52 protein-coding genes and 2 pseudogenes (1 of these 54 only partly in view) are annotated in these 56311 nt (G+C 72.3%); 32 read left to right on the top strand and 22 right to left on the bottom strand.

Annotation, left to right across the window (positions count from 1 at the left end; all coding sequences use genetic code 11):
• Both ACIBJE_RS16380 and ACIBJE_RS16375 read left to right on the top strand, forming a co-directional pair.
• A protein-coding gene (locus ACIBJE_RS16380; RefSeq protein WP_396748883.1) for a MarR family winged helix-turn-helix transcriptional regulator crosses the window boundary here: on the top strand, positions 1-346 show its 3' portion. 170 nt of this gene lie to the left of the window's left edge; 346 of the gene's 516 nt are visible here — the last part of the coding sequence; the start codon falls outside the window, past its left edge; the stop codon is at positions 344-346.
• Positions 347-1969 (top strand): CocE/NonD family hydrolase, encoded by a 1623-nt coding sequence (locus tag ACIBJE_RS16375; protein WP_396748880.1) that lies wholly within the window; start codon positions 347-349, stop codon positions 1967-1969.
• 49 nt (positions 1970-2018) lie between these two features.
• Here ACIBJE_RS16375 and ACIBJE_RS16370 read toward each other — a convergent pair whose 3' ends face one another.
• Positions 2019-2222, bottom strand: coding sequence for a cold-shock protein (locus ACIBJE_RS16370; protein WP_088983014.1), 204 nt, complete (start codon positions 2220-2222; stop codon positions 2019-2021).
• A gap of 161 nt (positions 2223-2383) precedes the next feature.
• Between ACIBJE_RS16370 and ACIBJE_RS16365 the strand changes: the two genes are divergently transcribed.
• Together ACIBJE_RS16365 and ACIBJE_RS16360 are read left to right on the top strand one after the other, a co-directional pair.
• Positions 2384-3073 (top strand): class I SAM-dependent methyltransferase, encoded by a 690-nt coding sequence (locus ACIBJE_RS16365; protein WP_396748878.1) that lies wholly within the window; start codon positions 2384-2386, stop codon positions 3071-3073.
• Between the two features lie 93 nt (positions 3074-3166).
• Positions 3167-3787 (top strand): DedA family protein, encoded by a 621-nt coding sequence (locus ACIBJE_RS16360; protein ID WP_396748876.1) that lies wholly within the window; start codon positions 3167-3169, stop codon positions 3785-3787.
• Positions 3788-3809: 22 nt separating this feature from the next.
• Here the strand turns inward: ACIBJE_RS16360 and ACIBJE_RS16355 are convergent, their stop codons facing one another.
• The 3 genes from ACIBJE_RS16355 to ACIBJE_RS16345 all read right to left on the bottom strand — a co-directional run bounded on the left by ACIBJE_RS16355 (position 3810) and on the right by ACIBJE_RS16345 (position 5518).
• Positions 3810-4061, bottom strand: coding sequence for a hypothetical protein (locus tag ACIBJE_RS16355; RefSeq protein ID WP_396748874.1), 252 nt, complete (start codon positions 4059-4061; stop codon positions 3810-3812).
• A gap of 82 nt (positions 4062-4143) precedes the next feature.
• The gene (locus tag ACIBJE_RS16350; protein ID WP_396748872.1) at positions 4144-4797 is read right to left on the bottom strand and encodes an MBL fold metallo-hydrolase; all 654 of its coding nucleotides are present in this window, start codon (positions 4795-4797) and stop codon (positions 4144-4146) included.
• Positions 4798-4804: 7 nt separating this feature from the next.
• Complete coding sequence (locus ACIBJE_RS16345) at positions 4805-5518, bottom strand: maleylpyruvate isomerase family mycothiol-dependent enzyme (RefSeq protein WP_396748869.1); 714 nt, start codon at positions 5516-5518, stop codon at positions 4805-4807.
• 165 nt (positions 5519-5683) lie between these two features.
• On the opposite strand from ACIBJE_RS16345, the gene rsgA reads away from it, so the two are divergent.
• The 3 genes from rsgA (at position 5684) to ACIBJE_RS16330 (ending at position 10415) form a co-directional block, all read left to right on the top strand.
• Complete coding sequence (rsgA, locus tag ACIBJE_RS16340) at positions 5684-6730, top strand: ribosome small subunit-dependent GTPase A (protein ID WP_396748867.1); 1047 nt, start codon at positions 5684-5686, stop codon at positions 6728-6730.
• Positions 6731-6877: 147 nt separating this feature from the next.
• Positions 6878-9817 carry an excinuclease ABC subunit UvrA gene (gene uvrA / locus ACIBJE_RS16335; RefSeq protein ID WP_396748864.1) on the top strand — a complete coding sequence of 980 codons (2940 nt, stop codon included), beginning with the start codon at positions 6878-6880 and terminating at the stop codon, positions 9815-9817.
• A 115-nt stretch (positions 9818-9932) separates the two neighbouring features.
• Entirely contained in the window at positions 9933-10415 is a 483-nt protein-coding gene (locus ACIBJE_RS16330) for a Rieske (2Fe-2S) protein (RefSeq protein WP_396748862.1), read from the top strand.
• Between the two features lie 281 nt (positions 10416-10696).
• Here ACIBJE_RS16330 and ACIBJE_RS16325 read toward each other — a convergent pair whose 3' ends face one another.
• On the bottom strand, positions 10697-13939 hold the full coding sequence (locus ACIBJE_RS16325; RefSeq protein ID WP_396748859.1) for a penicillin acylase family protein: 3243 nt from the start codon (positions 13937-13939) through the stop codon (positions 10697-10699).
• 220 nt (positions 13940-14159) lie between these two features.
• Here ACIBJE_RS16325 and ACIBJE_RS16320 point away from each other — a divergent pair, with 220 nt between their 5' ends.
• From ACIBJE_RS16320 to ACIBJE_RS16305, 4 genes are all read left to right on the top strand, one after another.
• The gene (locus tag ACIBJE_RS16320) at positions 14160-15056 is read left to right on the top strand and encodes an endonuclease/exonuclease/phosphatase family protein (RefSeq protein ID WP_396748856.1); all 897 of its coding nucleotides are present in this window, start codon (positions 14160-14162) and stop codon (positions 15054-15056) included.
• Positions 15057-15151: 95 nt separating this feature from the next.
• A complete protein-coding gene (uvrC, locus tag ACIBJE_RS16315) occupies positions 15152-17089 on the top strand; it encodes an excinuclease ABC subunit UvrC (RefSeq protein WP_396748854.1) in 1938 nt (645 codons plus the stop codon).
• A gap of 195 nt (positions 17090-17284) precedes the next feature.
• The gene (locus ACIBJE_RS16310; RefSeq protein ID WP_396748852.1) at positions 17285-17758 is read left to right on the top strand and encodes a hypothetical protein; all 474 of its coding nucleotides are present in this window, start codon (positions 17285-17287) and stop codon (positions 17756-17758) included.
• A gap of 36 nt (positions 17759-17794) precedes the next feature.
• Entirely contained in the window at positions 17795-18037 is a 243-nt protein-coding gene (locus tag ACIBJE_RS16305) for a hypothetical protein (protein ID WP_396748850.1), read from the top strand.
• A 15-nt stretch (positions 18038-18052) separates the two neighbouring features.
• Here ACIBJE_RS16305 and recQ read toward each other — a convergent pair whose 3' ends face one another.
• The 3 genes from recQ to ACIBJE_RS16290 form a co-directional block, all read right to left on the bottom strand.
• Positions 18053-19897 (bottom strand): DNA helicase RecQ, encoded by a 1845-nt coding sequence (gene recQ, locus ACIBJE_RS16300; RefSeq protein ID WP_396748849.1) that lies wholly within the window; start codon positions 19895-19897, stop codon positions 18053-18055.
• A gap of 109 nt (positions 19898-20006) precedes the next feature.
• The gene (locus ACIBJE_RS16295) at positions 20007-20471 is read right to left on the bottom strand and encodes a carboxypeptidase-like regulatory domain-containing protein (protein ID WP_396748846.1); all 465 of its coding nucleotides are present in this window, start codon (positions 20469-20471) and stop codon (positions 20007-20009) included.
• 224 nt (positions 20472-20695) lie between these two features.
• The gene (locus tag ACIBJE_RS16290) at positions 20696-21631 is read right to left on the bottom strand and encodes a trypsin-like serine peptidase (RefSeq protein ID WP_396748844.1); all 936 of its coding nucleotides are present in this window, start codon (positions 21629-21631) and stop codon (positions 20696-20698) included.
• A gap of 589 nt (positions 21632-22220) precedes the next feature.
• On the opposite strand from ACIBJE_RS16290, the gene rapZ reads away from it, so the two are divergent.
• The 7 genes from rapZ to secG all read left to right on the top strand — a co-directional run bounded on the left by rapZ (position 22221) and on the right by secG (position 28917).
• Positions 22221-23123 (top strand): RNase adapter RapZ, encoded by a 903-nt coding sequence (gene rapZ / locus ACIBJE_RS16285; protein ID WP_396749250.1) that lies wholly within the window; start codon positions 22221-22223, stop codon positions 23121-23123.
• Positions 23120-24253, top strand: a complete 1134-nt coding sequence (locus ACIBJE_RS16280) for a 2-phospho-L-lactate transferase CofD family protein (protein ID WP_396748842.1) — start codon at positions 23120-23122, stop codon at positions 24251-24253. The genes rapZ and ACIBJE_RS16280 overlap by 4 nt, the downstream gene beginning before the upstream one ends.
• Positions 24254-24334: 81 nt before the next feature.
• Positions 24335-25315 carry a DNA-binding protein WhiA gene (gene whiA, locus ACIBJE_RS16275; RefSeq protein WP_396748839.1) on the top strand — a complete coding sequence of 327 codons (981 nt, stop codon included), beginning with the start codon at positions 24335-24337 and terminating at the stop codon, positions 25313-25315.
• Between the two features lie 262 nt (positions 25316-25577).
• A complete protein-coding gene (gene gap / locus ACIBJE_RS16270) occupies positions 25578-26582 on the top strand; it encodes a type I glyceraldehyde-3-phosphate dehydrogenase (protein WP_396748837.1) in 1005 nt (334 codons plus the stop codon).
• Positions 26579-27778, top strand: a complete 1200-nt coding sequence (locus ACIBJE_RS16265; RefSeq protein WP_396748834.1) for a phosphoglycerate kinase — start codon at positions 26579-26581, stop codon at positions 27776-27778. Before gap ends, ACIBJE_RS16265 begins: the two co-directional genes overlap by 4 nt.
• Positions 27778-28569: a triose-phosphate isomerase gene (gene tpiA / locus ACIBJE_RS16260; RefSeq protein ID WP_396748832.1), complete on the top strand. Its 792-nt coding sequence runs from the start codon at positions 27778-27780 to the stop codon at positions 28567-28569. Before ACIBJE_RS16265 ends, tpiA begins: the two co-directional genes overlap by 1 nt.
• Positions 28570-28662: 93 nt before the next feature.
• A complete protein-coding gene (secG, locus tag ACIBJE_RS16255; RefSeq protein WP_396748830.1) occupies positions 28663-28917 on the top strand; it encodes a preprotein translocase subunit SecG in 255 nt (84 codons plus the stop codon).
• Between the two features lie 252 nt (positions 28918-29169).
• Here the strand turns inward: secG and pgl are convergent, their stop codons facing one another.
• The 6 genes from pgl to tkt form a co-directional block, all read right to left on the bottom strand.
• Positions 29170-29940: a 6-phosphogluconolactonase gene (pgl, locus tag ACIBJE_RS16250; RefSeq protein WP_396748828.1), complete on the bottom strand. Its 771-nt coding sequence runs from the start codon at positions 29938-29940 to the stop codon at positions 29170-29172.
• A gap of 138 nt (positions 29941-30078) precedes the next feature.
• Positions 30079-31095, bottom strand: coding sequence for a glucose-6-phosphate dehydrogenase assembly protein OpcA (locus tag ACIBJE_RS16245; RefSeq protein WP_396748825.1), 1017 nt, complete (start codon positions 31093-31095; stop codon positions 30079-30081).
• The gene (gene zwf, locus ACIBJE_RS16240; RefSeq protein ID WP_396748823.1) at positions 31092-32642 is read right to left on the bottom strand and encodes a glucose-6-phosphate dehydrogenase; all 1551 of its coding nucleotides are present in this window, start codon (positions 32640-32642) and stop codon (positions 31092-31094) included. Before zwf ends, ACIBJE_RS16245 begins: the two co-directional genes overlap by 4 nt.
• Before the next feature lie 2 nt (positions 32643-32644).
• Positions 32645-34294, bottom strand: coding sequence for a glucose-6-phosphate isomerase (locus ACIBJE_RS16235; protein ID WP_396748821.1), 1650 nt, complete (start codon positions 34292-34294; stop codon positions 32645-32647).
• Positions 34291-35412 (bottom strand): transaldolase, encoded by a 1122-nt coding sequence (gene tal / locus ACIBJE_RS16230; protein WP_396748819.1) that lies wholly within the window; start codon positions 35410-35412, stop codon positions 34291-34293. The genes ACIBJE_RS16235 and tal overlap by 4 nt, the downstream gene beginning before the upstream one ends.
• 16 nt (positions 35413-35428) lie before the next feature.
• Entirely contained in the window at positions 35429-37567 is a 2139-nt protein-coding gene (gene tkt, locus ACIBJE_RS16225; RefSeq protein ID WP_396748816.1) for a transketolase, read from the bottom strand.
• Positions 37568-37855: 288 nt separating this feature from the next.
• Between tkt and ACIBJE_RS16220 the strand changes: the two genes are divergently transcribed.
• From ACIBJE_RS16220 to ACIBJE_RS16210, 3 genes are all read left to right on the top strand, one after another.
• Positions 37856-38812 (top strand): heme o synthase, encoded by a 957-nt coding sequence (locus tag ACIBJE_RS16220; protein ID WP_396748814.1) that lies wholly within the window; start codon positions 37856-37858, stop codon positions 38810-38812.
• Between the two features lie 186 nt (positions 38813-38998).
• Entirely contained in the window at positions 38999-39334 is a 336-nt protein-coding gene (locus ACIBJE_RS16215) for a hypothetical protein (protein WP_396748811.1), read from the top strand.
• Positions 39335-39348: 14 nt separating this feature from the next.
• Positions 39349-40263 (top strand): RimK family alpha-L-glutamate ligase, encoded by a 915-nt coding sequence (locus ACIBJE_RS16210; RefSeq protein WP_396748809.1) that lies wholly within the window; start codon positions 39349-39351, stop codon positions 40261-40263.
• A gap of 169 nt (positions 40264-40432) precedes the next feature.
• Here ACIBJE_RS16210 and ACIBJE_RS16205 read toward each other — a convergent pair whose 3' ends face one another.
• Positions 40433-41413, bottom strand: coding sequence for a heme A synthase (locus ACIBJE_RS16205; protein ID WP_396748806.1), 981 nt, complete (start codon positions 41411-41413; stop codon positions 40433-40435).
• A 99-nt stretch (positions 41414-41512) separates the two neighbouring features.
• On the opposite strand from ACIBJE_RS16205, the gene ACIBJE_RS16200 reads away from it, so the two are divergent.
• The 9 genes and pseudogenes from ACIBJE_RS16200 (at position 41513) to ACIBJE_RS16160 (ending at position 49082) form a co-directional block, all read left to right on the top strand.
• Positions 41513-42271 carry a helix-turn-helix transcriptional regulator gene (locus ACIBJE_RS16200; protein ID WP_396748804.1) on the top strand — a complete coding sequence of 253 codons (759 nt, stop codon included), beginning with the start codon at positions 41513-41515 and terminating at the stop codon, positions 42269-42271.
• Positions 42268-43698, top strand: a complete 1431-nt coding sequence (gene sufB, locus ACIBJE_RS16195; RefSeq protein WP_088983046.1) for a Fe-S cluster assembly protein SufB — start codon at positions 42268-42270, stop codon at positions 43696-43698. Before ACIBJE_RS16200 ends, sufB begins: the two co-directional genes overlap by 4 nt.
• Before the next feature lie 91 nt (positions 43699-43789).
• Complete coding sequence (gene sufD, locus ACIBJE_RS16190; protein ID WP_396748801.1) at positions 43790-44941, top strand: Fe-S cluster assembly protein SufD; 1152 nt, start codon at positions 43790-43792, stop codon at positions 44939-44941.
• Positions 44941-45267, top strand: coding sequence for a non-heme iron oxygenase ferredoxin subunit (locus ACIBJE_RS16185; protein ID WP_396748798.1), 327 nt, complete (start codon positions 44941-44943; stop codon positions 45265-45267). The genes sufD and ACIBJE_RS16185 overlap by 1 nt, the downstream gene beginning before the upstream one ends.
• Complete coding sequence (gene sufC, locus ACIBJE_RS16180) at positions 45268-46041, top strand: Fe-S cluster assembly ATPase SufC (RefSeq protein WP_396748795.1); 774 nt, start codon at positions 45268-45270, stop codon at positions 46039-46041.
• 20 nt (positions 46042-46061) lie between these two features.
• Complete coding sequence (locus tag ACIBJE_RS16175; RefSeq protein ID WP_396748793.1) at positions 46062-47366, top strand: cysteine desulfurase; 1305 nt, start codon at positions 46062-46064, stop codon at positions 47364-47366.
• Entirely contained in the window at positions 47366-47839 is a 474-nt protein-coding gene (gene sufU / locus ACIBJE_RS16170) for a Fe-S cluster assembly sulfur transfer protein SufU (RefSeq protein ID WP_396748790.1), read from the top strand. Before ACIBJE_RS16175 ends, sufU begins: the two co-directional genes overlap by 1 nt.
• Positions 47836-48312, top strand: a pseudogene (locus tag ACIBJE_RS16165) (metal-sulfur cluster assembly factor); the annotation flags it as partial. The gene sufU and the pseudogene ACIBJE_RS16165, both read left to right, overlap by 4 nt.
• A 140-nt stretch (positions 48313-48452) precedes the next feature.
• Entirely contained in the window at positions 48453-49082 is a 630-nt protein-coding gene (locus ACIBJE_RS16160) for a LysE family transporter (protein WP_396748787.1), read from the top strand.
• An 80-nt stretch (positions 49083-49162) separates the two neighbouring features.
• Here ACIBJE_RS16160 and ACIBJE_RS16155 read toward each other — a convergent pair whose 3' ends face one another.
• Positions 49163-49696: a hypothetical protein gene (locus tag ACIBJE_RS16155; protein ID WP_396748785.1), complete on the bottom strand. Its 534-nt coding sequence runs from the start codon at positions 49694-49696 to the stop codon at positions 49163-49165.
• 227 nt (positions 49697-49923) lie between these two features.
• On the opposite strand from ACIBJE_RS16155, the gene ACIBJE_RS16150 reads away from it, so the two are divergent.
• Positions 49924-50571, top strand: coding sequence for an acVLRF1 family peptidyl-tRNA hydrolase (locus ACIBJE_RS16150; protein ID WP_396748782.1), 648 nt, complete (start codon positions 49924-49926; stop codon positions 50569-50571).
• Between the two features lie 167 nt (positions 50572-50738).
• Here ACIBJE_RS16150 and ACIBJE_RS16145 read toward each other — a convergent pair whose 3' ends face one another.
• The 5 genes from ACIBJE_RS16145 to ACIBJE_RS16125 form a co-directional block, all read right to left on the bottom strand.
• On the bottom strand, positions 50739-51743 hold the full coding sequence (locus ACIBJE_RS16145; protein WP_396748780.1) for a HEAT repeat domain-containing protein: 1005 nt from the start codon (positions 51741-51743) through the stop codon (positions 50739-50741).
• Positions 51744-51749: 6 nt separating this feature from the next.
• Entirely contained in the window at positions 51750-52418 is a 669-nt protein-coding gene (locus ACIBJE_RS16140; protein WP_396748777.1) for a HEAT repeat domain-containing protein, read from the bottom strand.
• A 144-nt stretch (positions 52419-52562) separates the two neighbouring features.
• Entirely contained in the window at positions 52563-53093 is a 531-nt protein-coding gene (locus ACIBJE_RS16135) for a hypothetical protein (RefSeq protein ID WP_396748774.1), read from the bottom strand.
• A gap of 182 nt (positions 53094-53275) precedes the next feature.
• Positions 53276-54583 (bottom strand): TolB family protein, encoded by a 1308-nt coding sequence (locus tag ACIBJE_RS16130; RefSeq protein ID WP_396748772.1) that lies wholly within the window; start codon positions 54581-54583, stop codon positions 53276-53278.
• A 192-nt stretch (positions 54584-54775) separates the two neighbouring features.
• Positions 54776-55138 (bottom strand): group 1 truncated hemoglobin, encoded by a 363-nt coding sequence (locus ACIBJE_RS16125; RefSeq protein WP_396748770.1) that lies wholly within the window; start codon positions 55136-55138, stop codon positions 54776-54778.
• Between the two features lie 465 nt (positions 55139-55603).
• Between ACIBJE_RS16125 and ACIBJE_RS16120 the strand changes: the two are divergent.
• Positions 55604-55714, top strand: a pseudogene (locus tag ACIBJE_RS16120) (hypothetical protein); the annotation flags it as partial.
• Positions 55715-55842: 128 nt separating this feature from the next.
• On the opposite strand, the gene ACIBJE_RS16115 reads toward ACIBJE_RS16120, so the two are convergent.
• Positions 55843-56073, bottom strand: coding sequence for a hypothetical protein (locus tag ACIBJE_RS16115; protein WP_396748767.1), 231 nt, complete (start codon positions 56071-56073; stop codon positions 55843-55845).
• Positions 56074-56311: the final 238 nt, after the last annotated feature.

Below are 56311 nucleotides of genomic sequence, written 5' to 3'. Positions count from 1 at the left end.
CGGCGACCCGATGACCCCCGGTCGCCTCGGCGAGCATCTCGACCTCTCCTCCGGCTCGATCACCGCCCTGGTGGACCGGCTGGAACGGGCCGGCCACCTCCGCCGGGACCGGGATCCCTCCGATCGGCGCCGGATCCTGCTGCACTACGCCGAACGGGGCGCCGCCGTCGCGATGGAGTTCTTCCGGCCGCTCGGTGCCCGTACCGACGAGGTGATGACCGACTTCACCGACGACGAGCTGGAGACCGTGCACCGGTTCATGGTGGGGATGAGCGCCTCGCTCCGGCAGCACCGCGACGCCGTCCGCGCCGCCCGCTCCGAACCACCCCGCCGCCGGGCGGAGTAGGTGCTCACCCGGATCGCCACCGGCCTGCTGCGGCTGCCGCCGGCCCGCGCCCGGGTCACCGTGGCCCGGGACCTCCCGGTCCGGGTCCGCGACGGTGTGACACTGCGCACCGACCACTACGCGCCCGACCCGCCCGACGCCCCCACCGTGCTGATCCGCACCCCGTACGGGCGGGGCGGACCGATGCGGCTGCTCGGCCGGGTCGTCGCCGCCCACGGCTACCACGTGGTCATCCAGTCCTGCCGGGGCACGTACGGCTCCGGCGGCACCTTCGAACCCCTCGTGCACGAGCGCGCCGACGGCCTCGACACCCTCGACTGGCTACGCCGGCAACCCTGGTACACCGGCGCGTTCGGCATGTTCGGCGCCAGCTACCAGGGCTTCGTGCAGTGGGCGCTGGCCGCCGAGGCCGGCGACGAGCTGCGCGCCATGGTCGCCGTGGTCACCGCCTCCACCACCCGCGACTCCACGTACGCGGGGGAGTCGTTCTCCCTGGACACGGTGCTGACCTGGGCGGAGCTGCTCCAGGCGCAGACCGTGCCCTGGCTGGCCCGGCAGTGGGAACTCAAACGCGGCCAGCCCCGTCTCGCCGCCGCCCTGGCCCACCTGCCGCTGGCCGAGGCGGACCGGATCGCCACCGGCGCGACCGTCCCGTTCTTCCAGGAGTGGCTGCGCCACCACACCCCCGACGCGGCGTACTGGCGCGACCGGGTCTTCGACCGCCGGCTCGCCGAGGTGCGCGCCCCGGTGCTGATGGTCAGCGGCTGGCACGACATCTTCCTGCCTGCCCAGCTCGCCGACCACGCGGCCCTGCGCGCCGCCGGCACCCCCTGCCGGCTGACCGTCGGCCCGTGGACTCACGGCAGCCCCGGGCTGTTGCTCGCCGCACTGCGGGAGGGACTGGACTGGCTCGACACCCACCTCGCCGGCCGTCGCCCCGCGGCCGGCACCGCGCCGGTCCGGGTGCACGTCGGCGGGGACGGCGATGGCTGGCGGGACCTGCCGGACTGGCCGCCGCCGGGCGAACGGCGCAGCTGGCACCTGCACCCCGGCGCGGCGCTGCGGCCGGAGCCGCCGGCGGAGTCCGCTCCCGACCGGTTCCGGTACGACCCGGCCGACCCGACCCCGTCTCTGGGCGGGCCGCTGCTGGTGGCCCAGCGGGCCGGACCGGTGGACAACCGTCCGGTCGAGGCCCGTCCCGACGTGCTCACCTTCACCAGCGCCCCGCTGACCGCGCCGCTGGAGGTCGTCGGCCCGGTGCACGCCGAGGTGTACGTGCGCAGCGAACTGGCGTACCTGGACGTCTTCGTCCGCCTCTGCGACGTGGACCCGCGCGGGCGGTCCTGGAACGTCTGCGACGGACTGGTCCGGCTCTGGCCGGACCGCTTCCCGACCGACGACACCGGCGCGGTGCGCGTACCGGTGCCGCTCTGGCCCGTGGCGCACCGCTTCGCCCCGGGGCACCGGCTACGGGTGCAGGTCACCGGCGGGGCGCACCCCCGCTACGCCCGTAACCCCGGCACCGGCGAGCCGCTCGGCGCGGCCGTCGCCCTGCGGGCCGGATGGCGGGAGGTGCTGCACGACCCGGCGCACCCCTCGGCGGTGCATCTGCCGGTGCCGTGACGCACGCGGTGGCGGCGCCCCCCGACGGGTGCGCCGCCACCGGCACGGTCTACAGCGGACGGACGTTGTCCGCCTGCGGACCCTTCTGACCCTGGGTCACCTCGAACTCGACCTTCTGTCCCTCGTTCAACTCACGGTAGCCACTCGTGGCGATCGCGGAGTAGTGGACGAAGACGTCCGGCCCCCCGCCGTCCTGCTCGATGAAGCCGAAACCCTTTTCCGAGTTGAACCACTTGACCGTGCCGGTTGCCATGCATCTCTCCCTGTTGCCATGGGAGACCACCGGCGTCTGGCCGATGATCGCCCTGTACCACCCCCGACAGTAACCGGCCGCGTCACCGCGCGCTGGCCGAAGTGCCGTGTCGGGATGCGAAAACCCCGCGCCGTCGCCCCGATGACGGCATGCTTTCCGGGATGGACGGCCCGACGCGGGACGCGACCGCCGCGCTGCGGCGGGAGATCAGCGCGCCCGGCGGCGGCCCCGACCGCCTGCGACTGCTGCCGACCCCGCTGGTGCCCGAGGTGCGACTGCACGTCGCCGAGGACGCCATCCTCTGGTGGGCCCGGATGGAGGCCGACGCCGGGCACCGGCTGCCCGCCCCCTACTGGGCCTCGGCCTGGGCGGGAGGCCAGGCCCTGGCCCGCTACCTGCTGGACCATCCCCGGGTCGCGGCCGGACGCCGGGTGCTCGACCTGGCCACCGGCTCGGGGCTGGTGGCGATCGCCGCCGCCCTGACCGGAGCGGAGCGGGTGCGGGCCAGTGACATCGACCCGTACGCCGTGGCCGCCGTCGGCCTCAACGCCGACGCCAACCGGGTCGCCGTCGACGCCACCGCCGCCGACCTGCTCGACACCGACGGCGGTGACGTCGACCTGCTGCTGGCCGGAGACGTCTTCTACGACCGGCCGATGGCCGACCGGGTGCTGCCCTTCCTGGAACGGGTCGCCGCCCGGGGCGTGGACGTGCTGGTCGGCGACCCGGGGCGGGGCTACCTGCCGGAGGAGCGGCTGGAGGCGCTCGCCGTCTACCGGGTGCCCAGCACCGAACCCGCCGTCGAGTCGTCGGTGCGCCGGGTACGGATCATGCGTCCGCGCCTCAGGTGACCCCCGACACCCGGGACTCCGGGTCGATCTCAGGGAAAAGCCGGGGCCAAAGCCCCATGTGTACGGTGGCGGTCCCGGCATAGCCTCGTCGACATGACGGAATGGCTGACCCAGATCGGAGAGCTCCCCACCCTGCTGCTGATGGGGGTGCTCGGGACGGTCATGCTCTTCGATGCCATCCCGCTGCTCGGCGTGCTCGTCCCCGGGGACGTGGCGGTGCTGGCGGCGGTCGGGGTGGGTCAGCCCGCCGCGACGTTCGCCTCCTTCACCGCCGTCGTCGGGGGCTGCCTGGCCGGCTGGTCGGCGAGTTTCCTGGTCGGCCGCCACTACGGCGGGCGGCTGCGGGCCAGCCGGGTCGGGGACTGGATCGGGGAGGAGCGCTGGGCGGCCGCCGAGGGGATCCTGCACCGGGGCGGCGGGCGGATGGTACTGGTCGCGCCCTTCCTTCCGGTGTTCAACGCGCTGCTGCCGCTCGCGGCCGGCGGGCTGCGAATGCCGTACCGGCGCTTCGTGGCCTGCGCAGCCTCCGGGGCGGTGCTCTGGGCGGGCCTCTACGTCGTGCTGGGCTCGCTGGCCCGGTCGCTGGGCGGTCTGCTGCCGGGGGAGTCCGCCACCTGGGGCACCCTGGGCTTCGGCATGCTGTTCGGCATGGTGGTGCTGCTGGCGAGCCGGCGTCGGCTGCGCGACGCGGCCGTGGCCGCCGACGCGTCGTAGCGACGGGACAGGCACCGCCGTCTCATCGATCCGGCCACGTCCTCCCCGGCTGCTCGTCGCCCTCGCGGGTCGGGTCGTCGGTGGTGTCGAGCAGGTCGAGCAGGGTCGGCCCGTCGGGCTGTTCCGAGCGGGGGTCACGGATGTGCGGTGGGAGCAGGCCGAGCCGCCGGGCGCACTCCTCGCCGTAGCCGTCGTACAGGCGGCCCTTGGTCACCGGGTGGTGGCAGCGGCGGCACCGGACGGGTGGTGGGTCGGGCAGCAGCGGTTCGATCATGGGGCGGTGGTCTCCTGTGGGATGCGCGGGAGCCCGGAGCCGACGGCGGTCGACCCCGAGCATCCTCGCCACGAAGGGCGGTCTACCAGCCGCGGGCCCGCCACTGCGGCACCGCCGGGCGTTCCGCGCCGAGCGTGGAGTCCTTGCCGTGGCCGGGATAGAACCAGGTGTCGTCGGGCAGCCGGCCGAACAGCTTGTGCTCGACGTCGTCGATGAGCGAGGCGAACCGCTCCGGGTCCTTGTCCGTGTTGCCCACGCCACCGGGGAACAACGAGTCCCCGGTGAACAGGTGCGGGGTGCCGGCCGGGTCGCGGTAGAGCAGGGCGATCGAGCCGGGGGTGTGCCCGACGATGTGGATCACCTCCAGCGCGCAGTCGCCGACCGCGACGGTGTCGCCGTCGGTCAGCGTCTCCGACGGGATCGGCAGCCCCCCGGCGTCGTCCGCGTGCACGAGCGACCGGGCGCCGGTGGCCGCCACCACCTCCTCCAGGGCCACCCAGTGGTCCATGTGCTGGTGGGTGGTGACCACGGCGGTCAGACCGGCGTCGCCGACCAGGTCGAGCAGGCGGGGCGCCTCGTTGGCGGCGTCGACGAGCACCTGGTCGCCGGTGGCCCGGCACCGCAGCAGGTAGGCGTTGTTGTCCATCGGCCCCACGGACAGCTTGGTGATGGTGAGCCGGTCGAGTTCGCGCACGGCCGGCGGGCCGCCGGGGGTGACGTCTCCGCGGTAGGTCATCGGGGTTCTACATCCATTCGGGTGGGATCGGGAGAGCGCCGTCGGGGACGACGGTGAGCGTCCGGCCCTCGGAGCGGCCGGTGAGCCAGGCGGCCAGCTCGGGAGCGGTGCCGGTGATCGTCGGGGCGTGCTCGGCGGTGCCGACGACGAGCTCATGCCGGGCGCCGTCGAAGCGCAGCACCATGGCGGGGGTGTCGGCCCGGTCGGCCAGCCCGGCGGTCACCTCGTGCAGCAGCCGGTGGGCGAAGGGCTCCGACCAGTCGGCCGGGCGGTAGTCGGCGGCGAGGTCGACGTGGTGCACCTCGATCTCCCGCAACCGACCCCAGACGAGGGTGGCCGCCGGCAACGGGCCGCGTCGCCCCCGTACGGTGGCGGCCCACGCCTCGACCGGCATGGCGGCGACCGCCTCGGCGAACCGGTCGGCGCAGCGGCGCAGGTCGTCCAGGTGGGCCTCGGGCGGTCGGGACGCGCCGGTGGCGATGTCCGTCTCCCGGGCGGTCGCGCTGGCGTACATCGGGACGTGCTCGCCGCTGCGGGCGGCGGTGAGCAGGTTGACCAGCGCGTCGGCGTTACGGGCCAGGTGGGCCAGGACGTGGCCCCGCGTCCAGCCGGGCAGCAGCGACGCGGCGGCGAGTTCGGCGGCGTCGAAGCGCGCGGCGGTGCGGAGCAGGCGGTCCGTGGCGGCGTCCACCTCGCCGGAGAGCAGAAGCGGATCGGTCACCTGGTGACCCTATCCCTCACGGTGGCGGCGTGCCGGCGGAAATCGGTTTCGGCGTGTCGGTGGGCCACCTACCGTCGACGTCGACGTAGGTGACGGCTTCGGGACGGGGGTGTTTCCGCTGGCCGCGTGCCCGTCCACCACTCGTTCGCAACCGATGGGGATGCCATGACGATCGATCTCACCGCCCTCGGCTGGGACACCGCCCGCGCGGCGGCCGTCCGGCGCGGGCAGCGTCCCGGCCGGGTGGCCCGGGTCGACCGGGGGGTCTGCACGGTGCTGTGCGCCGAGGGGCCGGTCCGGGCGAGTCTGGGCGGTGCGGTCCTGGCCGCTGCGGCACGCGACCTGACCAGCCTGCCCTGTGCCGGCGACTGGGTGCTGCTGGGCACCTGGCCGGACGGCCCGGTCACCGTGGAGAGGGTGCTGCCCCGCCGGACGGCGCTCGTCCGGCGTACCGCCGGCCGGGACGCCAGCGGGCAGGTGCTGGCGGCGAACCTGGACGCCGTCGCCGTGGTCGAGCCGGTGCACCCCGCGCCGGACGCCGCCCGGCTGGAGCGGCTGCTCTCGCTGGTGCACGCCTCCGGTGCCCGGCCGCTGGTCGTGCTGAGCAAGGCCGACCTCGCGGCGGACGCGGCGGCGGTGGCCCGCCAGTTGGCCCGGGTCGCCCCGGACGTGCCGGTGCTGCCGGTCAGCGCGGAGGGCGGGGTGGGGCTGGACCCGCTGCGCGCCGAGGTCGCCCCGGGCCGGACGCTCGGACTGCTCGGAATCTCCGGAGCGGGCAAGTCGAGCCTGGTCAACGCGCTGGCCGGGGCGGTGGTGATGCCGACCCAGGCGATTCGGCGGGTCGACGGCAAGGGGCGGCACACCACCACCTGGCGGGCGTTGGTGCCGATTCCCGGTGGCGGTGCGGTCCTGGACACCCCGGGCGTGCGGGCGGTCGGGTTGTTGGACGGCGCCGACGGTCTGGACCGGGCGTTCGCCGACGTCACGGCACTGGCCTCGACGTGCCGGTTCGCCGACTGCGGGCACGCGGTCGAGCCGGGGTGCGCGGTCCGGGCGGCGCTGGAGAGCGGCGAGCTGACCGCGCGGCGCTGGGAGAGCTGGCGCAAGCTCCAACGGGAGTTGACCGTCGAGAGCCGGCGGCGGGAGGTCCGGCTGGCCGCCGAGCGGCGGGGCGGGTGGCGGCGCGGCCGGCGGCACAGCGCCCGGCCCTGAGCTGGGGGAATGCGTCGGCGCGGGAAAGTGTCGTACCCCGGGGCTAGAGTTGCCGGGGCGCCTTTCCTGCGTCGTAACGACCGCTCGGTTCACCATCAGAGCGGGACAGATCGCATCATCTTCCTCAAATCCTGGAGTACTCGGACAGTGGCCGACCGCCTGATAATCCGTGGCGCGCGCGAGCACAACCTGCGTGACGTCAGTCTCGACCTGCCCCGGGACGCGCTGATCGTCTTCACCGGACTCTCCGGTTCGGGCAAGTCGAGCCTGGCCTTCGACACGATCTTCGCCGAGGGGCAGCGGCGCTACGTCGAGTCGCTGTCCTCGTACGCCCGGCAGTTCCTCGGCCAGATGGACAAGCCCGACGTCGACTTCATCGAGGGGCTCAGCCCGGCCGTCTCGATCGACCAGAAGTCGACCTCGCGCAACCCGCGCTCCACCGTCGGCACCATCACCGAGGTCTACGACTACCTTCGGCTGCTCTTCGCCCGCGTCGGTGAACCGCACTGCCCGGTCTGCGGTGAGCGGATCTCCAAGCAGAGCCCGCAGCAGATCGTCGACCGGGTCCTCGCCATGACCGAGGGCACCCGGTTCATGGTGCTCGCGCCGGTGGTGCGCGGACGCAAGGGCGAGTACGTCGACCTCTTCGCCGAACTCCAGGCCAAGGGCTACGCCCGGGCCCGGGTCGACGGCGTGGTGCACCCGCTGACCGAGCCGCCGAAGCTGAAGAAGCAGGAGAAGCACACCATCGAGGTGGTGATCGACCGGCTCACCGTCAAGCCCAGCGCCAAGCAGCGGCTGACCGACTCGGTCGAGGCCGCGCTCGGGCTCTCCGGCGGGCTGGTCCTGCTCGACTTCGTCGACCTGGCCGAGGACGACCCGGAGCGGGAACGCCGCTACTCCGAGCACCTGGCCTGCCCGAACGACCACCCGCTCGCCATCGAGGACCTGGAACCCCGGGTGTTCTCCTTCAACGCCCCGTACGGCGCCTGCCCCGAGTGCACCGGTCTGGGCACCAAGAAGGAGGTCGACCCGGAGCTGATCATCCCCGACCCGGAGCGCACCCTGCGCGAGGGCGCGATCCAGCCCTGGGGCACCGGGCACAACCTGGAGTACTTCCTCCGCCTGCTGGAGGCGCTCGGCGAGAGCGAGCACTTCGACCTGGACACCCCGTGGCGGGCGCTGCCCGGGCGGGCGCAGAAGACCATCCTGCACGGCTCCGGCGACCAGGTGCACGTGCGGTACCGCAACAAGTACGGCCGCGAGCGTTCCTACTACACCGGCTTCGAGGGCGTGGTGCAGTGGATCGAGCGCCGGCACACCGACACCGAGTCGGAGTGGTCGCGGGAGAAGTACGAGGGCTACATGCGGGACGTGCCCTGTGCGGCCTGCGGCGGCGCCCGGCTCAAGCCCGAGGTGCTCGCGGTCACCCTGGCCGGCAAGAGCATCGCCGAGGTGTGCAACCTGTCGGTGGGGGAGTGCGCCGAGCTGCTCGCCGGCATCGAGCTGACCGACCGGCAGAAGATGATCGCCGAGCGGGTGCTCAAGGAGATCAACGCCCGGCTGCGGTTCCTGCTCGACGTCGGCCTGGACTACCTCTCCCTCGACCGCCCGGCGGGCACCCTCTCCGGCGGCGAGGCGCAGCGGATCCGGCTCGCCACCCAGATCGGGTCCGGCCTGGTCGGCGTGCTCTACGTGCTCGACGAGCCGTCGATCGGCCTGCACCAGCGGGACAACCACCGCCTGATCGAGACCCTGCTGCGGCTGCGCGGCCTGGGCAACACGCTGATCGTGGTCGAGCACGACGAGGACACCATCCGGGTCGCCGACTGGATCGTCGACATCGGGCCGGGCGCGGGCGAGCACGGCGGCCGGATCGTGCACTCCGGCTCGGTGCCCGCCCTGCTGGAGAACACCGAGTCGGTCACCGGGGCGTACCTCTCCGGGCGGAAGTCGATCCCGACGCCGCCCCAGCGCCGCCCGCAGACCCCGGACCGGGAGCTGGTCGTGCACGGCGCGCGGGAGCACAACCTGCGCAACCTGACCGTGGCGTTCCCGCTCGGGCAGCTCATCGCGGTCACCGGGGTCAGCGGCTCGGGCAAGTCGACCCTGGTCAACGACATCCTCTACGCGGTGCTGGCCAACCAGATCAACGGGGCCCGGCTGGTGCCCGGCCGGCACACCCGGATCACCGGCCTGGAGCACGTCGACAAGGTCGTCGGCGTCGACCAGTCACCGATCGGCCGGACCCCCCGGTCGAACCCGGCCACCTACACCGGGGTCTGGGACCACGTCCGCAAGCTCTTCGCCGAGACCACCGAGGCGAAGGTCCGGGGGTACGGGCCGGGCCGGTTCTCGTTCAACGTCAAGGGCGGCCGGTGCGAGGCCTGCTCCGGTGACGGCACTCTCAAGATCGAGATGAACTTCCTGCCCGACGTGTACGTCCCCTGCGAGGTCTGCAAGGGCGCCCGGTACAACCGGGAGACCCTGGAGGTGCACTACAAGGGCCGGACCGTCGCCGACGTGCTGGACATGCCGATCGAGGAGGCGGCCGAGTTCTTCTCCGCGATCCCGGCGATCCACCGCCACCTGAAGACCCTGGTCGACGTCGGTCTCGGCTACGTCCGGCTCGGCCAGCCCGCCCCGACCCTCTCCGGCGGCGAGGCGCAGCGGGTCAAGCTCGCCTCCGAGTTGCAGAAGCGCTCCACCGGCCGGACGGTCTACGTGCTCGACGAGCCCACCACCGGCCTGCACTTCGAGGACATCCGCAAGCTGCTGATGGTCCTGGAGGGGCTGGTCGACAAGGGCAACACGGTGATCACGATCGAGCACAACCTCGACGTGATCAAGAGCGCCGACTGGCTGATCGACATGGGCCCGGAGGGTGGCCACCGGGGCGGCACCGTGCTCGCCACCGGCACCCCGGAGGAGGTCGCCGAGGTCGCCGAGAGCCACACCGGCCAGTTCCTGCGACCGGTGCTCGGCCTCGACGGCGAGGCCCGGGGCGCGACGGCGGCCACCGGCCGGGCGGCGAAGGCCAACGCCGGCCGTCGTACCACCCGGCGGGCGCCGGCCCGGTCCCGCTGACGTGAGCGGGGTGTCGCCCCGGGTGGTGGTTGAACCGTCCAGCACAGTGGTTCGTGTCTCCCTGGTGTGACCGCGGATCATGGGATGCGGCACGGAGCCGATAGAGAGGTTGGGCATGAGTGACGACAACGGGCTGACCGGGCCGGCCACCCGCCGCACCCTGCTCGCCGGGGCCGGTGCGCTCGGCGCGGCGGTCGTCCTGACCGCCTGCGGCGGGGACGACGAGCCGACGGGTTCCGGCTCGGCCGCCCCGACCAGCGGCGGTCCGGGAGTGTCGCCCAGCGCCGACGCGGGCGGCGACCGGGGTGCGGCCGACGCCATCGTCGGCACCGCCGACGTCCCGGTGGGCGGCGGGGTCATCTTCGCCAGCAAGGGCGTGGTGGTCACCCAGCCCAGCGCCGGGGTGTTCAAGGGGTTCAGCCCGATCTGCACCCACCAGAAGTGCCCGGTGTCGAAGATCGACGGCGGAAACATCATCTGCACCTGCCACAACAGCAGGTTCTCGATCGAGGACGGCTCGGTGCAGGGCGGCCCGGCCAAGCAGCCGCTGCCGGCGAAGGAGATCGTCGTCGACGGCGACCAGATCCGCCTGGCCTGACGCGGCCCCGGGGGGGGGGGGGGGGGGGGGGGGGGGGGCGGGGGGCGCGGGGGGGGGGGGCGGGGGGGGGGCGGGGGGGGCGGGGGGGGGGGGGGGGGGGGCCCCCCCCGCCCCGCCGGGGGGGGGGGGGGGGGGGCGCCCGCACCGCCCGCGGGGGGTGGTTCTCGTGGGGGGGGGGGGGGGGCCGGGCGGGGGGGGGGGGGGCGGCCCCGGGGGGGGGGGGGCCGGGGCCCCGGGGCCCCCCCCCGCCGGATCTGTCGCTCGTCCCAGTCACGGCGGGGTCAGTGGGCGTACACCGCCATCTCCCAGAGGGAGAAGCCGTAGGTGGTGGCCCGGGTCAGGCCGCGCATGCGGACGTACCGGGCGTTCTCGGTGGGAAAGGTGAGTGCGTCGGTGCCGCCGTCGCTGGCCGTGGTCGACCAGACGGTGCGCCAGGTGCTCCCGTCGGAAGAGACCTCGATCCGGTACGACCGCGCGTACGCCTCCTCCCAGGCCAGCACCACCCGGCCGACCGGTCGGGCCGAGCCCAGGTCGACGGTGAGCCACTGGTCGTCGGCCCGGGAACTGGCCCACCGGGTGCCCGGATCCCCGTCCACCGCCCGCCCGGCGGGGTAGCCGAGCTGGCTGCTCGACGCGGTCACCGACCGCTGGGCGGCCAGGTTGGTCAGGTCGTCGCCACGCTTCGCCGGGAAGGAGACGACCTGCTGGTAGGTGGGTCGGTTCTGCCAGGCGATCGGGGCGTGGGTGATCCCACCCAGCGGTGACTGGACGATCGCGTCGGCGCACCACTGGTCGCCGGCCGCGCAGGTGCTGTCCCCCGGGTAGGTCTGGGTGGCCGGGGTCGCCGCCGCCGTGCCGAGCGTGTCGAGCAGGATCTGCCGACATCCGGCGAGGCTGCCGTTCCCGCAGTGGGTGCGGCCGAGGCCACCGGAGACCGGGGCGCCGAGCACCGCGCGCAGGTCCTTGTCGACCCAGCCCCACCAGCCGTACTGGAACGCCGAACCCTTGTGCAGCTGGGTGGTGCTCGCCGAGCCGGGCAGGGTCGACTTGTCGCCGGACTGGTGGCCGGAGGGGGACTCGTTGATCGCCAGGGTGTTCACCAGTGCCTGGTAGAGGTCGTCGCCGAGCGGGGCCTTGAACATCCCCCGGACCAGCAGCGGCCACCAGGCGTCGAAGGTGCGGATCGCCTCGGCGTGCCGGTAGACCTTCGAGCCCTTCGTGGTCTCCACCCGCAGTGCGCCGTCCTGCCGCCACGCCTTGAGCCGGCTGATCTCGGCGGCCAGGGTGGCGTCGGTGACCGGCTGGCTCTCCAGCACCCGGATCAGCTCGTCGAGCACCTCGACGCCCCGCAGGTCGGTCAGGCCGGCCTGTTCCACCAGCGAGGTGAGCGAGGCCCGGTCGAACTTCTGACCGGCTGCGAGGGCCGCCTTGATCGGCTTGTCGAGCAGGTCGCCCCGGTGCACCGCGCCGAAGCTGAAGTTGCCGTCGGCCGCGCCGAAGTCCTTGGCCTGCTTGTTGTTCCAGCTGATGTAGTAGTCCTGGTTCTTCGACTGCGGGTGGGTGGCGAGCGGCGCGTACCGGGCGGTGTTGGTGGCCGGGTCGTAGCCCTGCCACTCGTACGCCGGCTCGGCCCGCATCGGCAGGTTCGGGTTGGCCCCGGCGGCGCGCAACGGGTGCAGGCCGGAGGTCAGGTACGCCGACTCGGTGGAGTTGACGTAGAACCAGTTGAAGGCGTACTCGACGTTGTTCGCCGAGGCGATGAAGGCGTCGGCGGAGCCCATCAGGGCCGGGTCGTTGAACATCTGGAAGCCGATCGCCGAGACGGCCTCGTGCCGGTAGGTGGAGCGTAGCTGGGTGAAGGCGTGCGGCCGGCCGCCCACCGTGCCGCGCCAGGCCACCAGGCCCAGCTTCGTCCGCCAGGCGACCAGCCGGTACGACCCGGCAGGCGTGCCGTCGGCCAGGGTGGGCTTCCACGCGTTGACGTGGGACAGCTTCTCCATCGGCAGGCACTGGCCGCGGAACAGGTAGTGGTCGCTGGTCGGCGTCGGCGCGCTGCCGTCGGGAGTGCAGAGCGGCACCGCGTACGTGTCGGTGATGTCCTGGTTGGCGGAGGTCGCGCTCCACGCGTAGTCCTGACCCCGGCCGAGCAGCACGTAGAGGTTCAGGCCGGCGAAGGCGGCGCCCCGGGCGCTGATCCCCGGCCCCTGCAACTCCTGGACCATCAGCAGCTGCGGCGCGAAGTAGCCGGTCTGCGGGCCGAAGACGGCGATCGGGTGGCCGGTCTTGGAGTGCGCGGCGGAGATCACGGCGGCGTTGGACATGCCCCGGTTGGCCGGGCTGATGGTCAGCCCGGAGAGCGCGGCGGCCAGGTCCGCGCCCCGGGTGGGGGCGTTGCTGCCGGCGGAGCCGGTGGGGTCGGTGAAGACCGGCTCGGGGCGGGCCGAGCCGGCGTCGGGCAGCGCCACACTCGGGGCGTTCGGGTCGGCGGCACCGTACGGGAAGCTCTGCCCGTCGTGCAGGGTCAGGACGGCCTCCGGGTCGTTCTGCCCCCGGAAGGCGTTCCACACCCGGTCGCCCTCGGTCGGGCCGTACTTGGCCCGGGCGGCGATGCGGACCAGCGCGGACTGCATCTCGGTGCCGCCCCCGCCGCCGAACAGGCCGCCGACCACCCCGGCGATGGCGATCAGGTCGGTCATGGTGAACGGCTCCGGGCCGCCCTCGTTGGTGATCGCGTCGAGGTGTCCGGTCAGCACGTACTCGCCGGGGCAGTTGCGGTCGTCCATGCAGTCCTGGACGTAGGCGTTGATGCCGGCGATGTACTCCTGCACGTCGGCGTAGAGCTGCGCGCCGCGCGGACCCCTGGTGCGCAGCGCGTCGACCTGGGCCTGGAGGTCGGCCTCGGTGTACGGCGAGTTGCGCCAGACGCTCTGCTCCAGGGCCCGGTTGCCGGGCGCGCCTCCGGCGAACGGGGTGAGGGTGCCCCGCCCGACGTGCCGCAGCAGGTCGATGGTGAAGAGCCGGTCCTCGGCCCCGGCGTACCCGGCGCCGTACATGGTGCCGGCCCGGGTGGTGCCGGTGATGTGCGGGACACCGGTGGCCCGGTCCCGCACGATCCGCACGTCGGCGCGCGGCGAGTAGTTCCGTTCGACCTGGTTGGGCGGCACGCCGAAGGACGCGTCGTTGAAGAACGACCCGATCTGGTCCTCGCGCAGCCCGGCGTAGCCGTAGACCAGGTCGGCGTACCGGCCGAGCTGGTCGCCGGAGTGCCGGGGCAGGGTGCCGAGGGTCTGGTGGGCGAGGATCTCGACCAGGGTGGCGTTGCCGTTCTGGCCGGGCGGCACGATGTCGCCGCACTCGCCCAGGCAGTAGTCGTTGGCGGCGAACGTGGTGGTGCCGGTGGCCTTTCCGACGACGGCGGGTGCGGCGTCCGCCGGGGGAGGGGTGGGGGAGACGAGCAGGGCGGCGAGGCCGACGACGGCGGTCGCGCCGGCCAGCAGGCGACGGGTGGTGGCGGGACGGGACATGTGATCCTCCGCTAGCTGGGGATCATGACGCGGGACGGGAGTGCCGGGTGTTACGTGAAGAACATTCGGTTACCGGATGGTAGGCCGGACCGGCCGGCATGGGAAGACATCAATCGAGGTCCCTGTCCGAGGTGTTGAGTGTGCCGCAGTTGCTCGATAGCCTTCGATCCCTGTGCCGTGGCCGGGTCGGGCGCGGCCCACCGTCGAGAAAGGACACCGGATGATCGCCGTACGCCTGCTCGCGTCGGCGGCGCTGCTCGCCGCCCTGGTCTCCGCGCCGACATCCGCTGCGACGGCGTCCGAGCCGGCCGCCGCCACGGGCGCCTTCTCGGTGCTCACCTACAACGTCGCCGGCCTGCCCGAGCCGCTCTCCGGCAGCAACCCGGACGTCAACACCCGGCCGATCGGGGAACGCGTCAACGCGTACGACATCGTGCACGTCCAGGAGGACTTCAACTACCACTCCGACCTGTACGCCACCGACCGGCACCCGTACCGGACGCGGACCAGCGGCCCGGTGCCCTTCGGCAGCGGCCTGAACACCATGTCGAACCTGCCGTACGCGAACTTCCAGCGGGTGACCTGGAACCGGTGCGCCGGCACCGACTGTCTCACCCCGAAGGGCTTCACCGCCTCCCGGATCCAGCTGGCCGAGGGGGTGTACGTCGACTTCTACAACGTGCACGCCAACGCCGGCAGCGACGAGCGGGACCTCGCCGCCCGGCGGGACAACCTCGCCCAGCTCTCCGCGTACATCACGGCCAACTCCGCCGGCAACGCGGTGGTCGTGATGGGCGACCTGAACGTCCGCTACACCCGCACCGGCGACACCATCCGGGAACTGGTCGCCGCCAACGGCCTCACCGACGCGTGGGTGCAGCAGGAACGCGGCGGCGTGCCCCCGGCGCTCGGCAGCCCGGCGCTGACCTGCGACCCGGCCAACGTCACCAACGCCTGCGAGGTGGTCGACAAGATCCTCTACCGGAGCAACCAGACGGTCCGACTCCAGCTGAGCCGCTACCACAACGAGCACCAGCGGTTCCTGGACCCGGCCGGCGAACCGCTCTCCGACCACTACCCGCACGCCGCCTGGTTCTCCTGGAGCCTCTCCGCCTGACCGTCAGGGGGTGCCGGCGGGCGGCGCGGACGGCACCGGCCGGGGCGGCCCGCCGGACACCGGGAGTGTCGGCCCCAGCGACTACGCTCGAAGGCGTGGCCGACCCGTCGACGTACCGCCCCGCCCCCGGCACCATCCCCGAGTCCCCCGGGGTCTACCGGTTCCGGGACGGCACCGGTCGGGTCATCTACGTCGGCAAGGCCAAGAACCTGCGCAGCCGCCTCAACTCCTACTTCGCCGACCCGGTCGGGCTGCACCAGCGCACCCGGCAGATGGTCTTCACCGCCGAGTCGGTGGAGTGGACCTCGGTGGCCACCGAGGTCGAGGCGCTCCAGCTCGAATTCCTCTACATCAAGCAGTACGACCCGCGCTTCAACGTCCGCTACCGGGACGACAAGTCGTACCCGTACCTCGCCGTCACGCTCGACGAGGAGTACCCCCGACTCCAGGTGATGCGCGGCGCGAAGCGCAAGGGGGTGCGCTACTTCGGGCCGTACTCGCACGCCTGGGCGATCCGCGAGACGCTCGACCTGCTGCTGCGGGTCTTCCCCGCGCGGACCTGCTCCGCCGGGGTGTTCAAGCGGGCCGGCCAGGTCGGCCGGCCCTGCCTCCTGGGGTACATCGGCAAGTGCTCCGCGCCCTGCGTGGGCAGCGTCACCGCCGAGCAGCACCGGGACATCGTCGACGGCTTCTGTGACTTCATGGCCGGTCGCACCGACACCATGGTCCGCCGGCTCGAACGCGAGATGACCGAGGCGAGCGAGCAACTGGAGTTCGAGCGCGCCGCCCGGCTCCGCGACGACGTCGCCGCCCTGCGCCGGGCGATGGAGAAGCAGACCGTCGTGCTCGGCGACGGCACCGACGCCGACGTGGTCGCCTTCGCCGACGACCCCCTGGAGGCCGCCGTCCAGGTCTTCCACGTCCGCGACGGGCGGGTCCGGGGCCAGCGCGGCTGGGTGGTGGAGAAGACCGAGGAGCTCACCACCGGCGACCTCGTCCACCACTTCTGCACCCAGGTGTACGGCGGGGAGCAGGGCGAGACCGACGTGCCCCGCGAGCTGCTCGTCCCCGAACTGCCCGGCGACGCCGACGCGCTCGCCGACTGGCTCTCCACCCGGCGGGGCAGCCGGGTCACGCTGCGGGTGCCGCAGCGCGGCGACAAGCGGGCCCTGCTGGAGACGGTCGGTCGCAACGCCAAGGACGTCCTCGCCCGGCACAAGCTGCGCCGCGCCGGTGACCTGACCACCCGCAGCCAGGCTCTCGACGAGATCGCCGAGGCGCTGGGGATGGACACCTCCCCGCTGCGCATCGAGTGTTACGACGTCTCCCAGATGCAGGGCACCGACGTGGTGGCCAGCATGGTGGTCTTCGAGGACGGCCTGCCACGCAAGAGCGAGTACCGCCGGTTCATCGTGCGGGGCGCGACCGACGACCTGTCGGCCATGTCCGAGGTGCTGCGCCGCCGGTTCGCCCGCTACCTGGACACGCGCGCCGAGACCGGCGAGATCGGCGACGAGACGGCCACCGACCCCGACCGTCCGGGGATCGACCCCACCACCGGCCGGCCCCGGAAGTTCGCGTACCCGCCGCAGCTGGTGGTGGTCGACGGTGGCCCGCCGCAGGTGGCCGCCGCCGCGACGGCCCTGGCCGGCCTCGGCGTCGACGACGTGGCGCTCTGCGGGTTGGCCAAGCGGCTGGAGGAGGTCTGGCTCCCCGACGACGAGTTCCCGGTCATCCTGCCGCGCACCTCCGAGGCGCTCTACCTGCTGCAACGGGTTCGCGACGAGGCGCACCGGTTCGCCATCACCTTCCACCGGCAGCGCCGATCCAAGCGGATGACCGAGTCCGCGCTGGACACCGTGCCCGGTCTCGGTGAGGTCCGCCGCAAGGCGCTGCTGCGGCACTTCGGCTCGCTGAAGCGGGTCTCGGCGGCCACCGTCGACGAGATCACCGAGGTCCCCGGCATCGGCCCGCGCACCGCCGAGGCGATCCTGGCGGCGCTCGGCGCGGGCGAGCAAACGGCCCGCTCCTGACCCACACATGCGGAGCTGTCCCGGCCGGCGGGCACTACAACTAGGTTGCGGCTATTGGGTCAAGTGAGTAATCACACACTTCGATACAAGGGATCGACCTCTGCTGAGATAACTGAGAGTGTCGGGGAGCTAACTCATGACTACGGGGGCCATGGGTGTAGTGAGGATTCTGCCTGCCCCCGAACAGGAGGCGGCATGAAACGCACCTTCCTCTCGCCCGGCCGAATGCTGATGGCAGCCTTGGCGGCGTTCGCTCTTGTCCTCATGGGCCAGACCCAGGCTCAGGCTGACACGGGTTCCCGTGACCGGGGCGGGGTCCAGACGCGGGGAGACGTCAGCGTCCTGGGCGCCGATGACCTCTTCCTGGAGTACTACGAAGGAGGTTGGATCCTCGGAACGGGAGAGTTCAACGCCGATCCGGAAAACGGTGTCCCGGGCGACGCGATCAGGGCCTGCGACACGCACGCCGATGGTGCGGGCATCGATGTACAGATGGACATCAACCCCGGCAGCATCTGGATCACCGATCGGCTCGCCACGACCCGTGGCCACAACTCCCCGTACTGCAGCCCGTGGATGTCTGGAGACATCCCGGAAGGAACCGTGGTCGCGGTGAGGATCTGCAAGGCCAGCGTCGCCTGTAACGCTCCGCAGTACAGCTTCGCGTAAAGACCGCAGCCCAACGGGCGATGCGTGGGACGGGCGGTGACGGCTCGGGGGACTGGCTCCCGGGCCGTCATCGTGCTCGGGTCAGCCGGCAGGTTCGTCGTGGTGGAGGGTGGCCGGCAGTTCGCGGCGCAACTGCTGACGCACGTGCGGCACGCCCGCGACGGCGGCGGCAAAGAGTTCTCCAGCGAGCCGTACGACTTCGACAGGCCGGTGGCGGTCAGCCGGACAGGATCCGGTGGTGGGGCAGGTTGCCGGCCCGACGAGCTGCGTGTCAACTGATCGGGGTCTGGGCGACTACTCCCTGAGGACGGCGAGGATCTGCTCGCCGTACTTCGCGAGCTTGTTCTCGCCCACCCCGCTGATCCCGGACAGCTCGGTCAGCGAGGACGGCGAATCGCTGGCGATCTGCCGCAGCGTGGCGTCGTGGAAGATCACGTACGCGGGCACGCCCTGCTCCTTGGCGGTCGCCCCCCGCCAGGCCCGGAGCCGCTCGAAGACCGGCGCGGCCTCCGGCGACAGCTCGACCACGGTGGCTGCCCCGCCACGCCCTGCCTTCGCCACCCGTTCGGCCTTCGCCGGCCGTTCCGGCTCGCGGCGCATCATCACCGTGCGCCGCCGGCCGAGCACCTCGGCGCTCGCCTCGGTCAGCGCGAGGGTGCCGTAGTCGCCCTCCACCGCGAGCAGCCCCTCGGCGAGGAGTTGGCGCACCACGCCCCGCCACTCGGCCTCGCGCAGGTCGGTGCCGATGCCGAAGGTGGACAGGGCGTCGTGGCGGTACTGGGTGATCTTGTCGTTGCCGCGGCCGAGCAGGATGTCGATGCAGTGCCCCGCGCCGAAGCGCTGGTTGCGTTCCCGGTCCAGCCGGTAAACCGTGGAGAGCAGCTTCTGCGCGGCGACCGTGCCGTCCCAGGACTCCGGCGGGTGCAGGCAGGTGTCGCAGTTGCCGCAGGCCGCCGTGGCCGGCTGGCCGAAGTACTCCAGCAGTTGCCCGCGCCGGCAGCGGACCGTCTCGCAGAGGGCGAGCATCGCGTCCAGGTGGGCGGCGAGGTTACGCCGATGCGCGACGTCCCCCTCCGAGGTGTCGATCATCTTGCGCTGCTGGACCACGTCCTGGAGTCCGTACGCGAGCCAGGCGGTGGACGGCAGACCGTCCCGCCCGGCGCGGCCGGTCTCCTGGTAGTAGCCCTCCACCGACTTCGGCAGGTCCAGGTGGGCGACGAAGCGGACGTCCGGCTTGTCGATGCCCATGCCGAAGGCGATGGTCGCCACCATCACCAGGCCGTCCTCGCGCAGGAACCGCCGCTGGTGGGTGGCGCGGGTCGCCGCGTCCAGACCCGCGTGGTACGGCAGCGCGGCGATGCCGTTGGCCACCAGGAACTCGGCGGTCTTGTCGACCGAGGCCCGGGAGAGGCAGTAGACGATGCCGGCGTCGCCGGGGTGCTCGTCGCGGAGCAGGGCGAGCAGTTGCTTGCGGGGCTCCCGCTTCGGCACGATCCGGTACTGGATGTTCGGCCGGTCGAAGCTGGCGACGAAGTGCCGGGCGTCGGTCAGGTCGAGCCGGGTGGCGATCTCGGTCCGGGTCGCGGAGGTCGCGGTGGCGGTCAGCGCGATGCGCGGCACCCCCGGCCAGCGTTCGTGCAGCATCGACAGGGCCAGGTAGTCGGGGCGGAAGTCGTGGCCCCACTGCGCCACGCAGTGCGCCTCGTCGATGGCGAACAGGGCGATCCGGCCCCGGTCGAGCAGGTTCAGCGTGGCCCGGCTGCCCAACGCCTCCGGCGCCAGGTAGAGCAGGTCGATCTCGCCGGCCACGAACTCCGCCTCGACCAGCCGGCGGGTGTCCGGGTCGAGCGTGGAGTTGAGGAAGCCGGCCCGGACGCCGACCGCGCGCAGCGCGTCGACCTGGTCCTGCATCAGCGCGATCAGCGGCGAGACGACCACCGCCACCCCATCGCGCAGCAGTGCCGGGATCTGGTAGCAGAGCGACTTGCCGCCACCGGTGGGCATCAGCACCAGGGCGTCGCCGCCGCCGGTGACGTGCTCGACGACCTCCTGCTGGAAGCCCCGGAAGGAGTCGTAGCCGAAGACCCTCCGCAACACGTCCAACGGGGTTTCGGTACGCAGCGCGCCGGGGGAGTCCATCGGGGGATTGTACGAGCGCCGGGTGACGCCGGGCGTTCGCGCGTGGCGGCGTGTGTCGTACGCCCGGAGGCAGGCACGGGTCCGACCGGAGGGGGCGACGGCCGCCAGCTCAGCGGACCGTGATGTCGACGGTGTGGCGGGCGCTGGCGCGCACCTCGACGGCGGGGGCGGCGACCGGGGACGTGCCGTTGGCCGGCACGACGCTGACCTCGTACCGCCCCGGGGCGAGTTGCCACCGGAAGTAGCCGTCGTCGTCGCTGGTCACCACCAGTTCCGGCACCGGCACCGGGGGAGTGTCGAGCGAGCGTACCCGGACCGTCGCGTCGACGACCGGCGCGCCGGACGGGGTGCGGACACGCCCGGTGACCACTCCCCGGTTCCCTGGCGGAAGGTCGTCGTCCGCGTCGGAATCCGTGTCGTCGTCCGGCTTGTCCGGCCGGTCGCTCACCGGACGGTCCGGAGTGCCGGTGGCCGGGGGCGGGGCGTCCGCGGAATCGGTTCGTCCCTGGCATCCGGTGAGGAGCGCGCCGAGGACGACCACCGCCAGGCCGAGCGTGCCGAGACGTGTTCGCATGTTGACGACCGACCCCTTTCCGCGTTGTTTCCGACAGTCGGGCTTCCGTCCGTCGAATTGTTCCGGAAACCGAAGGGGGTGGATCCCGTAACTGCTGCCGCCCCGTCGGTCAACTTCTATCACGAATTCCGGGCGGGGATGGCCGGAACGCGGATCGAATGAGGCCTGACGCGACATGCGCCGAGCGGGCGGCACCCGTTCGGGTGCCGCCCGGGAACGGTGGATCAGGGCAGGGACGTCCAGTACTGCATGTTGGCGAAGGTCGACTCGGTGATGCGCTTGCCCGAGTTGGGGTTGCCGCCGTAGCCGTGGTACGCCATGACGCACTCGCCGCAGTCGGCGCGGTTGTAGTGGACCGGGCCGCCGCTGTTGCCGCCGACGGTGTCGTTGCGGTAGTAGACCTTCTCGGTGGTGGAGTTGACCACGGTGGCCTGGACGCCCTCGTCCAGGTCACCGCACCACTGCTCGAGCGGCTTGTCACCGGGGTAGCCGCAGGCCCGGGTGGGCAGGCCGTTCAGGCTGGCCGACTGCCAGAAGTACCCGAACCAGCCGACGGTGTCACCGAGCCGGCAGTTGAGCTTGACGGTGCCGTAGTCGAACTCGTGGTTGGCGTTGGTGGTCCAGCCGACGACCGAGTGCAGGCTCTTGGCGGTGCAGGAGCCGTACGGTGCGCCACCGGAGCCGTTGTAACCGGGGTAGACGACCACGTTGGTCGACCATGAACCGCCGGAGCCGCCGCTGTGCAGGCAGTGCCCGGCCGTGCCGACCACGTCCGGGCCGTAGAACCAGCCGGTGCAGCGACCACCCGAGAAGGTGATCAGCGCGACCGCCCGGTAGGGGAAGCCGGTGGTGGGGTTGACGCGGTACCGCTGGTCGGCACCGATGATCGAGTTGGTGCCGGGTGCGCCCTCGTCGATCGCGCGGTCGCGGGAGCGGGTCGGGGTGCCGGTGCCGGCGAAGCTCGGTGAACTGGTGGACGTGGCCGCGACGCCGGGGCCGGGAGCGGGGACGTTGACGCTGGCGGTGGGGCTGTCCGGGCTGACCCGGCTGGTGGCGGGCTCGGCCGAGGCCGGGACGCCTCCGGCGGCGAGCAGGGCTGCTGCCGTGGCGGTCGCCACGGCCAGCAGGCGGACCCGACGACGGACTGACAATCGCGTCATGGCTCTCCCTCACAGGGCGGGGATACGGGCAGGCATCACCCTAGCCAGGCAAATTGCCAATGCGCATGCCTCGATTTATTTATTTCGGTTATCCGTACATGGCTGGTTCCGGTCGCGGTGTCGTGGTATCGCTCGCGCACAGATTCGCGGAAATGGAGATGAGGTGACATGAGGGGGTTGCCCGAGTGAGTTCTTGGTCGGGAGGCAAGTCCGGAAAAGGGGGCTGGCGGGGTATAGGGGCGATTGTCATCCGCGCCATTCCCACGAATGGGGTCCCGAAATGGGCTCGGTCGGTTTCCATAAATGTTACATGGGGTTCACGGCGGGTGCCCGGTCCGTCATGGCAGAACCACCCGTACGTGCTGGCAGGGGTCGTCGGACCGGCCGGCCACCCGGTCGGCCGACCCGGCACGGCGACCGTGGCGCGCCGGACGGGCCGGTGAACGGGGTCGGGGGGCGACAGACCGGACGCGGGATAGAGTCGCTCCCTGACGTCGCGGTCGGTGGTGGCCGCAGGGCCACCGCCGGGGGGTAGCAGGTGAACGAGGCGCTGACGGGCCAGGCTCCGGTGGCGGAGGGTTCCACACCGGTGGAGCCGTACGCCGGGACACCGGGAGAGCCGTACACCGAGGGGGAGACGAGCCTGGTCGTGGTCACCGGGCTCTCCGGTGGTGGCCGGAGCACGGTGGCCCGGGCCCTGGAGAACGTCGGCTACTACGTGGTCGACAACCTGCCGCAGGCGCTCCTGCTCGACATGGCCGAGCTGGCGTCGAAGGCCGGCGGCGCGGCCCGGCGTACCGCGATGGTGTTGGACGTGCGCTCGCGCGCCTTCTCCACCGACCTGGCCGGCGCGATCCGGGAGCTGAAGGACCGGGGCTTCTCCCCGCGGGTGGTCTTCGTCGACGCCGACGACGAGGTGCTCATCCGGCGCTTCGAGAGCGTCCGCCGCTCGCACCCGTTGCAGGGCGACGGCCGGCTGGCCGACGGCATCGCGGTCGAGCGCAGCCTGCTGGAGGAGGCCCGGGACCAGGCCGACGTGATCATCGACACCAGCCACCTCAACGTCAACCAGCTCCGGCGGCGCATCGAGGAGCTCTTCGGCGAGGAGGACGCCCGGCGGCTGCGGGTGACCGTGCTCTCCTTCGGCTTCAAGTACGGCCTCCCGCCGGACGCCGACTTCGTGCTCGACGCCCGGTTCCTGCCGAACCCGTTCTGGGTGCCGGACCTGCGTGAGCAGACCGGCCGGGACGCGCCGGTCAGCGAGTACGTGCTCGGCCAGGAGGGTGCCGAGACGTTCGTGTCGTCCTACGCCGACCTGGTCAACGCCACCACCGCCGGCTTCGAGCGGGAGGGCAAGCGGTACCTGACCGTGGCGGTGGGCTGCACCGGGGGCAAGCACCGCAGCGTGGCGATCACCGAGGAACTGGCGGCGCGGCTGCGCCAGTCCGGTCTCGCCGCCAACGCCCAACACCGGGATCTGGGGCGCGAATGACGGCGACGAAGGTGGTGGCCTTCGGCGGTGGGCACGGCCTCTCCGCGTCGCTGCGCGCGTTGCGCCGGTGCGCTCCCGAACTCGACCTCGACATCACCGCCGTGGTGACCGTGGGTGACGACGGTGGTTCCAGCGGCCGGCTGCGCGCCGCCCGGGGGGGACTGCCTCCCGGCGACCTCCGCCAGGCGCTGGTCGCCCTGGCCGGGGACCATCCGGCCACCCGGCGCAGCGCGCGGCTGTTCCAGCACCGGTTCGCCCGTACCGGCGCCGACGCCGCGACCCCGACCGGCGTCGCGGTCGGTGTCGGCGTCCCCGCGACCGGCGGTACGTCCGCGACCGGCGACCCGGCGGTACGGCCCCCGGCCGGCGGGGCGTCGACCCCGGCCGCCCCGGGGCCCGCGTCGATCGGGAACGGGGACCGGCCCGACGGTGGGTGCGCGGACGGCCTGGACGGGCATGCGGTCGGCAACCTGGTGCTGTTCGGCCTGATGGAACTGCTCGGCGATCCGGTGGTCGCGTTGGAGCACGCCGGCACCATGCTCGGGACGGTCGGCCGGGTGCTGCCGATGTCCTGCGAGCCGGTCGGCATCGAGGCGCAGGTGCGCGGCGCGGACCCGACCCGACCGGACGAGGTCCGCACCGTGCGCGGACAGCACCAGGTGGCGGTCACCACCGGCCGGGTGGAGGCGCTGCGGCTCACCCCGGCCGCGCCGGTCGCCTGTCCGGAGGCGGTGGCGGCGATCGGGGACGCCGACTGGCTGATCTTCGGGCCGGGTAGCTGGTACACCAGCGTCCTGCCGCACCTGCTGGTGCCCGGCCTGGCCGCCGCGGTCGTCGCCAGCCCGGCCCGGCGGCTGGTCACCCTGAACCTCTCCGCCGAGAAGGAGACTCTCGGGCTCTCCGCCGCCGGTCACCTCGCCGCGCTGCGCCGCTACCTTCCGGAACTCACGGCCGACTGCGTGCTCGCCGACGACCGGGTGGTGAAGGATCCGGAGTCGCTGGCCCGTGCGGCAGAATCGCTGGGTGCCCGGCTCGTGCTCGCCCCGGTCGCCGTCGCAGACGGCACTGCCCGGCACGATCCGGCCGCCCTGGGCGCCGCCCTGGTGCCTGTCCTGGGCGCCGCTCGTTAAGCACCTACGTTAATCACCGGTCGTTAAGCACCTACGTAAGCACCGGCGGCACGCCGGAACCGGTCCGTGAGGGGACGCACAATGGCGATGACGGCTGCGGTCAAGGACGAGCTGAGTCGGGTCGACGTGCCCAAGCCCTGCTGCCGACGGGCGGAGATGACCGCCCTGCTGCGGTTCGCCGGTGGGCTGCACATCGTCTCCGGTCGGGTGGTGGTCGAGGCGGAGCTGGACACCGGGGCGGCTGCCCGACGCCTGCGCCGCGAGATCGCCGAGGTCTACGGCTACCCGAGTGAGATCCACGTACTCGCCTCCGGCGGCCTGCGCAAGGGCAGCCACTTCATCGTCCGGGTGGTCAAGGACGGCGAGTCGCTGGCCCGGCAGACCGGGCTGCTGGACGTCCGGGGCCGTCCGGTGCGCGGCCTGCCCCCGCACGTGGTCGCCGCCAACGTCTGCTGCGCCGTGTCGGCCTGGCGGGGCGCGTTCATGGCGCACGGCTCGCTGACCGAGCCGGGCCGGTCCAGCGCCCTGGAGATCACCTGCCCCGGCCCGGAGTCGGCCCTCGCCCTGGTCGGCGCGGCCCGCCGGATCGGGATCACCGCCAAGAACCGCGAGGTGCGCGGCGTGGACCGGGTGGTGGTCAAGGACGGCGACGCGATCGCCGCGCTGCTCACCCGGGTCGGTGCCCACTCCAGCGTGCTCGCGTGGGAGGAGCGCCGGGTGCGGCGCGAGGTCCGGGCCACGGCGAACCGGCTGGCGAACTTCGACGACGCCAACCTGCGCCGCTCGGCGCGGGCGGCGGTCGCCGCCGCCGCCCGGGTGACGCGGGCCCTGGAGATCCTCGCCGACGACGCCCCCGAGCACCTCACCTCCGCCGGCCGGCTGCGCCTGGAGCACCGGCAGGCCTCCCTGGAGGAACTCGGCGCGCTGGCCGACCCGCCGCTGACCAAGGACGCCATCGCCGGCCGGATCCGCCGGCTGCTCGCGCTCGCCGACAAGCGCGCCCGCGACCTCGGCATCCCCGATACCGAAGCGGCAGTCACGCCCGACATGCTCGTGGTCTGATAGGACGGTGGGCCGCTGGCGGCGTCCGGGTTCACGCCCCGGCGCAGCGAGCCGACGTGTGCTCGGATAGGGTCGCAGCGTACGGCAAGGGGGCCGGCAACCGGCTTCCCCAGCCGCACCCACCGCCTCGGCGGTCTGGTCCGTCGGACCGCGGCGGGGTGGCCGAGATGATCTGTCAACGGCCGGCTCCAAACGGCCGGCGCACATCAACTCGCCGGCCGCCTCTGGCGCCGGCGGACCAGAACGCGAGGAGATGGGACCTGTGACCATCCGGGTTGGCATCAACGGCTTCGGCCGCATCGGCCGCAACTTCTTCCGGGCAGTGCTGGCGTCCGGCGCGGACGTCGAGGTCGTCGCCGTGAACGACCTGACCGACAACGCCACGCTCGCCCACCTGCTCAAGTACGACAGCATCCTCGGTCGCCTCCCGCACGAGGTCAAGGCCACCGCCGACGAGATCACCGTCGGTGGCAAGACCATCAAGGCGTACGCCGAGCGCGACCCGGGCAAGCTGCCCTGGGGCGACCTGGGCGTGGACGTGGTCATCGAGTCCACCGGCTTCTTCACCGACGCCACCAAGGCCAAGGCCCACGTCGACGGCGGGGCCAAGAAGGTCATCATCTCCGCCCCGGCGAAGAACGAGGACGTCACCGTCGTGATGGGCGTCAACCAGGGCGACTACGACCCGGCCAAGCACACCATCATCTCGAACGCCTCCTGCACCACCAACTGTCTGGCCCCGATGGCGAAGGTCCTGCACGACACCTTCGGCATCCAGAAGGGCCTGATGACCACGATCCACGCGTACACCCAGGACCAGAACCTCCAGGACGCGCCGCACTCGGACCTGCGCCGGGCCCGCGCCGCCGCGCTGAACATCGTGCCGACCTCCACCGGCGCCGCGAAGGCGATCGGCCTGGTCCTGCCGGAGCTCAAGGGCAAGCTGGACGGCTACGCGCTGCGCGTGCCGATCCCGACCGGCTCCGCCACCGACCTGACCGTCGAGGTCGGCCGGGAGACCACCGTCGACGAGGTCAACGCCGCCATCAAGGCCGCCGCCGAGGGCCCGCTCAAGGGCGTCCTGGTCTACAACGAGGACCCGATCGTGTCGGCCGACATCGTCACCGACCCGGCCTCCTGCATCTTCGACGCGCCGCTGACCAAGGTCATCGGCAACCAGGTCAAGGTCGTCGGCTGGTACGACAACGAGTGGGGCTACTCGAACCGCCTGGTCGACCTGGTCAAGCTGGTGGGTTCGTCGCTGTGACCATCCGTACCCTCGACGACCTGCTCGCCGAGGGGGTCTCAGGTCGGCGCGTGCTGGTGCGCGCCGACCTGAACGTGCCCCTCGACAAGCAGACCGGCCAGATCACTGACGACGGCCGCATCCGCGCGGTGCTGCCGACGCTGGGCGCTCTGGTGCAGGGCGGCGCGAAGGTGGTCGTCTGCTCGCACCTGGGCCGTCCGAAGGGCGCCCCGGACCCGCAGTACAGCCTCCGCCCGGTCGCCGGGCGGCTCGGCGAGCTGCTCGGCGCGCCGGTGCACTTCGCCACCGACACCGTCGGCGACTCGGCCCGCTCCACCGTGGAGGCGCTGGCCGACGGCCAGGTCGCGCTGCTGGAGAACCTCCGTTTCAACAAGGGGGAGACCAGCAAGGACGACGCCGAGCGGGGTGCCTTCGCCGACCAGCTCGCCGGCTTCGGCGAGGCGTACGTGGACGACGCGTTCGGCGCGGTGCACCGTAGGCACGCCAGCGTGTACGACGTCCCGGCCCGGCTGCCGCATGTGGCCGGCCGCCTCGTGCTCCGTGAGGTCGAGGTGCTCGGCCGGCTCACCGGCGAGCCGGAGCGCCCGTACGTGGTGATCCTCGGTGGCTCCAAGGTCTCCGACAAGCTCGCGGTGATCGAGGCGCTGCTGCCGAAGGTCGACCGGCTGCTCATCGGCGGCGGGATGTGCTTCACCTTCCTCAAGGCCCAGGGCCACGAGGTGGGCACCTCGCTGCTGGAGGAGGAGATGGTCGAGACCTGCCGCAACCTGCTGGAGCGGTCCGAGGGCAAGATCATGCTCCCGGTCGACGTGGTGGCGGCGGACGCCTTCGCCCCGGACGCGGCGCACGACACCGTCCGCGCCGACGGCATTCCGAGCCACCGGCTCGGGCTGGACATCGGCCCGGAGACGGTGGCCGGCTTCGCCGCCGCGCTCTCCGGCGCGAAGACGGTCTTCTGGAACGGGCCGATGGGCGTGTTCGAGATGCCGGCGTTCGCGAACGGCACCCGGGGGGTCGCCGAGGCGATCACCAAGACCGACGCGTTCACCGTCGTCGGCGGCGGCGACTCCGCCGCCGCGGTGCGGGCGCTCGGGCTCGACGAGTCCTCGTTCGGGCACATCTCCACCGGCGGGGGCGCCTCGCTGGAATACCTCGAGGGCAAGACCCTCCCCGGCATCGCGGCGCTGGAGGACTGATGGCAGCGGTCACCCGCCGGCCCCTGATGGCCGGCAACTGGAAGATGAACCTGAACCACTTCGAGGCCAACCTCCTGCTCCAGAAGCTGGCGGCCAGCCTCACCGAGAAGCAGCTCACCGACGTCGAGTGCGTCGTGCTGCCGCCCTTCACCGACCTGCGGACGGTGCAGACCGCGGTCGACGGCGACAAGCTGCTCATCGGCTACGGCGCCCAGGACCTCTCCGCGCACCAGTCGGGGGCGTACACCGGGGAGATCTCCGGGGCGATGCTGGCGAAGCTCGGCTGCTCGTACGTGGCGGTCGGGCACTCGGAGCGGCGCGCGTACCACCACGAGGACGACGCGCTGGTCAACGCCAAGGTCACTGCTGCGCTCGGCAACGGGCTCACCCCGATCCTCTGCGTGGGCGAGGGGCTGGACGTGCGGGACGAGCAGCGGCACGTCGCGCACTGCCAGGACCAGCTCACCGCCGGCCTGAAGGGGCTCAGCGCCGAGCAGGTCACCAAGGTCGTCATCGCGTACGAGCCGGTCTGGGCGATCGGCACCGGCAAGACCGCGACGCCGGACGACGCCCAGGAGGTGTGCGGTGCGGTGCGGGAGCGCCTCGCCGAGCTGTACGACCAGGCGACCGCGGACCAGGTCCGGGTCCTCTACGGCGGGTCGGTCAAGGCGTCGAACGTCGCCGCGATCATGGCCAAGCCGGACGTGGACGGCGCACTCGTCGGCGGCGCCAGCCTCGACGCCGAGGAATTCGCGCAGATCTGCCGCTTCCCGGAGCACATCACCCGCTGATCGCTCGCTATCCTTGACTCCGCCCGTCCGTCGGTCGGTGCCGCACGCCCGACACGCGGGGCGAGGATCGCAATGAGAGGACTGACCCCAGCCATGCCGACTTGGTTCGCATACACGTTGATCGGGTTGCTGACGATCACGAGCATCCTGCTCACCATGCTGATCCTGCTGCACCGGGGCAAGGGCGGCGGGATGTCGAGCATGTTCGGCGGCGGGGTCAGCTCCAGCCTCGCCGGCTCGTCCGTGGCCGAGAAGAACCTCGACCGCTACACCGTCCTGGTGGGCATCGTCTGGTTCGCCTGCATCATCGGCCTCGGGCTCTGGCTCAAGCTGGCGGTTCCCGCCTGAGGCGGACACTCCCGTCGTCACCGCCCGCGCGCGGCCCGTCCCCCGGGCCGCGCGCGGTTCTTTTTCGCCCCGTCGCCGGTTGCGCCTCCCGTGCGTCAGGTGGTTGCTACCCTGCCGGGCGCCGGGCGGCTGCAAGGGCACCTTGCAGGGCAAAAAGCGGTAGCAAGGGTCCCCTGCAACCACCTGGGCGGGTCAGCGGGCGGGCAGTGCGGTGGGGCGGCGCAACGTGGAACGGCGTAGCGGAGTGGGGGTTCAGCGGAGGCTACGGAAGCGGGGGCGCACGTCCGCCGCCGCAGCCCGGTCGAGCAGCCAGAGGGTACGGCTGACGCCCGCCACCCCGGCGGCCGGCAACTGCACCGGCCCCGCGCCGTCGAGCGCCATGTGGACCGGCGCCGCCTTGTCCGCGCCGCTGGCGATCAGCCACACCTCCTCGGCGGTGTTGATCGCGGGCAGGGTCAGCGTGGTGCGTACCGGCGGCGGTTTCGGGCTGCCCCGCACCGCGCTGACCGGGCGGCTCTCGTAGTGCACCGGATGTTCGGGAAACACCGACGCGACGTGCCCGTCCTCGCCGACGCCGAGGAGCAGCACGTCGAAGTGGGGCAGGGTGGCGTGCCCGGGGCGGGCCGAGGCGGCGAGTTCCTCGGCGTACCGGGCCGCCGCCGCCTCCGGGTCCGCCCCGACCGGGCCGTCCGAGGCCGGCATCGGGTGGATCCGGGCCGGGTCGAGGGGGAGCTGGTCCAGCAGGGCGGTTCGGGCCTGGGTCTCGTTGCGCTCCGGGTCCCCGGCGGGGAGGAACCGTTCGTCGCCCCACCAGACGTCCACCCGTGACCAGTCGACCGCGTCCCGGGCCGGCAGGGCCACCACCGCCCGGTAGACGGCGGCGGCGATCCGCCCCCCGGTCAGCACCACCGACGCCTGGCCCCGGTCGGCCTGCGCGTCGAGCAGCCGCACCACGAGCCGGGCCGCGACCGCCTGCGCCAGCAGGTCGGCGTCGGCGTGTACGGCGACACTCGCCTCACTCATCTCGTGCCTTCTCGTCGACCGCCGGGCGTCCCGCCCGGCGGTACCTGGTCGTCGCCCGGGCGGCCCCGCCCGCGTACGTGTGGTTCCCGGCCGGCCCGCCGGTCACCGGGTTCGGTGACCGGCGGACCGGCCGGGCGGTCAGGAAGCGTCGTTCGTCGAGGCGTGCGCGGTGACGCCCGCCTCGGCACGGCGCGCGGTGGCCGGATCCTTCCAGACGTGCACCCGCTGGGCGGGACGGTCGTCCAGGCCGGAGATCCCCGCCGCCGCCCCGAGGGCCTCGGCGTAGATCTGGTCGGCGTCCAGCCGGCGCAGCTCCTCGGCCAGCTCGTCGCCGAGGGGCCGCCGCACCAGCGGCAGGCTCCGGTCGGCCTGACCGGTACGCCGGAACGTCGCCGTGCTGTCCTCCCGGGTCAGGGTCAGCTCGTCGCCGTTGGCGCAGCGCAACCGCACCTCACGCATCCGGGGCTGCCCGTCGACGTGCTCCCAGCGCGGTTCGATGCCGAGCCGGCTGCCCAGCCAGCCGCACATCAGCGCCGCCGTCGGGTCGGTCCGGGGGGCCAGCACGGTCGCCTCGACGACCTCCGCCTGGGTGGTGTCGAAGGCCCCCGCGACCAGGGTGCGCCACGGGGTGATCCGGCTCCAGGCCAGGTCGGTGTCGCCCGGGGCGTAGTCCCGGGCCCGCTGGCGCAGCGCCTCGATCGGGTCGGCGGCCTGGGCGGCGTCGGTGATCCGCCGGTCGGCGACCACCCCGAGGAAGTCGGTGGCGATCTCCTGCGGCGGCTCGTCGTGCCACCAGGTCACCACCGGCACGTCCGGCACCAGCAGGGGCATCACCACCGACTCGGCGTGCAGCGCGAGCCGGCCGTACATCCGGGTGACGACCGCCTCGCACGGGCCGAGCCGACCGCCCACGACGATCTCCGCGTCCAGCCGGTTGTGGTCCCGTTCCACGTCCGAGCGCACCACGACCAGCAACCGGCACGGGTGCGCGGCGGCGGCGATGGTGGCCGCCGCCTCCGCCTCGCGGACCCGCTTCTCGTCGACCACCACGATCAGCGTGAGGGCCATGCCGCTGGCCACCCCGCCCGCGCTGCGCCGTTCGGCGGCGAGCGCCTTGACCACCTCGTTGCCGGTGGTGTCCCACAGCCCGATCATGCTCGTCTCCAGGCCCGGCCCTCGCGGGCCAGCATCTCGTCGGCCGACCGGGGACCCCACTCGCCGGCCCGGTACGGCTCCGGCTTGCTGCCCGCCCAGGCCCGTTCCAGCGGGTCCACCACCTGCCAGCTCTGCTCCACCTCGGCGGCGTCCGGGAAGAGGGTGCGGTCGCCGATCAGCACGTCCAGCACCAGCCGCTCGTACGCCTCCGGGCTGGCCTCGGTGAACGCCTCGCCGTACTGGAAGTCCATGGCGATGTCCCGGACCTCCATGGTGGTGCCCGGCACCTTGGAGCCGAACTTCAACACCACGCCCTCGTCCGGTTGAACCCGGATGACGAGCTGGTTGTTGCCGAGCATCTCGATGTCGGCGTCGTTGAACGGCAGGTGCGGGGCCCGCTTGAACATGATGGCGACCTCGGTCACCCGGCGGGGGAGCCGCTTGCCGGCGCGGATGTAGAACGGCACCTCCGCCCAGCGGCGGTTCTGGATGCCGAGCCGGACCGCGACGTACGTCTCGGTGGTGGAGTCCGCCGGGACGCCCTCCTCGTCCAGGTAGCCGACCGCCCGCTGCCCACCGACCCAGCCGGGTAGGTACTGGCCGCGGACGGTGCCCTCGGAGATGTCCTCCGGCAGGGTGATCGCCCGGAGCACCTTCAGCTTCTCGGCCCGGATCTCGTCGGCGCCGAAGCTCGTCGGCTCCTCCATCGCCACCAGGGCCAGCAGTTGCAGCAGGTGGTTCTGGACCACGTCACGGGCCGCGCCGGCGGAGTCGTAGAAGCCCGCCCGGCTGCCGATGCCGACGTCCTCGGCCATGGTGATCTGCACCGAGTCGACGTAGTGGGAGTTCCACAGCGGCTCGAACAGGTTGTTCGCGAACCGCAGGGCGAGGATGTTCTGGACCGTCTCCTTGCCCAGGTAGTGGTCGATCCGGAAGACGTCCTGGCTGGTGAAGACGTCGTCGACCAGGTCGTTGAGTTCCTTCGCCGAGGGCAGGTCGTGCCCGAACGGCTTCTCGACCACGACCCGTCGCCAGCCGCCGGACTTGGCGTTGTCGGCCATCCCGGTGCGGGCGAGCTGCTTGAGCACCACCGGGAACGCCGCCGGGGGGATGGAGAAGTAGAAGGCGGCGTTGCCGGTGATGCCGTGGGTGGCGCGCAGCTCGTCGAGGGTGGTCGCAAGGTGGTCGAACGCGGCGTCGTCGTCGAACGACCCGCCGACGAACTTGATGTTGCCGGCCAGCCGCGCCCACACCTCCTCCCGCCACGGGGTGCGCGCGTGCTTCTTGGCCGCCTCGTGGGCCAGTGACTCGAAGTCCCCGTCGCCCCAGTCCCGGCGGGCGAAGCCGAGGACCACGAAGCCCGGGGGCAGCAGCCCCCGGTTGGCCAGGTCGTAGACCGCGGGCAGCAGTTTCTTGCGGGCCAGGTCCCCGGTGACGCCGAAGATCACCAAAGCGCAGGGCTCCGGGATCCTCGGCAGCCGCCGGTCCTGCGGGTCGCGCAGCGGGTTCACGCCGCCTCCTCGGTCCGCCGGATCCGTACCGGTCATCGTCACGTCCGGAGCCGTCGGGCCGCGTCCAGCAGTTGGGCCACGCCCGCCGTCCGGTCGGTCAGGTGCAGCCGCACCAGCGGGCGGCTCCGGCCGGCCAGGGCCTGCCGGTCCCCGGCGGCCTGGGCCGCCTGGAGCTCACCGAACGTGTACGGCTTCCCGGGCACCGGCAGGTCCTCGGCGACCGCCCCGGTGACCTGGAGGAAGCTGCCGACCTGCGGGCCGCCCTTGTGGTACTGGCCGGTGGAGTGCAGGAAGCGCGGTCCCCAGCCGAAGGTGACCGGCCGTCCGGCCGCGCCGGCCAGCAGCGGCCGCAGCTCTCCCGCGTCGGCGTCGGCGAACCGGTCGAGGTACGCCATGACCGCGAGGTAACCGCCGTCGGCCATCCCGTCGGTCAGCCACCGCAGCACGCCGGTCAGGTCGCCCGGAGCGCCCGCCGGGGCGTACACCTCGATCGCGCCGTCGGTGAACGACGGCGACTCGGTGACCGGCCCGGCGGCCAGGATCTTGTTGGTGTTCTCCTTGCTCTCGGTCACGTTCGGCTGGTTGAACGGGTCGATGCCGAGCACCGCCCCGGCCACCGCCGTGGCGTACTCCCAGGTCAGGAAGTGCGCCCCGAGCGGGCCGTTGACCGCGACGTGCGGCTGCGCGCCGCCACCTGGCACCGCACCGGCGGGCAGCGCCCCGCCGTAGCTGACGGTGAGCACGTCGTCCCCGGTCACGCCGGGGCTGTCCGGCGACTCCACCACCACCGGCAGGATGCCGACGCCGGACTTGCCGGTCGACTCGGCGACGAGCTGCTCGGCCCAGTCGCCGAGCCCCTCGATGCCGGTGCCGTCACTGACCAGGGCGATCTTGTCCCGGGCCTGGGTGGCGGCGGCGCCGAGCGCGGCGCCGAGCGCCAGGCCCGGGTTGTCGGTGTCCCGGCCGAAGCTCTCCGCGAGCGCCTCGGCCTCGTCGATCAGCTCGGCCACGTCGACCCCGGCCAGCGCGGACGGCACCAGCCCGAAGGCGGTCAGCGCGGAGAACCGGCCACCCACCTCCGGGTCGGCGAGCACCACGTGGGCGCCCATCTCGGTGGCGGTGGCCTCCAGCGGGGAGCCCGGGTCGGTGACGATCACGAAGTGCCGCCCGGCCTCGGCCTCGGTCAGCCCCGCGTCGAGGAACGCCTGCCAGTACGCGCGCCGGTGGCTGTCGGTCTCGACGGTGGAGCCGGACTTGCTGGCCACCACGACCACCGTCCGCTCCAGCCGGTCGGCCAGCGCCGCCCGGACCTGACCCGGGTCGGTGGTGTCCAGCACGGTCAGCGGCTTCCCGAGGGTCCGGGCGATCACCTCCGGAGCCAGCGAGGAACCGCCCATGCCGGCGAGCACCACGTGGTCCAGGTCGCCCAGCTCGGCCTTCAGCTCGGCGAGCTGGGGGAGCAGGTCCCGGCTGCGGCGGTGGGTGTCCACCCAGCCGAGCCGGATCTTGGCCTCCTGCTCGGCCTCCGGACCCCAGACGGTGGGGTCCTTCTCCGCCAGTCGTCCGGGCACGCCGGAGCGCACCAGCGCGTCCCGGGTGGAGGTGGCGCCGGCGGCGTCGACCGCCGCCGCGCCGTACACCGCCAGTCCGGCAGCGGCCTCCACCGGGCCGTCCAGCAGGTCACTCACGCCTTGCCTCCTCGCTGCGCCGCTTCCAGCGACGTCCGGACCCCGTCGAGCAGTTCCTGCCAGCTCGCCTCGAACTTCTCCACACCCTCACGTTCCAGGGTGGCGATCACGTCGGCCATGTCCACGCCGACCGACTCCAGGTCGGCGAAGACCTGCCGCGACTCGTCGTACGCCCCGGTGACCGTGTCACCCCGGGTCTCGCCGTGGTCGGCGTACGCGTGGACCACGGGCTCCGGCATGGTGTTGACCGTCCCGGGCGCGATCAGCTCCTCGACGTAGATCACGTCCCGGTAGTCCGGGTTCTTCGTCGAGGTGGACGCCCAGAGCGGGCGCTGCGGGTGCGCCCCGGCGTCGGCGAGGGCCTGCCAGCGGTCGGAGGCGAAGACCTCCGAGTAGCGCTCGTACGCCAGCCGGGCGTTGGCCACGGCGGCCTTGCCGCGCAGTCCCTTCGCCTCGGCGGAGCCGATCTTCTCCAGCCGCTTGTCGATCTCGCCGTCCACCCGGGAGACGAAGAACGAGGCGACCGAGCCGATCGTCGACAGGTCGTGTCCGTTCGCCTTCGCCTGCTCCAGGCCGGCGAGGAAGGCCTCCATCACCTGCGTGTAGCGCTCCAGCCCGAAGATCAGCGTGACGTTGACGCTGATCCCCTCGGCGAGGGTCGCGGTGATCGCCGGCAGCCCGGCCTCGGTCGCCGGGATCTTGATGAACAGATTCGGCCGGTCGACCAGCCACCAGAGGGCCTTGGCCTCGGCGACGGTCTTCTCCGCGTCGTGGGCCAGCCGCGGGTCCACCTCGATGGAGACCCGGCCGTCCACGCCCGCGCTGCCGTCGTACGACGGACGCATCACGTCACACGCCCAGCGCACGTCGTACGTGGTGAGCATGCGCACGGCCTCCTCGACCTGCACGCCCCGGGCGGCCAGGTCGCGTACCTGCCAGTCGTACTCGTCGGCGTCCTTCAGCGCCTTGGCGAAGATGGTCGGGTTGGTCGTCACCCCGGCCACGTGCTTCTCCCGCCGGAGCTGGTCCAGCCCGCCGGAGCTGAGCCGGGTCCGGGAGAGGTCGTCCAACCAGACCGCCACGCCTGCAGCGGTCAACTCGCTCAACCTGTCAGTCATACCGTTCACGCTCCCCTCAGTTGCCGGTGGTGAAACCGGTGATGTCGCCGATCCGGGTGAGCGACGCGTGTGCGGCGGCCACGATCCGGTCGGGGGTGAAGCCGAACTGCTCGAAGAGCACCGAGTGCGGGGCGCTGGCCCCGTAGTGCTCCAGGCTCACGCTCTCGCCGCTGTCGCCGACGACGCCCCGCCAGGACATGCCGATACCCGCCTCGACGCTGACCCGGGCCTTCACGCTGCGGGGCAGCACCGACTCGCGGTACGCCTCGTCCTGCGCGTAGAACCACTCCTGGCAGGGCATCGAGACGACCCGGGTGGGGGTGCCCTGCTCCTCCAGCCGCTCCCGCGCGGTGAGGCAGAGCTGCACCTCGGAGCCGGTGCCGATCAGGATCACCTGCGGCTTGCCGTTGCTCGCCTCGGCCAGCACGTAGCCGCCCTTCGCCACGCCCTCCGCGCCGGCCAGCGTCGACCGGTCCAGGGTCGGCAGCGGCTGGCGGCTCAGGGCCAGCGCGGTCGGCCGGTCGGTGTGCTCCAGCGCCGCGCGCCAGGCCCAGGCGGTCTCGTTGGCGTCGGCGGGGCGGACCACGTCCAGGCCGGGGATGGCCCGCAGCGCGGTCAGGTGCTCCACCGGCTGGTGGGTGGGGCCGTCCTCGCCGAGGCCGATCGAGTCGTGCGTCCAGACGTAGACCACCGGCAGCTTCATCAGCGCGGCGAGCCGCACCGCGGGCCGCATGTAGTCACTGAAGACCAGGAACGTACCGCCGTACGGGCGGGTGCCGCCGTGCAGCGCGATGCCGTTGAGGATCGCGCCCATGGCGTGCTCGCGGATGCCGAAGTGCAGCGTGCGGCCGTACTCGTGGCCGGGGAACTCCTTGGTGGCGTGGCTGGCGGGGACGAAGGACGGCTCGCCCTTCATCGTGGTGTTATTGCTCTCCGCCAGGTCGGCCGAGCCGCCCCACAGCTCCGGCAGCACCGGGGCGAGGGCCTCCAGGACCTTGCCGGAGGCGGCCCGGGTGGCGACGCCCTTGGCGTCCGCCGGGAACGTCGGCAGCGCGTCGGCCCAGCCCTGCGGCAGGGTACGGGTGGCCAGCCGGTCGTAGAGCGCCTTGCGCTCCGGGTCGGCCTTCGCCCACCCGTCGAACGCCGCCTGCCACTCCTGCTGGGCCTGCGTGCCCCGGGTCAACGCCTCCCGGGTGTGCGCCAGCACCTTCTCGGTCACCTCGAAGGTGCGCTCCGGGTCGAAGCCGAGCACCTTCTTGGTGGCGGCCACCTCGTCGGCGCCGAGCGCCGAGCCGTGGATCTTGCCGGTGTTCTGCTTGTTCGGCGCGGGCCAGCCGATGATGGTGCGCAGCGCGATGAACGAGGGACGGTCGGACTCCGCCCTCGCGGCGAGCAGTGCCGTGTACAGCGCCTCGACGTCCTCGTGGTAGTCGCCCTGGTCGGCGTCGCCGCGTCGCCAGTCGACGGTCTGCACGTGCCAGCCGTACGCCTCGTACCGGGCGGCGACGTCCTCGCTCTTGGCGATCCGGGTGTCGTCCTCGATCGAGATCTCGTTGTCGTCGTAGATCAGGGTGAGGTTGCCGAGCTGCTGGTGGCCGGCGAGGGCGCTGGCCTCGTGGCTGATGCCCTCCTCGATGTCACCGTCCGAGGCGATGCACCAGATGTGGTGGTCGAAGATCGACGCGCCCGGCGCGGCGTCCGGGTCGAAGAGGCCGCGCTCCCGGCGGGCCGCCATCGCCATGCCGACCGCGTTGCCCAGCCCCTGCCCGAGCGGGCCGGTGGTGGTCTCGACGCCGGGGGTGTGCCCGTGCTCGGGGTGACCGGGAGTGAGCGAACCCCACTGTCGGAGCGCCTTCAGGTCGTCCAGGCCGAGCGGGTAACCGGTGAGGAAGAGCTGGATGTAGAGGGTGAGGCTGGAGTGACCGCAGGAGAGGACGAAGCGGTCCCGTCCGGGCCAGTTCGGGTCGGCCGGGTTGTGCCGCATCACCTTGTTGAAAAGGAGGTACGCCGCGGGCGCGAGGCTCATCGCCGTACCGGGGTGGCCGTTGCCGGATTTCTCCACGGCGTCCATGGCCAGCACACGGACGGTGTCGACGGCCCGTCGGTCGAGGTCGGACCAGGTCAGGTTTGGGTGCTCGGGTCGTTTGACAGCCACGATGGTTGTGCTCCTCGGCAGATGGGCGGAACCCTCAGAGATGACCCTATCGAGCGGTGGTAAACCCCCGCCCGGGGATCTCTGCATGCGGTTTCGTCGCCGCTCGCCCGGTCACCCGCTCGTGCCCCCGTCCGGCGTTCCGGCACCCTGCGGGATGTGATGGCGGGCACGGGCGACGGGGCGAACGGGCTGCGCGGATCACGCCGCGTAGGCTGTCGGTCGGTATGTGCGTCCGTGACCCGGCCGCCGCCGAGCCGATCTCCTGCCGATGCCGGAAGGTGGCCGTCCGTGAGCATGATCACCGAGCGCCCCGTCAAAAGTCCCGCCGCAGGGCCTGCGGCGAACGTGACGTCGGAGGGCGCCGGTGCGCGGCGGGACGTCCGGGCGGTGGTCTCGGCGTACGTCACCCTCACCAAGCCCCGGATCGTCGAGCTGCTCCTGGTCACCACCGTCCCGGCGATGATGCTCGCCGCCGACGGCCTGCCGTCGCTCTGGCTGGTCGCGGTCGTGGTGGTCGGCGGTGCCCTCGCGGCCGGCGCGGCCAGCGTGATCAACTGCTACATCGACCGGGACATCGACCAGGTCATGCGGCGCACGAAGCGCCGTCCGCTGCCCACCCACACGGTCACCCCACGCAACGCGTTGGTCTTCGGGCTCGTCCTGGCGGCCATCTCGGTGGTGCTGATGGCGGCCTTCACCAACTGGCTGGCCACCGGGCTGACCCTGGCCGCGATCGTCTACTACGACCTCGTCTACACGCTCTGGTTGAAGCGCACCACCCCGCAGAACACCTTCTGGGGCGGGGCCTGCGGTGCGGCCCCGGTGCTGATCGGCTGGGCGGCGGTGACCGGTTCGCTCGCCCCGGCGGCGTGGGCCCTCTTCGCGGTGGTCTTCTTCTGGCAGATGCCGCACTTCTACGCACTGGCCATCAAGTACAAGGCGGACTACGCCCGCGCCGGCATCCCGATGCTGCCGGTGGTCGCCTCCACCCGCCGGGTCAACGCCGAGATCATCGTCTTCACCTGGCTCACCGTCCTCTCCTCGCTGGTGCTCTGGCCGCTGGGGATGAGCCCGATCTACGGCGCGGTCGCGCTGGCGGTCGGGGCGGTGTTCATCGTCGAGGCGCACAAGCTGTGCCGGCGTGCGGCCCGGGGCGAGGCGGTGAAGCCGATGCGGCTTTTCCACTGGTCCACGACGTACCTCACGATCCTGGCGGCGGCGGTCGCCCTCGACGCGCTGCTGTAGGGGTCGTTCCACGCAGTTCGAGAGGCTGTCATCTTTCTGTAACATTTGCCGCCTGAATCGCCCCGGCAAATACCGACATAGTCGGGCGAATCTTCTTTGCCCTTCCTTAAACCTCCGGGTAATTGGCATCACAGTTCGTTCATCGTTCTCGCCCATCCGTGGCGGCATCTGCTTACGCTGCCCGACATGGCAGATGGTTCCGATACGACGCTGACGGCTGATCAGATCGCCTCCGGCGAGGCCCCCGACGGCCTGGTCTCCGGCATCAAGTCGTTCGCCGCCGGACACGGCGGCGCGACGGCGGTCATCGAGTACGTCGGCAAGCGTGGCGCGCGCATCGTGCTGGTGGGCTCCGACGGCGAGTGGGCAGACCAGTTCGCCGACGACACCGACGTGGCGCGGCAGGCCTGCGCGCTGGCGGGTGTCGCCGTGGAGAACGCCTGGGAGCGGGAGCTGATGGACCAGATGCGGCCGAGCAACGACCTGTGGCGGTCGATGGCCCGGCGCACCATGGCGCGATAGGCGGACCCACGACCTTGACCCACGACCACCAGCCGACCCGGGGGGAACCCCGGGTCGCTCTCGTCACCTGCACCGACCTGCCCGACCTCGAACCGGACGACCGGCTCCTGCGGGCCCCGCTGGCCGCCCGGGGCGTGTGCGTCGACACCGTCACGTGGGACGCCCCGGACGTCGACTGGGCCGGCTACGACCTGGTCGTGATCCGTTCGACCTGGGACTACATCGCGCGTCGCGACGAGTTCGTCGCCTGGGCGCGCACCGTGCCCCGGCTGGCCAACCCGGCCGACGTGGTCGTCTGGAACACCGACAAGCGCTACCTCGACGCGCTCTCCGCCGCCGGGGTGCCGACCGTGCCCACCACCTGGGTGGCGCCCGGCGAGCCCTGGCAGCCGCCGGAGCGGGGCGAGTACGTCGTCAAGCCGGCGGTCAGCGCGGGCAGCCTGGACAGCGGCCGGTACGACCTGGCCGACCCCGAGCACCGCCGGCTCGCCACCGACCACCTGGGGCGGCTCGGTGCCGCCGGACGGGTCGCCATGGTGCAGCCGTACCTGCACGCGGTCGACACGGTGGGGGAGACCGCGCTGCTGTTCGCCGGTGGGCCGACCGGCCCGGTGTTCAGCCATGCGATCCGGAAGGGCGCCATGCTCGCCGGCCCCGACCGGCCCACCGCGGAGCTGTTCCACGCCGAGCGCATCGACCCGCGCACCGCCACCCCCGAGCAACTCGCGGTGGCCGAGCGGACCCTCGCGGCGGTGCCCGGTGGTGCGGAGCGGCTGCTCTACGCCCGGGTCGACCTGATCCCCGGCCCGGACGGCACGCCGGTCCTGGTCGAGCTGGAACTCACCGAGCCGTCGCTCTTCCTCGGCCACGCCGAGGGTGCCGCCGACCGGTTCGCCGACGCGGTGGTGGCCCGCCTGCACTCCGCCTGACCCGCCCCGCCCTCGCTGCGGGTTCGTCGAGTGGGGTTGGGGTGGTAGCAGGGGTCCCCTGTTACCGCTTCTTGATGAGCAGGGGACCCCTGCAACCACCAACCACCTCAGCGGGCGAGCGGCTGCGCGAGCAGGCGGCTGGACGGGTGTGCGGGCCGGGCCGGGCGGATCAGCTGTGGGCGGCGCTGACCGGGTGTTCCTGGGCGTTCGTCTCCGCCTCGGCGGGCGTCTCCGGGGCGGGGGCGGGACGTCGCTCGCGGGTCGACCACTGCACCGACAGGGTGGCCAGCAGCACCAGGCACGAGCCGAGCATGTGCGCGCCGACCAGCAGCGCCGGCAGGTGGGTGAAGTACTGCACGAAGCCGATCAGTCCCTGGCCCAGCTCCACCGCGACCAGCACCAGCGCCGCCCGGGCCGCCCCGGCCGCGCCGACCGACCGGAAGGCGAAGACGAGCGCCACCGAGAGGCCGATCAGCAGGAAGACGCTGTCGGCGTGCACCTGGGAGATCGTTTCGGGGTCCAGGCCGTTGCGGGCCGCGCCATGGTCGCCGGCATGCGGACCGCTGCCGGTGACCCAGGTGCCGATGACCAGCACCGCGGCGCTGACCACGGTGGTGATCCGGGCCAGGGCGCGCAGCGGGCCCGGCACCACGGCCACCGTCGGACCGTCCGGCTCCTTGATCCGCTGCCAGAGGGCGTACGCCGCCGCGATCACCGCCATCGAGGCGAGGAAGTGCAGCCCGACCACCCACGGGTTGAGGTTGGTCAGTACGGTGATCCCGCCGACCACCGCCTGGGCCGGGATGCCCAGGAAGACCGCGACCGCCAGCGGCAGCAGGCCGCGCCGCCGGGGCCGGTGCAGCAGGACCGCGACCAGGACGGCCAGCGCGATCAGGCCGACCGCGAAGGTGAGCAGCCGGTTGCCGAACTCGATGACCCCGTGGATGCCCATCTCGGCGGTGGTGGTGTACGACTCGTCGGTGCACCGGGGCCAGGTGGGGCAACCGAGGCCGGATGCGGTCAACCGGACGGCCCCGCCGGTGACCACGATCCCGACGTTGGCGATGATCGAGGCGAGCGCGAGTCGGCGCAGCAGGGTGGCGGAGACCGGGAACCGGGCGGCTGGCATCACACCGCGAATCCTACGCACTGTAGTGCTCGGGTCCCGGGCGGCCTCCGTCGAGGCGGTGGTTCGGATCACCGGAACCGGGGTTTGCGGCCGTCCGGCGAATTACGTAACGTGGGCGTTGTGAAAAACGCGGCGGCGCTCTCCGGGCAGCAGCCGGCGACCGCTCCGGTCGCCGGGGTGTCCGCGTCCGCCGCCGACGTGTCCACCCGTGAGCGGGTCACACAGCTCCTGTTGGAGCGGGGTGCGACCACCGCCGCGCAGCTCGGCGACGCGCTGGGCCTCAGCCCGGCGGCGATCCGCCGCCACCTCGACGCGATGCTCGTCGACGGCGACGTGGTCGCCCGCGAGCAGGCGGTGCGGGCGCACCGGGGGCGGGGTCGCCCGGCCAAGGTCTTCGTGCTCACCGACGCCGCCCGGGTGCGCTGTGGCACCCACCACTACGACAACATGGCCACCGCCGCGCTGCGCTGGATCGCCCGCACCGGCGGCCCGGAGGCGGTGGAGGCGTTCGCCGCCGAGCAGGTCGTCGCACTGGAGCGCCGCTGCCGCGCGGCGCTGGAGGACGCCGGGCAGGATCCGCTCGCCCGCGCGGAGGCGCTCGCCGGGGCGCTGACCGCCGAGGGGTACGCGGCCAACGCGTCCACCATCGCCTCCGGCGGCCAGCTCTGTCAGCACCACTGTCCGGTGGCGCACGTGGCCGCCGAGTTTCCCCAGCTGTGCGAGGCCGAGACCTCGGTGATATCCCGTCTGGTCGGCACGCACGTGCAGCGCCTGGCCACCATCGCCCACGGCGACGGGGTGTGCACCACGCACATTCCCGGCCAGCCGGGGCGTGTTCCGTCCGGTAAGACCGTCTCCACTGTGAGGACAGATAGATGACCGAGCAGATCGTTCAGCCCCTGACCCAGGAGGAGCAGCTCGCCGCCCTCGGTCGCTACGAGTACGGCTGGGCCGACTCCGACGTCGCCGGGGCGACCGCCCAGCGTGGCCTCAACGAGGCGGTGGTGCGGGACATCTCGGCCAAGAAGAACGAGCCGGCCTGGATGCTCGACCTGCGGCTGAAGGGCCTGCGGCTGTTCGGCCGCAAGCCGATGCCGGCCTGGGGCGCCGACCTCACCGGGATCGACTTCGACAACATCAAGTACTTCGTCCGCTCCACGGAGAAGCAGGCCGCCAGCTGGGAGGACCTGCCCGAGGAGATCAAGAACACCTACGACAGGCTGGGCATCCCCGAGGCCGAGAAGCAGCGGCTGATCGCCGGTGTGGCCGCCCAGTACGAGTCCGAGGTGGTCTACCACAAGATCCGCGAGGACCTGGAGGAGCAGGGTGTCCTCTTCCTCGACACCGACACCGCCCTCAAGGAGCACGAGGACGTCTTCAAGGAGTACTTCGGCACGGTGATCCCGGTCGGCGACAACAAGTTCGCCGCCCTGAACACCTCCGTCTGGTCCGGCGGCTCGTTCATCTACGTGCCGAAGGGCGTGCAGGTGGAGATCCCGCTCCAGGCGTACTTCCGGATCAACACCGAGAACATGGGCCAGTTCGAGCGGACGCTGATCATCGTCGACGAGGGCGCGTACGTGCACTACGTCGAGGGCTGCACCGCTCCGATCTACTCCTCCGACTCGCTGCACAGCGCGGTCGTGGAGATCGTCGTCAAGAAGAACGCCCGCTGCCGGTACACGACCATCCAGAACTGGTCGAACAACGTCTACAACCTGGTCACCAAGCGCGCGGTCTGCCACGAGGGCGCGACCATGGAGTGGATCGACGGCAACATCGGCTCCAAGGTCACCATGAAGTACCCGGCGGTCTACATGACCGGCGAGCACGCCAAGGGCGAGGTGCTCTCGGTGGCGATGGCCGGCGAGGGCCAGCACCAGGACGCCGGGGCCAAGATGGTGCACGCCGCGCCGCACACCAGCAGCACCATCGTGTCGAAGTCGATCGCCCGGGGTGGCGGCCGTACCTCGTACCGCGGCCTGGTGCAGGTGATGGAGGGCGCGCACCACAGCGCGAGCACGGTCAAGTGCGACGCGCTGCTGGTCGACACCATCTCCCGCTCGGACACCTACCCGTACGTCGACATCCGCGAGGACGACGTGTCGATGGGGCACGAGGCGACCGTCTCCAAGGTCAGCGAGGACCAGCTGTTCTACCTGATGAGCCGGGGCCTGAGCGAGGACGAGGCGATGGCGATGATCGTGCGCGGCTTCATCGAGCCGATCGCCAAGGAGCTCCCGATGGAGTACGCGCTGGAGCTCAACCGCCTGATCGAGCTGCAGATGGAGGGCGCGGTCGGCTGACGCCGTCCCCACCCACGGGCGGGCCGGTCCCACCGGTCCGCCCGCCATCTGGCACCGGACCCCGTTGTCGCGAGAACTGATCAAGGAAGAGATGACTATCCAGGCTTCCGCGCCACCGCCGAGCACCAAGTCGCAGGCGCTGCGCTCGTACGACGTCGCCGACTTCCCGGCCCTCACCGGCCTCGAGGAGGAGTGGCGCTTCACCCCGCTCAAGCGGCTGCGGGGTCTACTGGACGGCACCGTCACCGACGAGTCCGCGCACTGGCCCGCCTACGACGTCGGCCCCCTCCCGGACGGGGTGACCGTCGGCCCGCTGGTTAAGGACGACCCGCGCCGGGGGAGCGTGCTGACCCCGTTCGACCGGGTCAGCGCCCGCGCCTACGGCGAGGCGGAGATCGGTCGGCTGGTCCGCGTCGCTCCGCAGGCCGTGGTCCACGAGCCGGTGACCGTCACCGTGCAGGGCGGCCCCCGCGACGTGCTCTCCTTCGCGCACACCTTCGTCGAGATCGGCGCGCTGTCCGAGTCGGTGATCGTGGTCGAGCAGGTGGGCAGCGGCACGCTCGGCGAGAACGTCGAGGTGTCGATCGGCGACGGCGCGAAGCTCACCCTGGTCACCGTCGCCGACTGGGCCGACGACGCGGTCCAGGCCCAGCACCTCAAGATCAAGCTGGGGCGGGACGCGCGGGTGACGCACGTGCAGGTCACCCTCGGCGGCGACCTGGTCCGGCAGTACACCAGCGTGGAGTACACCGGCCGGGGCGGCGAGGCCGAGCTGTACGGCGTCTACTTCGCCGACTCCGGCCAGCACCTGGAGCACCGGCAGCTGGTCGACCACAGCATCCCGGACTGCCGTAGCCACGTCGGCTACCGGGGCGCTTTGCAGGGCGAGAGCGCCCGTACGGTCTGGGTCGGCGACGTGCTCATCCGCGCCGAGGCGACCGGCACCGACACGTACGAGATCAACCGGAACCTGCTGCTGACCGACGGCGCGCGGGCCGACTCGGTGCCCAACCTGGAGATCGAGACCGGCGAGATCGCCGGCGCGGGTCACGCCAGCGCCACCGGCCGCTTCGACGACGAGCAGCTCTTCTACCTGATGGCCCGGGGCATCCCGGAGGCCGAGGCCCGCCGCCTGGTGGTCCGGGGCTTCTTCGCCGAGATCCTCAACAAGATCCCGGTGGAGTCGCTGCGGGAGCGGCTCGGCGAGGCGATCGAGGCCCGACTGACCAAGGCCGGCGCCTGATGATCAGGATCTGCTCGACCGAGGACGTGCCGAAGGGCACCGTGATCAGCGCCGACGTCGACGGCACCCCGGTCGCCGTCGTACACGGTGATGACGGTTGCTTCTACGCCGTCCACGACGAGTGCTCGCACGCCGCCGTGGCCCTCTCCGAGGGCGAGGTGTCCGGCTGCACGCTGGAATGCTGGCTGCACGGTTCGCGTTTCGACCTGCGGACCGGTGAGCCGAGCGGGCTGCCCGCCACCGAACCCGTACCCGTCTACCCCGTCGAAGTCCGCGACGGCGACATCTACGTCAGTCTCACGCCGAGCAATGGAGTGACCCGATAAATGAGCACCCTGGAGATCCGCGACCTGAAGGTGTCGGTCAAGCTGCCCGAGGGTGAGCTCAAGCCGATCCTGGCCGGCGTCGACCTGACCGTGAAGTCGGGCGAGACGCACGCCATCATGGGCCCGAACGGCTCCGGCAAGTCGACCTTGGCGTACTCGATCGCCGGTCACCCGAAGTACGAGATCACCGGCGGCACGGTGACCCTCGACGGCGTCGACGTCCTGGAGATGTCCGTCGACGAGCGGGCCCGTGCCGGCCTCTTCCTGGCCATGCAGTACCCGGTCGAGATCCCCGGCGTCTCGGTGGCGAACTTCCTGCGTACCGCCAAGACCGCCATCGACGGCGCGGCCCCGAAGCTGCGCACCTGGGGCGGCGAGCTGCGTGGCGCGATGGAGCGGCTCCAGATGGACCCGGCCTTCGCCCAGCGCAACGTGAACGAGGGCTTCTCCGGCGGTGAGAAGAAGCGGCACGAGATCGTGCAGCTCGAACTGCTCAAGCCGAAGATCGCGGTCCTCGACGAGACCGACTCCGGCCTCGACGTCGACGCGCTCCGCGTGGTCAGCGAGGGCGTCAACCGGGTCCGCGACACCGGCGACACCGGCCTGCTGCTGATCACCCACTACACCCGCATCCTGCGCTACATCAAGCCGGACTTCGTGCACGTCTTCGTGGCCGGGCGCATCGTCGAGCAGGGCGGCCCGGAGCTGGCCGACAAGCTCGAGGCCGAGGGCTACGAGCGGTACGCGGCCGGAGCCGGCGCGGCGCGGGCCTGAGGAAGGGCCGGTCACGGACGATGACCACCATCACGATCCCCGCCGGGATGCCGCAGTACGACGACGTGCCCCGCTTCGACGTGACGGCGGTGCGCGCGGACTTCCCGATCCTCGACCGGGAGGTCAACGGGCACCTGCTGGTCTACCTCGACAGCGCCAACACCTCGCACAAGCCGCGTCAGGTGCTCGACGTCCTCGTCGAGCACTACGCGATGCACAACGCCAACGTGTCGCGTTCGGTGCACACCCTGGGCACCGAGGCCACCGAGGCGTACGAGGGGGCCCGGGCGAAGATCGCCGCGTTCGTCAACGCGCCCAGCGTGGACGAGGTGGTCTTCACCAAGAACTCCACCGAGGCGATCAACCTGGTGGCGTACGCGTTCTCCAACGCCTCGCTGCGCGCCGACGCCGACCCGAGGTTCCGCCTCGGCCCCGGTGACGAGGTGGTGATCTCCGAGATGGAGCACCACTCGAACATCGTCCCGTGGCAGCTGCTCTGCGAGCGGACCGGCGCGACCCTGCGCTGGTTCCCGGTCACCGAGCACGGTCGGCTCGACGACTCCGGCCTGGAGGACCTGGTCACCGAGCGGACGAAGATCGTCTCGCTGGTGCACGTGTCGAACATCCTCGGCACGGTGAACCCGACCTCCCGGATCACCCAGCGGGTCCGTGAGGTGGGCGCCCTGCTGCTCTGGGACTGCTCGCAGTCCGCGCCGCACATGCCGCTCGACGTGGTCGACCTCGACGCGGACTTCGTCGTCTTCACCGGGCACAAGATGTGCGGTCCGACCGGCATCGGCGTGCTCTGGGGCCGCTCGGAGCTGCTGGCGGCGATGCCGCCGGTGCTCGGCGGCGGCTCGATGATCGAGACGGTGACGATGGCGGGCTCCACGTTCGCCGCGCCGCCGGCCCGGTTCGAGGCGGGCACCCCGCCGATCGCCGAGGCGGTGGCGCTCGGCGCGGCCGTGGACTACCTCACCGGCATCGGCATGCGGGCGATCCAGTGGCACGAGAAGGAGCTCACCGCGTACGCGCTGGACGCCCTGGCGACCGTGCCGGGACTGCGGATCTTCGGCCCGGCCGTGCCGGTGGGCCGGGGCGGGACCATCTCGTTCGCCCTCGGCGACGTGCACCCGCACGACGTCGGGCAGGTGCTCGACTCGCTCGGCGTGCAGGTGCGGGTGGGCCACCACTGCGCCCGCCCGGTCTGCACCCGGTTCGGGGTGCCGGCGATGACCCGGGCCTCGTTCTACCTCTACACCACCACCGGGGAGATCGACGCCCTGGTGGCGGGACTGGAGCAGGCACGGAAGGTGTTCGCCTGATGCAGCTCGACCAGCTCTACCAGGAGATCATCCTGGACCACTACAAGCACCCGCAGGGCCGCGGTCTGCGTGACCCGGCCGAGCCGGGGGACCGGGTCGCCGAGGCGCACCATGTCAACCCGACCTGCGGCGACGAGGTGACCGTACGGGTCGCCACCGACGGCACCGTGCTGCACGACATCTCGTACGACGGCATGGGCTGTTCGATCAGCCAGGCGTCCGCGAGCGTGCTGCACGAGCTGCTGACCGGTCGGCAGACCGACGCGGCGTTCGCCGTACACGAGGCGTTCGTCGAGCTGTTGTCCGGCCGTGGCCAGGTCACGCCGGACGAGGACGTGCTCGGTGACGGGGTAGCGTTCGCGGGTGTCGCCCGCTACCCCGCCCGGGTCAAGTGCGCGCTGCTGTCGTGGATGGCGTTCAAGGACGCCGCGGCACGCGCGGGGGTGGGCGCGAGCCCGGAGGTGAAGGCATGAGTTCTGAGGACACCGCGACGGCCCCCACGCCGTCGCCCGAGGCGGCCGTGACGCCGCCCGACGGCACCGTGACGGTGCCGTCCGAGCAGGCCGCGACGGTCGCCGGCGGGGAGAGCACGGCGGTGTCGGCGGGGGAGACCCCGGCCGCCGCGCCGGCCGGCGGCAAGGCCGCCCTCGCCGACATCGAGGAGGCGATGAAGGACGTCGTCGACCCGGAGCTGGGCATCAACGTGGTCGACCTCGGCCTGGTGTACGGCGTCCACGTCGACGACGACAACGTCGCCACCATCGACATGACCCTGACCTCGGCGGCCTGCCCGTTGACCGACGAGATCGAGGCCCAGTGCCGGCAGGCGTTGACCACCGGCCCGGGTGGCGGACTGGTCAACGACTTCCGGATCAACTGGGTGTGGATCCCGCCATGGGGTCCCGACAAGATCACCGACGACGGTCGGGAGCAGCTCCGCGCGCTCGACGCTCTCTGCGTAAACCGGTCGCGGGAACGGCCGTCCCCGGCCGACGATGACCGGGTGCACGCGTCGTACCGCCTCAGCGTCCCTGTCACCCCGGCCGCCGCCGCCGGTCGACAGCGCACGCTGCCGCGCTCCGGCCCGTGTCATCGCCCGCCGTCGTGAACGCCTTCCTCGCCGGCCTGGTCGCCGGCTACGGCGTCGCCGTCCCGGTCGGCGCGATCGCGGTACTGATCCTCGGTCTGACCGCGCGCACCTCGTTCCGCGTCGGGGCCGCCGGCGCGCTCGGTGTCGCCGCCGCCGACGGGCTCTACGCCGCCCTCGCCACGCTGGGCGGGACCGTGGTGGCCGGGCTGGTCGCCCCGGTCGCCGACCCGCTGCGGCTGGTCGCCGCCGGGGTCCTCCTCGCCCTCGCCGTCCACGGCGCGTGGCGGGCCCTGCGTCCCCGGACACCTACGTCGACACGGACGCGGCGGGGCCTGGACACGCCGACCCGCGCCTTCCTCGGCGTCCTGGCGTTGACCCTGCTGAACCCGGCGACCGTGGTCTACTTCGCCGCACTCGTCCTCGGCCGATCCGACGCCGTCGCGCCGCTGGCCGCCGGACTGTTCGTGCTCGGCGCGTTCCTCGCCTCGGCGAGCTGGCAGCTTCTCGTCGCGGCCGGCGGCAGCCTCGTCGGCCGGGTGCTCACCGGACCCAGGGGCCGGCTGGTCACCGCCCTGACCTCCAGCACCATCATCGCCGCCCTCGCCGCCACCATGCTGTTCGGTTGACCGTGCGGCCGGCCGATCGTGGGCCCGGCGACGCCGGGGCCCGCGACCTGCCGGCTCGCGACGGGCTGCGGCGGACCGGGTCACCACCGGCAGGCGATGCTCCTCGACGGCGTGGTGAGGCTGGTCGGGTCGTCGAGCAGGCCGACCAGGTCGACGTCGACGACGCTGCGCCAACTGGTCGTGGCACTGCTGCTGCACACGGCCCGTCCGGTCGCCCGGTTACCGGCACCACCGCCGGAGCGGACCGTCGCGGAGCCCTTCGTGCCGACGTTCCGCCAGCTGCCGTCGCTGTAATACTGCTGGAGTTGCACGGTGACGACGGCGGTCGTGGCGTTGCAGTTGCCGTTGACCCACCAGCCGTGTCCCGACGCCTCGAACGCCGACGACGACACGTGCACGTAGTCGCCCCCGGTCTGGAAGGTGCACAGCGCCGCGCTGCCCGGGGCGGTGCGGTCCGTCATGGTGCCGCCCGTCGTGGTGCCGGAGTCCGGAGCGACCGACGGTACGGGGACGGGCTCCGTCGTGGCCGCCGCTGCCGGAGACGGTGGCGCACCCAGCAGGGCCAGGCCCAGCGCACCGACGGTCAGAGCGGCGTGGCGACGGGACGGACGCATGGTGGTACCTCCGGATCGTGGGATCGGTTCGACGACGGCCGGTCGACGGATCGAGGTGTGGGGCCGCCCGCGTCGCCGGTCGAGCACCGAACATCCCATCGATCGTCACCGTCTGTCAACAGTCAACTACCGAAAGTGTCACCCGGTGGGTGGGGTGGGATGCGGACGACGGTCGCGCCCTGGGAAGCTCGGTCGGCAGCATGGGCACGAGCGAAGGGGACCTTGGCATGCGTAGTTGGCCGGCACCGGGCGGTGGGCGGTGGGTCGAGGTCGACCCGGCCCGGATCACCCGCTGGGTCGAGGGCTTCACGGCCCGGCACGGCACCCCGACCACCACCGCTGCGCCGTACGGCCTTCTGCTCGCCGCGCCCGACGGTGCCACCGCCGAGCTGCACGCGCCACCCGGCGCACCATCAGCACCGGACGTGACCGGCTTCGCGGCGGCGGCCACCGCGCCCCGTCGGATCGGCCTGCTGCTGGCGCGCAAGGGCGGCGTGGCGGTGGGCGTCGCCGACGGCGACAAGCTCGCCGTCTCCAAGGTGGACACGCGGTACGTACAGGGGCGCACCGCCGCCGGAGGCTGGTCCCAGCAGCGGTTCGCCCGCCGCCGCGACAACCAGGCCAAGGCGGTCCTCGGCGACGCCGCCGACCTGGCCGTCCGCCTCCTGCTGCCCGAGGCGTCGACGCTCACCGCGCTGGTCACCGGCGGCGACCGTCGCGCCATCGACACCGTCCTGGCCGACCGCCGGCTCGCCCCACTGGCCGCGCTGCGCGCCGACCGTCTCCTCGACGTCCCCGAGCCCCGCCACCCCGTCCTGCTCGCCGCCATCCCGGCCGCCCTCGCCGCCCACATCCTCGTCCGCGACCCCGAGTGAGCGAGGTGGTCGAGGTACGTCCCCGCGACATCAGCCTGGCCGTCGTGCGCGAGGCGATCCGCCGCCGCCACCCCGAACAGCCGCCCGGCGACCCAGCCTCGGCGAGTACGTCGACCGGCCCGGTGGCTCGCCGCCCCTCGACCCGCCCGCCGCTCGGGACGGATCCGTCACCGTTCGTCGCGCAGCGTGCGGACGTAGGTCGCGGTGAGCGCGACCGCACGGTCTTCGTCGTGGGACAGCTCGGCGAGGGCACCCGACGCCGTGCTTCCCGGCACGTCGGCGAGCGCCTGCACCAGCCGTAGGCGTGCGGCCGGTGCGGAGACGCCGGGGGCGACGCGGTCGACGAGCCCGGTGGCGATCCGGTCCGCCAACACGGGGTCACCGGCCAGCGCGCTGAGCGCGTCGGCCGCGTCGACGTCGTTCGTCCCCTCGACGACCATCTCGACCAGCGTCGGCACCGCATCGGCCCCGCCACGGGCCCCGAGCACCAGGGCGGCGTGCCTGCGGACCGCGAGGTCGGAGTGCGTGAGGGCGTCCCGCAGCAGGTCGGTCGCCGCGTCGTGCGGTATCTCGGCGACGGCCTGGACGGCACGTCTGCGCACCTCGGCCGTTGGTGCGTCGAGTCCCTCGGCGAGCAGGGCCAGCCCGTCGTCGCCGGACTGGGCCAGGGCCCAGCGGAGGGCTCCGGCGACGTTCGGATCCGCCTCGCTCAACGCCGCCTCGACCAGGGCCTCCACCGGCACCGGAACCTCCCTGGCCGAGGACAGGGCGGCGCGCTGGCGCTTGTCCGCGTTCTCCGAACGCAGGTCCTGCAGGAGCGCGACGACCTGGAGCACGTCCGTCCAGTCGTCGGGTTCGGCGGCGCCGATCCGGCGCAGTCGGGTGAGCAGTTCCACCTCACCGGCGATGCGGTCGCGGGTCTGGCGGATGAGGTCGTCAACGAGGTCCGAGGGGCGGAATCCGGGATCGTCGAGCGCCCGCCCGACCTCCCGCAGCGACAGCCCCAGCGACCGCAGGCTCTCGATGTGGAAGATCCGTCGGATGTCCTCGCTGGAGTACTCCCGGTAGCCGGCGACCGTACGACCCGTCGGCCGGACCAGGCCGAGCGCGTCGTAGTGCCGGAGCATGCGCGCGCTGACCCCGGACCGTCGGGCCACCTCACCGATCAACACTGCCGGTCATCCCTCCTGGCTGGTCGTGCCGAGGGCCACGATGCGCTTCGCCTCCTCGAGCGCGAAGCCGAATCCGGCGTCCGGGTCGTGCAACAGCCGTTCCGTGGCGATCGCGTGCTGGCGCACCCGAGGGTCGGGATCCGCCGTGGCCGCGCGCAGGGCCGGCTCGATCGTCTCACCGAGCGCGACCAGCGCCCGGCTGAGGCTCAACTGCGTCTCCCGCCCGCCACGCCCGAGCTGCGTCGCCAACACCTCCGCCAACGCCGGTTCCTCGCCGTCCGGTACGAGGACGGCCGCAGCGCGCCACGCGGTCCGGGCCACCTCGTCGTCGGCGTCGGTCAGCAGTTCCCGGGTGATCGCCGGCCACGCCCGCCGGTCTGCGATCTTGGAGAGCGTGTGCAACGCCTGGCTCCGGGCCTGCGTACGCTCCGACCGCAGTTCGTCGAGGAGCTTCGGCACCGTCACCGACGACGGGTGGCGGGTGAGCGCCCAGGTGAGCATGTCGCGGACGAAGAACTCCGGCTCGACTGCGCACCGCTCGACGAGCGGATCGACGAACCGTGGGTCCGGGGCCGTGCCGACCGCCAGCGCCGCCCGCAGCCGCACCGACGGGTCGCCGCTCGCCAGCCCCCGGAGGGCGGTCAGCACGTTCGGGTCCTCAATCGGCGTGGTCATCGGAAGCACCTCCATGGCCACAGTCAAAACCTTGTCACCATGTGAAGGTCAAGCGGGAAGCCGTCGATCCCGTCGATGGACGGCCTCAGCGCAGGAGAAGTCGGGGCGTGCTCGGTGTGGTGACCCGCTGGGGGGGGACTCCGCCTACCCCTCCCGGTGCTCGGGCCAGAGCCGGATCAGGTACCGCTCCAGGCCGTCCAGGCTCTGCCAGGCGGCGGCGGAGTCGTCGGCGGGGACGGAGAGGGTCTCCGCGCTCACCCGCGCGGCTTCCCGCTGCATCTCAGCGCGGCCGGTGTGCCCGAGCGCGACCGCGTAGCGGCCCGGCCCGCCGGGCAGTTCGACCACCGGTACGTCGAGCGGGAAGCTGGGGTCCGCTTCCACCACGAGCCGGCCGGTGGCGAGTTCCATCGCGGTCTGCGGTTCCCAGTGCCACGGCGGCTCCTCGGTGGGCGCGGTGTCGAGGACCTCGATCCTGAGCCGGGGCTGGGTCATCTGGTGGGCGCCGCGGACGAGGAGGATGCCGCCGGTGGCGGCGCTGAGACGTCCGCGGCGGCTGTTGGGGATCCGGGCTGCCTGGAAAACCGCCAGTCGGGCCTCTCGGCTGACGGCGCTGACGTCCCGGACCAGGAACAACCCGTTGTCGGTGGGGATGACAGCATCGACGACCGTCGGCACGGCTCAGCTCCTTCCAGACCGTGCTCAGGGGCCCCGCGCGGGTGTGCTGCGGAGACCCTGAGCCGCGATCAGCGGACGATCGTTACGAAGAACGCGTCGCCGTCGAGGATATGGTGGGCTTGGTAGAAGCGGACGTTGAGGTGCAGATTGCCGGTTCCCCGCCGCCGAACGGCGACGAGGGCTCAGTAGCCGCCCCGGTTCCGGACGAAGATGTCGGTGGCGTCGTTGGTGTCGTCGGGTACGAGGTCCGTGGCCAGGGAGTGGTATGCGATGTAGCGGCCGTCGGCGCTGATCGCCGGGAGTTCGCTGTGGTGGTTGGCCTGGTTGCCGGTGGTGGAGACGCTGATCCGGCGGGTGGTGCCGGTGATCCGGTCCCGGACGAAGATGTCGGTGGCGTCGTTGGTGTCGTCGGGTACGAGGTTGGTCGCCAGGGAGTGGTATGCGATGTAGCGGCCGTCGGCGCTGATCGCCGGGCTCCGGCTGAAGTGGCCGCCCTGGTTGCCGGTGGTGGAGACGCTGATCCGGCGGGTGGTGCCGGTGGTCCGGTTCCAGACGAAGATGTCGGTGGCGTTGTTGGTGTCGTCGGGTACGAGGTTCGAGGCGTCCGAGGCGTAGCTGACATGGCGGCCGTCGGCGCTGAGTACCGAGGTGAAGCTGTCGTCGTTGCCCTGGTCACCGCTGGTGGAAACGCTGATCCGGCGGGTGGTGCCGGTGGTGCGGTCCCAGACGAGGATGTCGGTGGCGTCGTTGCTGTCGTCGGGTACCAGGTTCGTGGCGCTTGAGGTGTAGCTGACATAGCGCCCGTCGGCGCTGATCGCCGGGTCGAAGCTGTCCCTGTTGCCCTGGTCGCCGGTTGTCGAGACGCTGACGCGGCGGGTGGTGCCGGTGACCTGGTCCCGGACGAAGACGTCGTAGGCGCTGTTCGTGTCCCTGGGTACGAGGTTGGTCGCCAGGGAGTGGTAGGTGATGTAGCGTCCGTCGGCGCTGATCGCCGGGAGTTCGCTGTAGTGGTTGGCCTGGTACCCGTTGGTGGAGACACTGACCCGAGTAGTGGTGTCGGTGGCGCGCTCCCAGACGAAGACGTCGATTTCGTCGTTGGTGTCGTCGGGCACCAGGTTGGTCGCCAGGGAGTGGTATGCGATGTAGCGGCCGTCGGCGCTGATCGCCGAAGCCCGGCTGAAGCCATTGGCCTGGTTGCCGGTGGTGGAGACGCTGATCCGGGTGGTGGTGCCGGTGATCCGGTCCCGGAGGAAGATGTCGCTGACGCCGTTGGTGTCGTCGGGTACGAGGTTCGTGGCGTCGGAGTCGAAGGTGACGTAGCGGCCGTCCGCGCTGATCGCCGGGTCGTCACTGCGGTCGTTGCTCTGGTTGCCGGCGCTGGACACGCTGATCCGGGTGGTGGTGGTCCCGTTCGCGGCGGCCGGTGGGGCGACTGCGATGACCACTGCGGCGGCGACTGTCATGGTGAGGCAAACTCGCATACTTGCCATGTCGGTGCCATCTCCTTAACTCGGACAAAGTGCGCCTTCAAGCGTCGTCCGGTGGAAGGAGTGCAGGCAAGGGCGGGAACGGGGAGACGACCGTCCTGTCCTCGATCGGACACGCGCGCCGGATGGTCAGGGCCACCTCCGGGCCGAGGCGTCGTGGCTGACCCCGCAGGCGCACCTGTCCCGCACGTGTGGTCAGACGGCCGGGCTCGTCACGATGTCCTGGCGCAGCGGGGCCAGCTCAGCGCCGATCTCGGCGATGGTCTCGGCCGGTACTCCAAGCCCGGTGAGCGTGTCGACCAGGTGGCCGACCACCGCGTCGAACGCCTCGTCGGTGATGGCGAGCCGGGCGTGCGCCGCCGCCATGTCCCGCCCCGCGTAGATCTCGGCCCCACCCAGGGCCGCCGTGAGGAACGACCGCTGGTGCGCCTTCAGACGCCGCATGTCCACGCCGTCGAAGTACGGGACCAGCGCCGGGTCTGCCAGCACCCGCGTGTAGAAGTCCTCGAGCGCCGCCTGCACGACCGGCGCTCCGCCGATGGAGTCGTAGATACTCATGCGGATCACGGTAGTGACCAGGCCCTTCCCGCCGGTTGGCCCGATGCAACCACCATGGCACGACCCAGCACAAGCGGCCGGGCGCGGTAGTTGAATCTACTCAGAGCCGTACGCGCAACTCTATGCGCTGCCCCACGCCGGGGCAGCAACACCCACCCCACCGCCTGTCCCGCCCCTCACCCTCTTCCCAGAGCTCTCACCACCCGACTTCCTGGCAGCTCACCCACACCGACACGCCGACCCCGCCCCACCGCAACCAGCCACGAAGTCGCCCGCCCTCAGCGGAGAAGCGACCCGGCCGGAAGTTATCCACAGTCCGGTGACTGTCCACAGACCAAGGCGGTGGCCGGTTGCGCCGTGCCGCACCAGTCGGCACGGTCGACGACGTGAACGAGGTGCTACGGAATCTGGTGGAGGCAGTGGCGGACCGGTCACCCGATCGGCCAACGCGCCAGGTACCTCGACATGTTCGCCGAGCGGGAACACGTCAACATCGAACTCGACGGCGCGACCACGCACGGCGACCCCCGGCAGCGCGAAGTCGACCTGCGGCGGGACGCGCTGCTGGCCACCATGGGCATCCTGGTGGTCCGCTTCGCCCACCGCCGCCTCGTGCGCGAGATCGACGACGTACGCCGGGAAACCCCTGGCGATCCTCGCCAGCCGGGCCGCCCCGCCGGCCCCGCCGCTACAGACGTCCGTGCTCAGGGTGCTGACCTGACCGCCGCACCCGAGTGGCGGCAGTGGGCGGGAACGACCACGGCGGTCAGTGGGTGCAGCCCGGCGAACTGGACGAAAAGCTCCCGCCGGTCGGTGGCCAGCCCCTTGGCGTCGAGCACGTAGCCGGCCAGCCAGATCCAGCCGTCGAACGTCGGCCGGTCATCCAGCACCGCCACCACCCGCAGGGTCAACGCCCGTTCGCCGCCGAACTGCACCGAGGCGCAGCCGTCGACCCGCAGCAGGTCGCCCGGCTCGATACACCTGGGCCACGTCGGTCCTTTCCGGGGCAGGGGAGGGCGGAGGGTCCGTGCGGTGGTGCCGGGGGAGGGGCGGGGGGGCGCCCCCCCGCCGGGGGGGCCCCCCCCCCCCCCGCCCCCCCCCCCCCCCACGGGCGGCGCGCGGCCCCCCGGGGCCGAGGGCGGGGCCCGCCCACCCGACCCCCCCCCCCCCCGG

This window comes from Micromonospora sp. NPDC050187 (genome assembly GCF_044459745.1).
GTDB lineage: Bacteria > Actinomycetota > Actinomycetes > Mycobacteriales > Micromonosporaceae > Micromonospora.
Note: the sequence above shows the minus strand (reverse complement) of the source record. Positions and strands in the feature narration are given on the sequence as shown.

What these genes read in the sequence shown, in the direction of transcription:
- ACIBJE_RS16370 (WP_088983014.1), bottom strand. Translation starts at nt 2,222, where the DNA reads ATGGCAACCGGCACGGTCAAGTGGTTCAACTCGGAAAAGGGTTTCGGC.
- ACIBJE_RS16365 (WP_396748878.1), top strand. Translation starts at nt 2,384, where the DNA reads ATGGACGGCCCGACGCGGGACGCGACCGCCGCGCTGCGGCGGGAGATC.
- ACIBJE_RS16360 (WP_396748876.1), top strand. Translation starts at nt 3,167, where the DNA reads ATGACGGAATGGCTGACCCAGATCGGAGAGCTCCCCACCCTGCTGCTG.
- ACIBJE_RS16355 (WP_396748874.1), bottom strand. Translation starts at nt 4,061, where the DNA reads ATGATCGAACCGCTGCTGCCCGACCCACCACCCGTCCGGTGCCGCCGC.
- ACIBJE_RS16350 (WP_396748872.1), bottom strand. Translation starts at nt 4,797, where the DNA reads ATGACCTACCGCGGAGACGTCACCCCCGGCGGCCCGCCGGCCGTGCGC.
- rsgA (WP_396748867.1), top strand. Translation starts at nt 5,684, where the DNA reads ATGACGATCGATCTCACCGCCCTCGGCTGGGACACCGCCCGCGCGGCG.
- ACIBJE_RS16330 (WP_396748862.1), top strand. Translation starts at nt 9,933, where the DNA reads ATGAGTGACGACAACGGGCTGACCGGGCCGGCCACCCGCCGCACCCTG.
- ACIBJE_RS16325 (WP_396748859.1), bottom strand. Translation starts at nt 13,939, where the DNA reads ATGTCCCGTCCCGCCACCACCCGTCGCCTGCTGGCCGGCGCGACCGCC.
- ACIBJE_RS16320 (WP_396748856.1), top strand. Translation starts at nt 14,160, where the DNA reads ATGATCGCCGTACGCCTGCTCGCGTCGGCGGCGCTGCTCGCCGCCCTG.
- ACIBJE_RS16310 (WP_396748852.1), top strand. Translation starts at nt 17,285, where the DNA reads ATGAAACGCACCTTCCTCTCGCCCGGCCGAATGCTGATGGCAGCCTTG.
- recQ (WP_396748849.1), bottom strand. Translation starts at nt 19,897, where the DNA reads ATGGACTCCCCCGGCGCGCTGCGTACCGAAACCCCGTTGGACGTGTTG.
- ACIBJE_RS16295 (WP_396748846.1), bottom strand. Translation starts at nt 20,471, where the DNA reads ATGCGAACACGTCTCGGCACGCTCGGCCTGGCGGTGGTCGTCCTCGGC.
- ACIBJE_RS16290 (WP_396748844.1), bottom strand. Translation starts at nt 21,631, where the DNA reads ATGACGCGATTGTCAGTCCGTCGTCGGGTCCGCCTGCTGGCCGTGGCG.
- ACIBJE_RS16280 (WP_396748842.1), top strand. Translation starts at nt 23,120, where the DNA reads ATGACGGCGACGAAGGTGGTGGCCTTCGGCGGTGGGCACGGCCTCTCC.
- whiA (WP_396748839.1), top strand. Translation starts at nt 24,335, where the DNA reads ATGGCGATGACGGCTGCGGTCAAGGACGAGCTGAGTCGGGTCGACGTG.
- tpiA (WP_396748832.1), top strand. Translation starts at nt 27,778, where the DNA reads ATGGCAGCGGTCACCCGCCGGCCCCTGATGGCCGGCAACTGGAAGATG.
- secG (WP_396748830.1), top strand. Translation starts at nt 28,663, where the DNA reads ATGCCGACTTGGTTCGCATACACGTTGATCGGGTTGCTGACGATCACG.
- pgl (WP_396748828.1), bottom strand. Translation starts at nt 29,940, where the DNA reads ATGAGTGAGGCGAGTGTCGCCGTACACGCCGACGCCGACCTGCTGGCG.
- ACIBJE_RS16245 (WP_396748825.1), bottom strand. Translation starts at nt 31,095, where the DNA reads ATGATCGGGCTGTGGGACACCACCGGCAACGAGGTGGTCAAGGCGCTC.
- zwf (WP_396748823.1), bottom strand. Translation starts at nt 32,642, where the DNA reads ATGACCGGTACGGATCCGGCGGACCGAGGAGGCGGCGTGAACCCGCTG.
- tal (WP_396748819.1), bottom strand. Translation starts at nt 35,412, where the DNA reads ATGACTGACAGGTTGAGCGAGTTGACCGCTGCAGGCGTGGCGGTCTGG.
- ACIBJE_RS16215 (WP_396748811.1), top strand. Translation starts at nt 38,999, where the DNA reads ATGGCAGATGGTTCCGATACGACGCTGACGGCTGATCAGATCGCCTCC.
- sufB (WP_088983046.1), top strand. Translation starts at nt 42,268, where the DNA reads ATGACCGAGCAGATCGTTCAGCCCCTGACCCAGGAGGAGCAGCTCGCC.
- sufD (WP_396748801.1), top strand. Translation starts at nt 43,790, where the DNA reads ATGACTATCCAGGCTTCCGCGCCACCGCCGAGCACCAAGTCGCAGGCG.
- ACIBJE_RS16185 (WP_396748798.1), top strand. Translation starts at nt 44,941, where the DNA reads ATGATCAGGATCTGCTCGACCGAGGACGTGCCGAAGGGCACCGTGATC.
- sufC (WP_396748795.1), top strand. Translation starts at nt 45,268, where the DNA reads ATGAGCACCCTGGAGATCCGCGACCTGAAGGTGTCGGTCAAGCTGCCC.
- ACIBJE_RS16175 (WP_396748793.1), top strand. Translation starts at nt 46,062, where the DNA reads ATGACCACCATCACGATCCCCGCCGGGATGCCGCAGTACGACGACGTG.
- sufU (WP_396748790.1), top strand. Translation starts at nt 47,366, where the DNA reads ATGCAGCTCGACCAGCTCTACCAGGAGATCATCCTGGACCACTACAAG.
- ACIBJE_RS16155 (WP_396748785.1), bottom strand. Translation starts at nt 49,696, where the DNA reads ATGCGTCCGTCCCGTCGCCACGCCGCTCTGACCGTCGGTGCGCTGGGC.
- ACIBJE_RS16150 (WP_396748782.1), top strand. Translation starts at nt 49,924, where the DNA reads ATGCGTAGTTGGCCGGCACCGGGCGGTGGGCGGTGGGTCGAGGTCGAC.
- ACIBJE_RS16140 (WP_396748777.1), bottom strand. Translation starts at nt 52,418, where the DNA reads ATGACCACGCCGATTGAGGACCCGAACGTGCTGACCGCCCTCCGGGGG.
- ACIBJE_RS16130 (WP_396748772.1), bottom strand. Translation starts at nt 54,583, where the DNA reads ATGGCAAGTATGCGAGTTTGCCTCACCATGACAGTCGCCGCCGCAGTG.
- ACIBJE_RS16125 (WP_396748770.1), bottom strand. Translation starts at nt 55,138, where the DNA reads ATGAGTATCTACGACTCCATCGGCGGAGCGCCGGTCGTGCAGGCGGCG.